Raw genomic sequence first — 57,671 nt, 5'->3', positions numbered from 1 at the left:
CTTGCTGGCAATCTCATCCAGTGATTTACGCGCCATCTGTAACGGCAACGTAAATACGCCATCCGCCCGCGCTTCTCCGCCTAATGACTGCCAGAATTCACTGTAGCTGGCAAAGAAGTGGTCGCCTTTGCTGTGTCGGTAGCGCAGACTGCGAAATACGTGGGTGGTATCTCCCACCGCGCTAATCGCCTGCACGCCGCATTGTTGCGCCAGAATAAATACCACTTCCATCAACAGACGTTTTGGAAATAAACCCTGGGCAGATTTAGTGGCATCACGAATTACATCATTAGAAATATGTTTTCGTGGCCCCTGCAACCCGCCAATTAATAAGCTTCTTTGTTGATTCTCATTAAAAATAGAGAAAGACAATGAGGCGATTAATTTCTCTTCATAGCGTAATTCCAGCGTAATCTCGCCTTCACGGTCAAAACGGCCCGGACAGCAGTGAATCACGAATGATTCGTCATTTTTACCTTTAAAGCTGGCCAGCAAATTATCACCCGGACTTTGCAGCAACTGACGCAGGGTGGTATTTTCCAGCGCAGCCATCAGGTGGTAATGGTCAAGAATTGCCTGGGCGCGCTGCGCCACGCTAAAACCAGCCCGCAGATAAGGGCGATGCAGTTTGGCAGGCAGCAAGCCTTGTACCGTCAACATTTGCGGCAGCTGTGGCAGCGCGGCCAGTTGATTCAGGTAACGGTGAGTCGTAACAGGATAAACAAGCGATCTTAAAGCAAATTTAAACCGGAAACTTTTGCTGTGCCACAATTTATTTGGCACAAACTTTCCAGTGACTAACTGAAAAAACAGCGATGTAGACGAATCATTATTCGCCGCAGAAGTGGTTATCATGGACATAATTATTATTTCGTCGAGAAAAACTGACGCGACTATATGCCCCAAATTATCAACGACAGGTTAATAAGTTAGCGGCTGAGGGTTTAGCTGGCGGGAATAGGCGGTTTGTTTAGAAATGGTTTAAAAAAACCGGCGGAACCTGTCCACCGGTTGATGTCATTCAGAATGGCGATGACTTACTTAGCAGAGGCGAAACGCGCAGCAGCTTCGTCCCAGTTCACGACGTTCCAGAATGCTTTGATGTAATCAGGACGTTTGTTCTGATACTTCAGGTAGTAAGCGTGTTCCCACACATCCAGACCAATGATCGGGAAGCCAGAAGCGCCAGAGATCGCTTCGCCCATCAGCGGGCTGTCCTGGTTAGCGGTAGAAACCACCGCCAGTTTGTCACCTTTTTTCACCAGCCACGCCCAGCCAGAGCCAAAACGGGTGGTAGCGGCTTTCTCAAACTCTTCCTGGAATTTTTCTACGCTGCCGAAATCTTTCTCAATTGCAGCTTTCAGTTCACCCTGGAGGGTGGTGCCGATTTTCAGACCTTTCCAGAACAGGCTGTGGTTCGCGTGACCACCGGCGTTGTTACGCAACGGGCCTTTTTTGTCTGCTGGCAGTTTGTCCAGTTTAGCGATCAGCTCTTCAACCGGAATACCGTCGAATTCTGTACCTTTCAGTGATTCCAGCGCCGCATTGGCGTTGTTCACGTAGGCCTGGTGGTGTTTAGAGTGATGGATTTCCATCGTCTGCTTGTCGAAATGCGGTTCCAGTGCGTCGTAATCGTAAGGCAGGGATGGCAGTGAATAACTCATGTTCTTCCTCTCCATTAGTGTTTGAGCAGCACGACCTCGCTGGCGTGCCGCGTAAGCAGTTGGATCATTATAGTTAAATTCATGATCCGGAAAAGGGTTATCAATGCCTTAGTAATGATAAGGATTTGAGGAATTTGGCGTAGCGGCGCGATAAATCGCACCGCTACAAAGGGGAACTGTTTACCGGCCCAACTCGGTCAGCGATTTATCCAGCGCACCGACCAGCCAGTCGATATCACTTTCCTGGAACGCCAACGGCGGACGCAATTTCAATACGTTACCGTACGGGCCAGCCACCGAGGTCAGCACATGGTGATCACGCAGCTTCTCGATTAAATCCAGTGCCAGCGCTTTATCCGGCGTTTTGCTGCTGCGATCGGAGACCAGTTCAAAACCAATAAACAGACCCGCACCACGCACATCGCCAATCGCCTCGTGCCTTGCCATCAGTTTCGCCAGCTCGGCCTGCAATTTCGCCCCCACCACGCGGCTGTGTTCCTGCAAGCCCTCTTCTTTGATCACCTTGAGCACCGCCTGCGCGGCCGCCATCGCTACCGGGTTGCCACCGAAGGTGTTGAAGTAAGGGATCTCATCGCTGAACGCTGCCAGCACATCGCTTTTCGCCAGCAGGCCAGAGACCGGAATTCCGTTACCCATCGGCTTGCCGGTGGTGACCACATCCGGTACCACCCCATGACGGGCGAAGCCCCAGAAGGCATCCCCGGTACGAGCGAAGCCCGGCTGCACTTCGTCAGCAATAAAGATACCGCCGTTGGCATGCACCACATCCACCGCTTTTTGCAGGAAGCCCGGCGGGTTCGGCAGTACGCCATCAGAGGAGAAAATCGAGTCGGCGAGGAAACCGGCGAACTTGATACCGTGCGCCTTCATGTCATCGATCTGCTTCTGGATTTCATTGGCAAACCACTCGCCCAGATCCGGCGCATTAACGCGGTAATGATCCGGCGGCGGCACCAGACGCGTCGTCGGTGCCAGCGGCTGGCCGGTGCCCAATGCCGGAGAAGCGCCGGACGTCAGGTCACTGGTGCCGTGGTAAGCCTCCTGCGACACGATAATACCGGTACCACCGCTAAAGGCGCGCGCCACGCGAATCGCCAGGTCATTGGCCTCAGAACCGGTACACATATACATCGCACGGTCGATGGCATCCGGTGTGGTCGCCAGCAGTTCTTCGCTGTAATCCAGAATACGTTCGTGCAGATAACGGGTATGGGTGTTCAGCATCTTCATCTGCTGATTCACCGCTTCAATCACCGCCGGATGACAATGACCGATACTCGCCACGTTGTTGTACACGTCCAGATATTTGTTACCTGCGGCATCCCACAGATACTGCCCTTCACCGCGCACCAGATGCACCGGCTTACGGTAGAACAGGCGATACGACTCGCCCAGCACTTTGCTGCGTTTATCGGTCAGTTTGCGCGTATCGGCGTCCAGACCGTCGGCGTGCTCAGCACGAAAACTGTTGGTATCCATGATGGTGGAACGTGTAGCCATGATAACTCCCGTTGCGAGGTGAAAGGGGTGCATGCGTAATAACCGTCTGCTGATATCATGCCGGTTTTTACGACAAATGCAACCAAATACACAAATACAACCAAATACACATGACGGAATGATGAAGCTCAGGTAATCTTAGGCCCACGCTGAACTCGCTACAGGGAAATGTCATGTTGCAGGAAACCCGTTTACATCGCATTCGCGCGCTGCTGACGACACATCATCAGGTCAGTACCGAACGCGTCATCAAAGAGCTGGGCATTTCGCGGGAAACGGCGCGGCGAGATATTATCGAGCTGGAAGCGCAGGGCGTGGCACGGCGTGTCCACGGTGGTTTAGTCGCGGTAGACAGCCAGCCGGAAGCGCCGCTACGCGTACGTCGCAGCGCACAGGCGAAGGAGAAACGCGCCATTGCTGTGGCTGCGGCACAACATCTGCAACCCGGCCAGACGTTATTCCTCGATTCTGGCACCACCACCACCCTGCTGGCCGAAGAGCTGCGCACCATGTCCGGGCTGACTATCATCACCAACAGCCTGCAAGCCGCGCTGGCGCTCAGCGCATCTGAAGAACATGAGCCGCTGAATAATCAGGTGATTTTGCTGGGCGGCATGATGTCTGCCGGGGCACAACAGACGCGCGGGGAAATAACGGTGGGCGAGATTTATCGCTATCGGGCCGATGTGGCGCTGTTGTCACCGGTGGGCATTGAGGCCAAACACGGAGCCACCAGCTTTCACCCGCATGAAGCCGCGATTGCGCGCGCCATGGTGCAGCAGGCCAGCCGCACCATCCTGCTGGCGGATCACAGCAAACTGGGCGTGGTGAGCCGTAGCCAATACGCCCCGATTGCCGGGATTGATCTGCTGATTTGCGATGCGGGTCAGGCAAAACCCGGTGCGCTCAGCGCGCTGCAACAGGCGCTGGCGCAGGTTCAGGTGGTTTAGCGCAACCGCTGGGGGTGGGTATAGATGGTGGCGCGGCCCGGTTTACTGAAACCGACCAGCGTCAGGTTGCTACGTTGCGCCACCTCCACCGCCAACTGCGTTGCCGCCGACACCGCGAACAGAATTTCAACGCCGCACATCGCCGACTTCTGCACCATCTCATAACTGGCGCGACTGGAAACCAGCACCGCGCCCTGCTGCCAGTCGGCCTTGCTGCGATAACCCAGCAGCTTATCCAGCGCCACATGACGCCCCACATCTTCACAGCCGCCGCGCAGCTCACCTTGCGGCGACATCCAGGCAGCAGCGTGAGTGCAGCCGGTCAATTCACCCACCGGCTGGAAGTCGCGCAGACGCGCTAATCCGGCATCGAGATGCTCAAGGGCAAAGGTTTGGGTAAAAGGCAGCGGTGTAATCGGTTTGCCTATCTGATCCAGCTGCTCCACACCACATACGCCACAGCCGGTACGGCCTGCCATCGCCCGGCGTTGTTCCTTCAGTGCCATAAAGCGACGGCTGGAGAGTTCAATTTGCACTTCAATGCCGTTGCAGCCGGGCACCACATCAAGACCAAAAATATCCTGTGGCGTGTCGATGATGCCTTCAGAGAGCGAAAAGCCCAGGGCAAACGCCTCCAGGTCATTGGGCGTCGCCATCATCACCACATGGGAAATGCCGTTGTAGACCAACGCCACCGGAACTTCCTGCGCCAGCCAGTCCGGCTCCGCGTGAGTGATATCACGCCGCTGCCACACCTGCGCCTGACGCGCGCCTGAGATCTCACTCACATTAGCCTGATCTTTCTGTGTCACTTTGTTCGCCTCGCACAACAACCTTACAAAAGCAGTGGTAATATTTAGCCGCTATACTCGCTTTTTTAGTTGGGTCATTTTGAACCCTTAGCCAGTGCACCGCAAAAATAATAAACGTGAGTAATGTCGAACCAAGGATTATCTCCCATGAACGTCAGCAGAAGAAAATTCTTCAAAATCTGCGCGGGCGGTATGGCGGGGACCACGGCAGCCCTTCTCGGTTTTACCCCCGAGGTGGCGCTGGCGGAAACGCGACAGTACAAGCTGTTGCGCGCCCGCGAAACCCGTAATACCTGCACCTACTGCTCCGTCGGCTGTGGCCTGTTGATGTACAGCCTCGGCGATGGCGCAAAAAACGCTAAAGAAACTATCTTCCACATTGAGGGCGATCCGGATCATCCGGTCAGCCGCGGGGCGTTGTGCCCGAAAGGCGCAGGTCTGCTGGATTTTGTTCACAGCGACAGTCGCCTGCACTACCCGGAATATCGCGCGCCAGGTTCGGATAAATGGCAGCGCATCAGCTGGGACGATGCTTTTGATCGTATCGCGAAGTTGATGAAAGCCGACCGTGATGCCCACTTTGTGGCGCAAAACGCCGCCGGTGTCACCGTCAACCGCTGGCTGACCACGGGCATGCTGTGTGCCTCGGCTTCCAGCAATGAAACCGGCTATCTCACCCAGAAAATGACCCGATCGCTCGGTATGCTGGCGGTCGACAACCAGGCACGCGTCTGACACGGACCAACGGTAGCAAGTCTTGCTCCAACATTTGGTCGCGGTGCGATGACCAATCACTGGGTCGACATCCGTAATGCCAACCTGATTGTGGTAATGGGCGGTAATGCGGCTGAAGCGCATCCGGTCGGTTTCCGCTGGGCGATGGAAGCCAAAATCTTCAACAAAGCCAAACTGATTGTCATCGATCCGCGCTTTACGCGCACTGCATCGGTGGCGGATTTCTATACGCCAATTCGCTCCGGCTCCGACATCGCTTTTCTGTCGGGCGTGCTGCGCTGGCTGATGGAAAACGACAAAATTCAGCATGAATATGTGCAGGCGTACACCAACGCCAGCCTGATTGTGCGCGAAGATTTTCACTTCGAGGATGGCCTGTTCAGCGGCTATGACGCTGACAACCGTAAATACGACAAAACCAGCTGGAACTACGAGTTGGGTGAGGACGGCTTCGCCAAACGCGACGACAGCCTGAGCCATCCGCGCTGCGTGTGGAACCTGCTGAAGCAGCATGTCAGCCGCTATACGCCGGAGATGGTCGAACGCATTTGCGGCACGCCAAAAGCGGATTTCCTGCACGTCTGCGAACTGATCGGCGAAACCAGCGCGCGCGATCGCACCACCTCGTTCCTGTATGCCCTTGGCTGGACCCAGCACTCCATCGGGGCACAGAACATCCGCACCATGGCGATGATTCAGCTACTGCTTGGCAACATGGGGATGGCAGGTGGCGGCGTTAATGCGCTGCGCGGTCACTCCAATATTCAGGGGCTGACCGATCTTGGCCTGCTGTCACAAAGCCTGCCGGGCTATATGACGCTGCCGTCGGAGAAGCAGACCGATCTGCAAACCTATCTCAACGCCAACACGCCAAAACCGGCACTGCCCGGCCAGGTCAACTACTGGGGCAACTACCCGAAATTCTTCGTGAGCATGATGAAAGCCTTCTTTGGCGACAAAGCGCAGGCGGAGAATAGCTGGGGCTTTGACTGGCTGCCGAAGTGGGACAAAGGCTACGACGTGTTGCAGTACTTCGAGATGATGTCGCAGGGCAAAGTGAACGGCTACCTGTGCCAGGGCTTCAACCCGGTGGCGTCGTTCCCCAACAAACGCAAAGTGATTGATTCGCTGTCGAAGCTGAAATTCCTCGTCACTATCGACCCGCTCAACACCGAAACCTCGACCTTCTGGCAGCATCACGGCGAGTTTAACGATGTTGATCCGGCACAGATTCAGACCGAGGTATTCCGCCTGCCCTCCACCTGTTTTGCCGAGGAGAATGGCTCAATCGTCAATTCCGGTCGCTGGTTGCAGTGGCACTGGAAAGGTCAGGATGGACCGGGTGAAGCGCGCAACGACGGTGAAATCCTCGCGGGCATCTACCTGCGGCTGCGCGAGATGTATGCGCGCGAAGGCGGTGCCGCGCCGGAACCGGTGCTGAACATGACCTGGAACTACCTGACGCCAGAAAACCCGGCGTCGGAAGAGGTGGCGATGGAGAGCAACGGCAAGGCGCTGGCGGATATCATGGATGACAAAGGCACCCTACTGGTGAAAAAAGGCCAGCAGCTCAGTACCTTTGCGCATCTTAAAGATGACGGCAGCACCAGTAGCGGCTGCTGGATCTTTGCCGGGAGCTGGACGCCGGAAGGCAACCAGATGGCGCGACGCGATAACGCCGACCCATCCGGTCTTGGCAACACGCTGAACTGGAGCTGGGCGTGGCCGCTCAACCGTCGCATCCTCTACAACCGCGCCTCCGCCGACCCACAAGGCAACCCGTGGGATGCCAAACGTCAGTTGCTGAAATGGGATGGCAGCAAGTGGGCCGGGATGGATATCCCGGACTACAGCACCGCCGCCCCGGGCAGCAACGTCGGGCCGTTTATCATGCAGCCCGATGGCATGGGCCGCCTGTTCGCGCTCGACAAAATGGCGGAAGGCCCGTTCCCGGAACACTATGAACCGTTTGAGACGCCGATTGGCACCAACCCGCTGCACCCCAATGTGGTGTCGAATCCGGCGGCACGCGTGTTCAAGGACGATCTGGCGGCGATGGGCAACGCCGGACAGTTCCCGTACGTCGGCACCACCTATCGCCTCACCGAGCATTTCCACTTCTGGACCAAACACGCGCGGCTCAACGCCATCGCGCAACCGGAACAGTTTGTTGAGATCGGTGAAGTACTGGCGAACAAGCTCGGCATCGCCCAGGGCGACACGGTGAAAGTCAGCTCGAATCGCGGCTATATCAAGGCCAAAGCGGTGGTCACCAAACGTCTGCGTCCGTTGCAGGTAGATGGCAAAACCGTGGATACCATCGGTATCCCGATTCACTGGGGTTATCAGGGCGTGGCGAAAAAAGGCTTTATCGCTAATACCCTGACGCCGTTTGTCGGTGACGCCAACACACAAACGCCGGAGTTTAAGGCGTTTCTGGTTAACGTCGAGAAGGTGTAAGGAGAACGAAGATGGCTTATCAATCGCAAGACATTATCCGCCGCTCCGCCACCAACGGCGTGACGCCGCCACCGCAGGCGCGCAACCATCAGCAGGAGGTGGCGAAGTTAATCGACGTCACCACCTGTATCGGTTGCAAAGCCTGTCAGGTCGCCTGTTCGGAGTGGAACGACATCCGCGACGAGATCGGTCATAACGTCGGGGTGTATGACAACCCGGCGGATTTGACCGCCAAGTCCTGGACGGTAATGCGTTTTTCTGAGGTTGAAGAGAACGGCAAGCTGGAATGGTTGATCCGCAAAGATGGCTGCATGCACTGCGCCGATCCTGGCTGTCTGAAGGCTTGTCCTTCAGAAGGGGCGATCATTCAGTACGCCAACGGCATTGTTGATTTTCAGTCTGAGCAATGTATCGGCTGCGGTTACTGCATCGCCGGTTGTCCGTTCGACGTGCCGCGCCTCAATAAAGAGGACAACCGCGTGTATAAATGCACGCTGTGCGTCGATCGTGTCACCGTCGGTCAGGAACCGGCCTGCGTGAAAACCTGCCCGACCGGGGCAATTCATTTTGGCAGCAAAGTGGATATGCAGACCCTGGCCGGAGAACGGGTGGAGGAGCTGAAAACACGCGGCTACGCCCATGCCGGGCTGTACGACCCGGCAGGCGTTGGCGGTACGCATGTGATGTATGTGCTGCACCACGCCAACAAACCGCAGCTTTACCACGGCCTGCCGGAAAACCCGAGCATCAGCTCCGCCGTCACCTTCTGGAAAGGCATCTGGAAACCGCTGGCGGCGGTGGGATTTGCTGCCACCTTTGCGGCGGCGGTGTTCCACTACGTCGGCGTCGGGCCGAACCGGGTGGATGAGGACGAGGAGGAAAAATGATGAAAAAGCGCGATCGCCTGGTACGCTACAGCGCGCCGGAACGCATCAATCACTGGATTGTGGCGTTGTGCTTTGTCTTCGCTGCGCTCAGCGGTTTAGGTTTCTTTTTTCCGTCGTTTAACTGGCTGATGCATGTTTTGGGTACGCCGCAGCTGGCGCGTATTCTGCATCCTTTTGTTGGCGTGGTGATGTTTGCTGCCTTTTTAATCATGTTCTTACGTTACTGGCGGCAGAATTTGATTAACCGTGAGGACATCATATGGGCGAAAAACATCCACAAAATCGTGCGCAATGAGGAGGTCGGTGATACCGGCAAATACAACTTCGGGCAGAAGTGTGTGTTCTGGGCTGCTATCATCAGCTTAGTCATGCTGCTGGTGAGTGGAATTGTGATTTGGCGGCCATACTTCGCCGGTGCCTTCTCCATTCCGCTAATTCGCGCCGCACTGGTGGTGCATTCGGTCTCAGCCGTGGCGCTGATTATCGTGATTATGGTGCATATCTACGCTGCCTTGTGGGTTAAGGGCACCATTACCGCGATGGTTGAAGGTTGGGTCCCTGCCGCGTGGGCGAAGAAACATCACCCACGCTGGTATCGCGAGCAGCGCCAACGCCAAACACAACAGGAAAAACGCCCCTGATGAGTATTCGCATTATCCCGCAGGACCAGCTGGAGAAAAGCGATAAGAAAACGGCGGATAACATTCCGCCGTTACTTTTCCCCCGGCTGAAAAACTTGTATAGCCGACGGGCCGCCCGTTTGCGCGAGCTGGCAGCGAAAAATCCGCTCGGTGATTATCTGCGCTTTGCCGCCGTGATCGCCCAGGCACAGGAAATCGTGCTGTATGACCATCCTCTCCAGCTCGATTTGCGTGCCCGCCTGGCGCAAAGTGCCGAACAGGGCATCCCGCCGCTGGATATTCACACTTACCCGCGCGATCCCCACTGGCAACGGCTACTGCATTCGCTGATCGCCGAACTGAAGCCAGAGATGAGCGGTCAGGCGCTGGCGGTGCTGGAGAATCTGGAGAAAGCCTCGGCGACTGAACTGGAGACGCTGGCGACTGCTCTGCTCGAAGGTAACTTCGCCCAGGTCAGCAACGATAAATCACCGTTTATCTGGGCGGCATTATCGATCTACTGGGCGCAGATGGCGGCATTAATTCCGGGTAAAGCCCATGCTGAATATGGCGAGCATCGTCAGTTCTGTCCGGTGTGCGCCAGCGTACCGGTTGCCAGCGTGGTACATATGGATGTCGGTCAGCAGGGATTGCGTTATCTGCATTGCAATCTGTGCGAAAGTGAATGGTATGTGGTACGCAGCAAATGTTCTAATTGCGAGCAGACGCGTGACCTGCATTACTGGTCGCTGGATAGCGAGATGGCGGCGATAAAAGCCGAAAGCTGTGGCGATTGCGGCACCTACCTGAAGATGCTGTACCAGGAGAAAGATCCGGCGGTGGAGCCAGTGGCAGACGACCTGGCTTCACTGGTGCTGGATGCGCGGATGGAGCAGGAAGGGTTTTCCCGTAGTAGCCTGAACCCGTTTTTGTTTCCAGGCGAAGGGTAATTCTGCGTTTTACATATTTCTGCGCATCGTAGCGGCGCGATTTATCGTGCAATATCGTGAACCGTGCCCGAAAAAAACCGCGCGATTAATCGCGCTACACCACGGAGGCGTTCGATGAAACTGATTGGCAGCTACACCAGCCCTTTTGTGCGTAAAATTTCAGTGATCATGCTGGAAAAGGGCATCGTCTTCGAGTTTGTTAACGAATCACCGTGGAACGCTGACAGCCATGTGCCGCATTACAATCCGCTGGGTAAAGTTCCGGCGCTGGTTGATGACAATAAGCTCACCTGGTTTGACTCGGCGATCATCGCCGAAGCCATCGAGCTACGTGGTGAAGCACCTCAGCTTTTGCCTGATGACCGCTGGCGCGCGTTGCAAATCCGCCAACTGGAAAAACTGGCCGACGGCATCAGCGATGCAGCCCTGCTGATTGTACGCGAACAAATGCGCCCCGGAGATCAGCAATCCGAAGAGGTTTTGTTGCGTAACCGGGAAAAAATCCTGCGCGGTCTGGATGCACTGGAAATCGCTGCCGCTCAGGGCGATCTGCTCAACAGCGACACCCTCAATCTGGCGGATATCGCCACCGGTTGCATGATTGGCTACATTAATTTCCGCCGCGTGGTGCCGAACTGGTGCGTCAATCGTCCGGCACTGATCAAACTGGCAGAGAAGCTATTTAAGCGGGAGAGCTTTGCCCGCACTGTCCCGGCCTCCAGTTAAAAGTTCTGCTTAATGAAAAATCTGTTTAGTCAGCTGCCTGCCATTGATAGCCTGCTGCGCGACCCCGCGTTGCAGCCATTAATTGATGATGCAGGCACCGCCTTTGCCACCCGACAGCTCCGCGCGATGCAGCAAGAAGCACGCGAGTATATCCAGCAACATCAGGGACTTCCCGCCTGGCACGCTAACTGGCCGGATGAAGCACTGCGCCGCAGTGAGCAACAGCGCCAAAGCGCGTTGCGCCCGGTGTTTAATCTGACCGGCACGGTGCTGCACACCAATTTAGGCCGCGCCTGTTTAAGCGATGCGGCAATCGCGGCTGTCACCGCCAGCCTGCGCCAGCCGGTGACGCTGGAGTATGCGCTGGATGATGCCGCGCGCGGTCATCGCGATCGCGCCGTTGCCGCCCTGCTGTGCGAACTGACTGGCGCGGAAGACGCCTGTATCGTCAACAACAACGCGGCGGCGGTTTTACTGATGCTGGCGACCCTGGCACCAGGGCGTGAAGTGGTGGTTTCCCGTGGTGAGCTGGTGGAGATTGGCGGTGCGTTCCGTATTCCTGACGTGATGCGCCAGGCCGGATGCCGGCTGGTGGAGGTCGGCACCACCAATCGCACCCATTTAAAAGATTATCGCGCCGCTATCACCGACGATAGCGGCTTGTTGATGAAAGTTCATACCAGCAATTATCAGATTCAGGGCTTCACACATGCGGTGTCCGAGGCTGAACTGGTGGCGCTGGCAGAAGAACATCAGTTGCCGGTCATCACCGATCTCGGCAGCGGTTCGCTTATCGACATGACCGCATACGGTCTGCCCGCTGAACCCATGCCGCAACAGTTGATAGCGGCGGGCGTCAGCCTGGTCAGCTTTTCCGGCGACAAACTGCTGGGTGGCCCGCAGGCGGGGATCATCATCGGCAAAAAAGCGTTGATCGCCCGACTGCAACAACATCCACTGAAACGTGCGCTACGCGTCGATAAAATGACGCTGGCGGCGCTGGAAGCGACACTGCAACTCTATCGTCACCCGGAGAATCTTGCGGTTGCGCTACCCACGCTGCACCTGCTGACGCGTCCCGCAGCGGAAATCCGGCAACTGGCGGAACGCCTGCTGCCTGCTCTGGAGAATACGTTTGGCGGGGATTTTTCGCTGGCTATCGCCCCTTGTTCGTCACAAATCGGCAGCGGATCGCTACCGGTAGAACGTCTCCCCAGCGTTGCTATTACCTTCAGCCCACGCGACGGTCAGGGCGGCACGCTACACGCCCTGGCACAACGTTGGCGCGCCCTGCCGCAGCCGGTCATTGGCCGTCTCCAGGAAGGCAAGCTGTGGCTCGATTTGCGCTGCCTGACAGATGAAACCGCCTTTCTGCGGAATCTGCTGCCATGATCATCGCCACCGCCGGACATGTTGATCATGGCAAAACCGCGCTGCTACAGGCGCTGACCGGCATCAATGCTGACCGTCTGCCAGAAGAACAACGACGAGGCATGACCATCGACCTCGGATATGCTTACTGGCCGCAACCCGATGGCCGGGTGATCGGTTTTATTGATGTGCCAGGCCATGAGAAGTTTCTCGCCAATATGCTGGCGGGCATCGGCGGCATCCACCATGCGTTGCTGGTGGTGGCCTGTGACGATGGCGTGATGCCGCAAACGCGTGAACATTTGCAGCTACTGAGCCTCGCCGGGCAACCGCCACTTAGCGTGGCGTTGACCAAAGCGGATCGGGTCGATGGCGCACGCATTGACGAAGTGCAGCAGCAGGTCGCGCAGCTCACGCAACAGCTGGGCTGGCCTGATGCCGCGCAATTTGTTACCAGCAGCACCACGTTGCAAGGTATTGATGCCCTGCGCCTGCATCTGATTGGGCTGACGGAACCCCCGTTTACTCCCCGCTACCGTTTTCGCCTCGCCATCGACCGTGCTTTTACCCTCAAGGGCACCGGGCTGGTGGTGACGGGTACGGCGCTGGCCGGAGAAGTCCACGTCGGCGATACCCTGTGGCTGACCGGCGTCAACCAACCGGTACGCGTGCGCGCCCTGCATGCGCAGAACCAGGCCGTGAGTCACGCGCAGGCCGGGCAACGTATCGCCTTAAATATTGTTGGCGAGGTGGAAAAAGCGCAAATCACCCGAGGTGACTGGTTGCTGAGTCAGCAGCAGGACCAGGGCACCACGCGACTCACGGTAGCGCTTAACCTGCTGCACCCCCAGAAAAATGCGTCTCAACCGGTACACGTCCATCACGCCGCCAGCCATGTCACTGGCCGTTTAACCTTACTCAGCGAGCAGCTGGGAGAACTGGTTCTCAGCACCCCACTGTGGCTGGCGGATAATGATCATCTGATCATTCGCGACAGCAATGCGCAGCACACGCTGGCGGGTGGACGGGTGATTCTGCTGAACAGCAAAAAACGCGGTAAACGCCAGCCCGATTACCTGACCTGGCTTGAGCAGCTGGCGCTGTCTGATGATGATGAAACCAACCTGCGCGCCCATCTCAGGCATCAACCGGCTGACGGCAGTGAACTGGCCTGGGCGCGACAGCTGACCCCGACCGCGATGGATGCCCTGCTCGCCCGTATTGCCCCGGTGCGTTTACATCATGCGTTGATGGACCCGGCACAGGCCAGCCGCTGGCAGCAGCAATTGTGCGACGCGCTGGCGCATTTTCACCAGCAGCACCAGGAACAACCGGGTATTGGTCACGATCGCCTGCGGCGCATTGCGCTGCCACAGGCCCCGGCCGGGCTGGTGCTGGCGTTAATCGAGCAGATGCTGGCGCAGGGGCTGATTCAGCAACGCCACGGCTGGTTGCACCTCCCCAACTTCGAACCGCGCTTTAACCCGCAGGAAGAGATGTTATGGCAGCAGGCTGGGCCGCTGTTTGCCGACCAGCCACTTTGGGTGCGGGATATTGCCTCCGCACTCCGGCAGGATGAACTGACGGTTCGCGCCCTGCTGCTGACTGCGGCACGGCTCGGTCATATCACGGCGATCGTGCGTGATCGCTACTACCGCAGCGACCAGATCCAGATCTTCGCCGATCTGATTCGCCAACGCGCTGCGCTGGGCGGCAGCACCACCACCGCCGATTTCCGTAACCAGCTTGGCACCGGGCGTAAAGTGGCGGTGCAGATTCTGGAATTCTTTGATCGCAGCGGTTTTACCCGCCGTCGCGGCAATGAGCACCTGCTGCGCGATGCGCGGTTGTTTAACGCCTGTTCCTCCGAACACGCAATTTCGTAGCGGCGCGATTTATCGCGCAATTAATGTACAGAACAAAAAATCGCGCGATAAATCGCGCCGCTACGGAAAAACAAAAGGGACGATTTCTCGTCCCTTTTAGTAACAACCTGGCTCGCGTTACTGCAACAGCGAAATATCCGCCACTTGCAGGAACAGCTCGCGCAGTTGGGCCAGCAGCGTCAGACGGTTAATACGTACCGCCTGGTCATCCGCGTTGACCATCACTTTGTCGAAGAAGTTATCGACCGATTCACGCAGTTGCGCCAGTTCAATCAACGCATCCTGATAGCGGCCTTCTGCGAAGTACGGTTGCAGTTTGCTGCTCAGGGCCGTCACGAAGGTTGCCAGTTGGATCTCTTCGTTCTCTTTCAGCAACGAAGCCTGCACGCTGTCGTTCAGGGTTTCAGTCGATTTCGCCAGAATGTTGGAAACACGCTTGTTGGCTGCTGCCAGCGTGGTTGCCGCTTCCAGCGTACGGAAGTGCGAAACCGCCTTCATGCGGGCATCGAAATCTGCCGGACGAGTCGGACGACGCGCCAGCACCGCCTGAATGGTGTCCACGCTGTGGCCTTCTTCCTGATACCAGGTACGGAAACGACCCAGCATAAAGTCGATCACATCATCCACCACCTTCGCATTGCTCAGCTTGCTGCCGTACAGACGCACGGCTTCCTCGGTGAGGGTTTGCAGATCGAGCGGCAGGTTCTTCTCCACGATAATGCGCAGCACGCCCAGCGCAGCACGGCGCAGCGCGAACGGATCTTTATCGCCTTTCGGGTGCTGACCAATCCCGAAGATGCCCGCCAGGGTATCCATTTTGTCGGCAATCGCTACGGCACAGGCAACCGGGTTGGACGGCAGTGCATCACCGGCAAAGCGCGGTTGGTACTGTTCATTCAGCGCCACCGCCACATCTTCCGCTTCGCCATCATGACGCGCGTAATGCATGCCCATCACACCCTGGGTGTCGGTGAACTCGAACACCATGTTGGTCATCAGGTCGCATTTGGACAGCAGGCCAGCACGGGTCGCGTGATTCACATCAGCACCGATTTGCGCGGCAATCCAGCCAGCCAACGCCTGAATACGGTCGGTTTTATCACGCAGCGTACCCAGCTCTTTCTGGAACAGCACGGTTTCCAGACGCGGCAGATGATCTTCCAGACGCTTTTTGCGGTCGGTATTGAAGAAGAACTCGGCATCGGCCAGACGCGGGCGCACCACCTTCTCGTTACCGGAGATAATCTGCTGCGGATCGCTGGATTCAATGTTGGCAACGAAGATGAAGTTCGGCAGCAATTTGCCGTCGTTGGCGTAAACCGGGAAGTATTTCTGGTCACCTTTCATGGTGTACACCAGTGCTTCTGCCGGTACGGCGAGGAACTTCTCTTCGAACGTGGCGGTCAGTACCACTGGCCACTCCACCAGCGAAGTCACTTCTTCCAGCAGGCTGTCGCTCAGGTCAGCATTGCCGCCCAGCTTCAGCGCCGCTTGCTCGGCATCGGCTTTGATCTGTGCTTTACGGGCCGCGTAATCCGCCACGACCTTGCCGCGTTCCAGCAGCAGTTGCGGGTACTGATCGGCATGGTCGAGGGTAATTTCTGGCTCGCCCATAAAACGGTGACCACGGATCACGCGATCGGACTGAATTCCGAGAATGGTAGCCGGGATCAGCTCATCACCCAGCAGCAGCGTAACGGTGTGCACCGGACGCACAAACTGCACGTCACTGGCACCCCAGCGCATCAGTTTCGGGATCGGCAGCTTACTGAGCGCGGTCGCGATCATCGCAGGCAGCAGCGTCTGGGCGCTTTCGCCCTGCACCTGCGCACGATATACCAGCCATTCGCCTTTATCGGTGCTCAGACGCTCGGCCTGATCAACGGTGATGCCGTTACCACGCGCCCAGCCTTCAGCGGCTTTGGTGGCATTGCCATCAGCATCAAACGCAGCGGCGATAGCCGGGCCACGTTTTTCAACTTCGCGATCCGGCTGTGCGGCCGCCAGGCTTGCCACTTTCAGCGCCAGACGACGCGGAGCAGCAAACCAGCTCACCTCACCATGCGCCAGTCCGGCGGCATCCAGTTCAGCGGTAACGTGCGCAGCAAAGGCTTCCGCCAGGCTGCGTAGCGCTTTCGGAGGCAACTCTTCGGTGCCAATTTCCACCAGGAAAGTTTTATCGGTCATGGCTGCCTCTTACTTGTTGTTATTGCACATCGGGAAGCCCAGCGCCTCACGGGAGGCGTAGTAGGCTTCTGCCACGGCTTTGGTCAGGGTGCGAATGCGCAGAATGTAGCGCTGACGCTCGGTGACCGAGATCGCCTTACGCGCGTCCAGCAGGTTAAAGCTGTGCGCGGCTTTCAGGATGCGCTCATACGCCGGCAACGGCAGTGGTTTTTCCAGCGCCAGCAGGTGCTGCGCTTCTTTCTCGTACTGCTCGAAGCAGGTGAAGAGGAAGTCCACATCAGCGTATTCGAAGTTGTAAGTTGACTGCTCCACTTCGTTCTGGTGGAACACATCACCGTAGGTGGTTTTGCCCAGCGCGCCGTCGCTCCAGGTAAGATCGTAAACGCTGTCCACACCCTGGATATACATCGCCAGACGCTCCAGACCGTAGGTGATCTCGCCAGTCACCGGCTTACACTCCAGGCCGCCCACCTGCTGGAAGTAGGTGAACTGCGTCACTTCCATGCCGTTGAGCCACACTTCCCAGCCAAGACCCCAGGCACCCAGCGTCGGGTTTTCCCAGTTGTCTTCCACGAAGCGAATGTCGTGTACGGTCGGATCGATACCCAGCTCTTTCAGCGACCCAAGGTACAGCTCCTGAATGTTGTCCGGTGAAGGTTTGATGATCACCTGGAACTGGTAGTAGTGCTGTAAACGGTTCGGGTTTTCACCGTAGCGTCCATCGGTCGGACGACGTGACGGCTGCACATAAGCAGCAGCAATGGGCTCTGGCCCTAATGCGCGCAGGCAAGTCATCGGGTGAGAGGTGCCAGCGCCCACTTCCATGTCCAGCGGTTGGACGATGGTGCAGCCCTGACGCGCCCAGTAATCCTGCAAGGTCAGGATCAGGCCCTGAAAGGTCTTGGTATCAAACTTTTGCATGTTGAATTCGCACGCGATACGGGTGGATTAAAAAAGAGTGCGACAGTATACCCTTTGGTCGCGCAATGTGCAGCCGGAAATCCTGACGGTGGCATCGCGGGTAAAAACCGTCAAAACGCAACAATAAGAAAATCGTATACGATTACAGACACGCCATTATATCCCGCCCAAAAACCGATTTTAATAATTTAAAATCATACAGATAAACACAAATCACATCTGTGTCACTTCGTGACGCGCATCACCTTTTTTACCTCATGGTCAAAAATCGCACATTGACACTTGTATAATCGTATACGAAATTGCGGTGAAACGAATTTGATGAGAATTTGACCATGAAAACCGCGATTGCCTATCCCGGCATGAATGCCAATGACCGCCCGATGGGGCCAGCACCGCTCTCTGCCGCCGTATTGCATGAGCCGATGCTGTTTATCTCCGGCCAGGTCGCGATTGATCCCTATAGCGGCCAGATCATCGGTAACGATATCGCCAGCCAGACCCGTCAGGTGTTGAAGAATGTTGGCGACCTGTTAAGCGCCGCGCAGATGACTTTCGACAACGTGGTGCGCGTGACCATTTTTCTCACCGACCTCAGCACCTTTGCCGCCATGAACGAGGCGTACAGCGAATTTTTCTCGTTCCCGTTCCCGGCGCGCGCCACCGTCGGCATTCAGCTCAACCATCCTGACCTGCTGGTCGAGATGGAAGTCACCGCGATGCGTTAAGGAGCGGCGATGCATATCCATATTGAAAACGATGCCAACGGCCCGGATGCACTGCAACTCCCCGTTGAACTGCTGCGTCAGCGGCTGGAGACACACCCGCAACTGCGGAGCCACTTCACGCTGACCGAAAACAGCGACGCCACGCACAGCGCCACCTTCCTCGCGAATGTCGACATTCTGTGGGCCGGGCGCAAGCTGGCGCTCGACCAGTTCGCAGCCCCTCGCCTCAGTTGGGTACAGGTGATGTCAGCGGGTGTCGAGCAGTGGCTGCCTCATTTGCCACAAGGCGTGACGCTGACCAACGCCTCGGGGGTACATGGCGACAAAGGCGCGGAATTTATTTTGATGGCGGCGCTGATGTTTAACTTCGGCATCCCTGGATTTCTTCAGGATCAGGCCCAGCGGTTATGGCGTCCGAGCTTCGGTGGCTGTGCGCGGGGCAAAACCGTGCTGCTGCTGGGTGTGGGCGGCATCGGCTCCGCAGCGGCCCGGTTGCTGACGGCGCAGGGTTATCGCGTGGTTGGCGTCACGCGCAGCGGCGAATGTAGCGCTCCGGTGGAACGCTGCATCAGCATCGATGCCATCGATGAAGTGCTGCCGCAGGTGGATGTGTTGGTATCAACGCTGCCACTGACGGCGCAAACCCGCCGGTTATTGGATCGTCGCCGTCTCGACCTGCTGCCGAAGCGGGCGGGGATTGTGATTGTTGGTCGCGCCGATGTGTTTGATTACAACGCGATGCGCGAGAAGTTAAACGCGGGCGAACTGGCAGGCGCGGTACTGGATGTCTATCCGCAGGAACCGCTCCCCACTGACGACCCGCTGTGGCACACCCCCGGTGTGGTGATGACGCCGCACTGTAGCCTCGACGATCACGCCGCTTACCTTGAGGGTTGCCTTGAGGTGTTTATCGATAACCTGGTGCGCTTCCGCAGTGGTCGGGCGCTGCGTAATCAGGTGGATGTCGCTCGCGGATATTAAAGGACGCGTGATAAATCACGCCGCTACAAAACATGGGGAATTTTACGCGTAGCGGCGCGATTTATCGCGCGAATTTAAAACAGCACCAAAAAGTTCATAAATCAGAAGGTCATCGCTTAACCATTCACCATGCACCAGGGGAACCTTATTATGAAATTTGCACGCCTCGCTTTGTTGTTATCTGGCCTTACCGGCACTTTGCTGGCTGGCCTGTCCAGCGCCCATGCGGCCACTGATCCGATCAAACCCACCGCCAGCGACTTCGCCGCCATGACGCAGTGCAAAACGCTGCAAACCAAATATCCGTCACTGAAAGGCAAAGATCTGGTGGTTGGCCTTGGTGGCTACACCAAAGGGTTTGAAGCGCCGTCAGAGAAAGATCCCAGCATCATTGAAGGTCTTGATCCTTCGCTGTTCGAACGTATCAGCAGTTGTCTCGGCGCAAAACACAGCTACCAGAACGGTTCGTTCAACGTGCTGCTGACCTCCATCGCCAGTGGCCGGGCTGATATCGGCCCGATGCTGTACGTCACCGATGAACGCCTGAAGCAGATCGCCTTCGTTGCGTCGGTACAGGTGCAGGATGGTTCCGTGGTCGCCAAAGGTAACCCGAAGAAAATCAACAGCGTTGATGATCTGTGTGGCAAAACCGTCGCCGCTGCCGCTGGCACCTATGAAGCCAACAAACTGGTGCCAGAGCAGAGCGCCAAATGCACCGCCGCCGGGAAACCAGAAGTCAGCATGCTGATGGTGCAGAACACCGACAACAGCATCCAGGCAGTGAAAAGCGGTCGTGCCGACGTTTACCTGACCGAAGCCGGTTCAGCCCGCGCCATCGCCAAAGCTGATGGCACGCTGGACAGCGCCTTCACCGTGGATCTGCCAATTATGGTGGGCTTCCCGATTGCCAAAGATAACGCCACGCTGCGCAGCGCGGTGCTGGATGCCATGAAGGTAATTCAGGAAAGCGGCGCACAGAAAAAACTGCTCGAATACTGGGGCCAGGGCAGCAGCGCCGAACGCCCGGTGGTTGCACGCGGTTAATTACGTTCCTGAAAGCCTGCCGGAGATATTGTGGTGGATGATTTCTTAAAATATTTAACCCTGCCTTATCTCTGGCAGGGCGCCGTGATCGCAGTTGAACTGCTGGTCGGCGCGTTAGCGGGCGGCATTGTGATTGGTTTTTTTCTGGCGCTGGCCAGCACCTCTAAGTATCTGTTTATTCGCTTACCGGTGAAGATTTATATCTATACCCTGCGCGGCACCCCAGTGCTGCTGCAACTGATCCTGCTGTACAACGTGCTGCCGGAATTTGGCTTGCGCTTCAGTCCGTTCACCAGCGCGCTGCTGGCATTGATGATTAACGAAACCGCCTTCTGCGCCGAAATCATTCGTGGCGGCATTATGGCAACCGATCGCGACCAAAGCATGGCGGCGCAGGCGTTTGGTTACTCGCGCACCAAAGAGATGATCCATGTGGTGATCCCGCAGGCATTGCGCGCCATCCTGCCGACGATGGGCAACGAAACCGTTGGCCTGCTGAAATCCACCTCGCTGGCCTCGGTGGTGGGCGTCAATGAACTGACCATGCGCGGCCAGGCAATTGTGTCGCAAAACTTCCTGTTTATCCCGGTGCTGGTCGCTTCCGGCGGTATCTATCTGATCCTCTCCACGCTGCTGGCCGGTGGTCAGTGGTGGATGGAGAAATTCTATAACCTCGACGAACGCGCCCGTCGCGCCCGCGCCCGACTGGCATCGCTGCCGCAGGAAGCCGACATCACGCCGATGCACCTGCCGAAACGCCGTTGGGATACGCAAACCGCCGCGCCGGTACTGGAAATCGATAATCTGTGCGTCGAATACGCCGGGAAAACTGTTCTGAACGACCTGTCGCTCACCGTGCGTCGTGGCGAAGTGGTGGTCCTACTGGGCCGTTCTGGTTCCGGTAAAAGTACGCTGCTGAAATCGATTCTGGCGCTGACGCCGCGCCTGAAGGGCACCATTCAGACCGAAGGGCATTTTATGGGCACCGATGCCAACGGTAAGCCGCTGGCGCAGCGTCACCTGCCCGTTAACCGCGCCAAATCAGGCATCGGCATTGTGTTTCAGCACTTCGCTTTGTTCGATCACCTCACCGCGCTGGAAAACGTGATGAGCATTTTGCTGCGCGTCCAGGGTGCGCAGCCGGAAGTGGCACGCGCCAAAGCGATGCGCGCACTGAAAATGGTCGGCCTTGGTGATTTTGCGGCTTCGCTACCGCATGAGTTGTCCGGTGGACAGAAGCAACGTGTCGGCATTGCCCGCGCCCTCGCCGCCGAACCACAAATCCTGCTGTTTGATGAACCGACCTCGGCGCTCGATCCCGAACTGGTGCGAGAAGTGAACCAGACCATGCGCAGCCTGGCGCAAACCGGTATCACCATGATCATCAGCACCCACGATATTGCTTTTGCCGCTGGCGTCGCTGATCGCGTGGTGTTTCTGCAAAACGGCGCGCTGATTGAAGAAGGGCCACCAGCGATCCTGAAAAACCCGACCACGCCAGCCTTTGCCACTTTCCTTGAACACGAAAACGCCACGGAGGCGCAGCATGCTAACGCCTGAATTACCGTTTGAACGCGCGGCGCGCGAGCGCCTCGGTGAACCGTTGTTTCGCTATATGCAGGGGCTACCGGCGGATGCCTTTGGCGACGAAAATGATGCCAACCATCTGGCGTTGCGCCGTTTTCGCCTGCTGCCGCGCGTATTGCAGGGCAACGAAAGCATCGACACGCACATCACCCTGTTGAACCAGACATGGGCGGCCCCCATTGGGGTTGGAGCCTTTGCCGGAGACCGTATTTTCCATGAAGAGGGTTTGCTGCCAATTGCCCGCGCCTGCAAACGTCTGCAACTGCCGCTGGTGATCTCCGAAGAGACGGTGACGCCGCTGGCGCAGATTGGTGCGGAGTATGACCGCTGCTGGCTGCAACTGCGTGCGGCAGGTGAGGTCGCGCGGATTAAAGCGTTAATTGATCAAGCGGCAGAAAGCCACTTTAAAGCGATCGTGCTGACGGTGCTGGCACCGGTCCATCCGGTCGCTGGCCTACAGCCGGGTGGGTTCTCGGTCGGCGATGCATTGAAACAACGCGGCTGGCACACCATCGGCGGCACGCAACCCGGAGTGGAACCGCTGCCGGCGTTTCCGGTATGGCGTTGGCAACAGATTGATGAAGTGGCAACGCACTGCGCCGATCGCGGTCTGCCGCTGCTACTGAAAGGCGTGTTGCATCATGATGATGCCGCCCCGGCAGCGGCGCACGGCGTGAGTGGCCTGATCGCCTCCAACATCGGCCTGCGCCAGAGCGCGCGCTGGGTGACACCGGTCGATCAGTTACCCGATTTGCAGGCGGTGACGCGCCTGCCACTACTGCTGGATGGCGGTATCCGCAGCGGCAGCGATGCCGTGGTCGCACGCTGCCTCGGTGCAACCTTATCACTGAGCGTGCGCCCGGTTATCACCGCGCTGGTCACTGGCGGAGAGACAGCGGTGTTTGACCTGCTTTCCGGCTGGATCAACTCCATCAGCGCCATCAGCCACTGGTGCGGGGTCAGCGACATGAGCGCGCTCAACGGCAGTTTTGTCACGGAGGCGCGTGACTGATGCATCACTTAATTTTCAATCAGGGCGATGCCAGCGAATCACGGATTTATTACTGCGCCCACTATCTGGCAGAAAGTCTCGGCCTGTATGCCGCGCAGCGGCTGAAAGTCTCCTTCACCACCAGCAAATCCGGTGGACATACCATTCAGGGCGGCCAGGTGCCTGCGGTGCTGAGTCGTGAGGCTGATTTAACCCTCGGCGGCCCGATGGTGGTGATGAAGCATTACCAGCAGCACGGTGCCGAGTTGCAGTGCTTCTGCGCCTCGGTCGCCGCCAACCCGTGGTTTCTCGCGGCGGCCCGACCCCAGCCCGATTTTCAACTGCGCGATTTACGTGGCAAGCGGGTACTGGATGTGGGTAACGTCGGCACCGCCAGCCTGACCTTTCGCTGGCTGCTGGCCCAACATGGCCTGCTGGAGGATGTCAGCATCCTGCCCGGCAGCGGCAATGCCGAAGATGACTTTGCGACCGTGGCAACGGGCGAGGTGGATTACGCGTTGCACGCCATGCATGCGCTCGCGCCTGCCATCACCCGTGGACAACTGGCGAGCGTGACCAGCCTGGCGGGCCTGTGCGGCAGGGTGCCGTGGAGCGCCTATATCGCCCGCAGCGATGTACTGCACGAGAAAGCAGAAGCCTTTGCCGCCTTTGCTACGGCAACACAACAGGCGCTGGCGTGGATCGCGCAGCATGACGCCACTCGCCTCGCTGAGCGGGTGAAACCCTGGTATCCCGATTATCGGTTTGCTGCGCTGGTCAGCGGGCTGGCGGCCTATCAGCAGGCGCAGGTGTTTGCGCCGGATAGCCGCATCCCGCGCGCCGAATTTGACCACTTCAGTCAGTTACTCGGCGCTATCGGCTGGCTCGATCCTTCTCAGCCCGTACCTTATGACGCGCTGGTGACCCAGGCAGGAGCAGAATCATGAAACAGTTAATTATCAACGGCCTGGTGGTGACAGAAAGCGGTGCCGCACCGGCAGACCTGTTAATCGAAGCAGGAAAAATCAGTGGCATTCTGACGCCAGGTGCTTACGACGGCACGGTGGATAACCTGATTGATGCCAGCGGTCTGATCGTGCTGCCGGGGGCGATTGACGTACACACCCACTTCACTGGCTCGCATGATTTCCCCGAACAGGAACTGCGCGAAGGCACACGCGGCGCGGCGGCGCATGGCGTGACCACTATCGTCGAAATGCCCCACTCGTTACCGCCCGCCACGTCGCTCGCCAGCTTTACCGCCAAACGCAGTTGGCTGGCTGAGAATTGCTCGGTGGATTACGCCATGTGGGCCGGGCTGGATGGTCGCAACGTCCACGAACTGGCCGCGCTGGATCAGGCGGGCGCACTGGCATTCAAAGCCTTTCTCTGTAGCGGCGCGCCGAATGGTGATGCCACGGATGCGAAAGGGTTACCGCGCCTTGACGATGACGGCCTGCTGCGCGCCATGCGTGAACTGGCGACCTTCGACGGTTTGATCGGCGTGCATGCCGAGAACCACGACATTCTGATTGGCGCAGGTAGCGAACTACGCCGCGCCGGGCGTAAAGATATCCGCGCCCATGCGCTGGCCGGGCCAGAAATTGCCGAGATTGAAGCGGTAGGACGCGTGCTGGCGATTGCCGCAGAAACCGGCGCGCGCTGCCATATCGTCCATGTCAGCTCGGCACGCGCCGCCGAAACCATCATCGCCGCCAAAGAGACCGTGCGCGCCAGCTTCGAAACCTGCCCGCACTACCTGATTCTTGATGAGGAAGATCTGGTGCGCATCGGTCCCAATGCCCGCTGCGGCCCGCCGATTCGTCCACGTCCGGTCGTCGATGCGCTGTGGCAGGTGCTGCTGCGGGGCGATATCGACATGATCGCTTCCGACCATTGCCCCTACACGCCGGAGCAGAAACTGGCCGGTGAATTCAGCATCTGGGATGCCGGTATGGGCCTGACCGGGGTGGAAACCCTCAGCCCGATGTTCTTCAGCGCGGCGCATATCGACCGTGGCCTGCCGCTGACCGAGTTTGCCCGCATGACCGCCAGCGGTCCGGCCAAAGCCTTCCGACTGTGGGGCAAAAAAGGGGCCATCGCGCCGGGCTTTGATGCCGACCTGGTGTTTTACGACGCCAGCCAGAGCTGGACGGTGAGCGGGGAAAATTTCCAGGGCCTGGGCAAATGGAGCGCATTTGAAGGCATGCGCTGTCAGGGTAAAGTGGTGCGCACGCTCATTCGTGGCGTCACCGTTTACCAGGATTCCCAGATACAGGTTGAACCTGGCTTTGGTCAGTTCGTGACCCGTCAGGCATAAACAGGATGATTACCATGGCAGGAAAGTCGACCCGTAATAAAAACAGCGCCCCACTGGCACTGGAAGAACAGACCGAAAACAGCTGGAACGCGGCGCGCCCGCGTACCCTGGTCGATCATGCAGTAGATGCCATTCTTAGCGCCGCCTCACGCGGCCTGATTCTGCCCGGGGACCGCATTGCCGAGCCGGACCTGGTGGCGAAACTTGGCATGAGCCGCGTCCCTATCCGCGAGGCGCTGCGCATTCTCGAAAGTCAGGGCATCGTGACCAGCGAACCGTACAAAGGTATTCGTCTGATGGAGATCTCCCATCAGCGGCTGGAGCAGATTATCGATGTGCGAATTCCACTGGAAACGCTGGCCTGCCGCCGGGCGATTGAAGCCGGGCGCAACAGCGCCGCGCAGCTCACCCAGTTGTACCAGGGCGTCGCCGCTATGCAGATGATGATGCAACGCGAGGATGTGTATGGCTTTGCCTCAGCGGATACCGATTTCCATCGCACGCTGTGCAGCTTTGCCCAGAACCCGGTGTTGAGCAATTTGTGGGAGTCGATTGCGCGCCAGCTTACGGTGATTTTCGGCCTCTCCACCATGGGCAAATCGATGAGCGACATTATCGAAGAGCATCAGCGGCTGATTAACGTGTTCGCGGAAGGCGATATCGCCAAAATGACCGACGAGATTGAAAACCATATCCGCATTCAGGCTCTGGATGTGGACTACGAAACCATTATTTCGCAGCGCCGACAGCAACGTTCCAGCGCCGGTTGACGCCTTTTTTGCTTTTACACCAGGATAACCACGATGAAGATTACCAACGTCGAGGCGTTTTACCTGCGCCTCCCGGTCATTGAACAGCGCACCGACAGTTCACAGGATGCGTTGTTGATTAAAATCACCACCGATGCCGGGATTACCGGCTGGGGCGAGGTGGATGGCAGCCCCTATGTCACCAAAGCCATCATCGAAGCCCCCTATTCCCACACCATGGTCACCGGCCTGAAATCGCTGCTGATCGGTGAAAACCCGCTGGAAACCGGACGGTTGTGGAAAAAAATGCATCGCGCCACCATCTACTATGGCCGCAGCGGTGCCGTGTTGCAGGCGATGGCGGGCATTGATATCGCACTGTGGGATATCAAAGGTAAAGCGTTGGGTAAACCGATTGTCGAGCTGCTGGGCGGCGCGCTGCGCGACAAAATGCGCGTCTACTCCTCGAATATGTTCCAGTTCAGCGTGGCCGACACCGTGGCGCGAGCGAAGCACGCTATCGATACCGGCCATACCGGGGTGAAATTTGGCTGGGAGCCGTTTGGCACCGATGAAGCGCTGGATTTACGCTATCTGGAAGCGCTGCGCCGCGAGATGGGCGACAGCGTGGATCTGATGCTGGACGTCGGCCATGTGTGGGATGCCAAAACCACCATCCGTCGTGGTCAGCGTTATGAGCATCTGAACCTGTTCTGGATTGAAGAACCGCTGCACCCGGACAACTACGCCGGTTACGGTCAGGTCTCGGCAGCCTGCCAGCAGCACATTGCGGCAGGCGAACAGGAGTGCTCAGTGGTGGGCTTCCAGCGCCTGATCGACGAAGGCGGTATCGATATTGTGCAGATTGACCTGACGCGCACCGGCTTTACCCAGGCGATGGAAATTGCCAGCTATGCGCACAGTCGCGGTCGTAAGGTGTGCAATCACAACTTCACCACCGATATCAACACCGCCGCCTCGCTGCATTTCCTGTGCGCGATTGAGAATGCGCTGGTGATGGAATATTGCGTCGAACCGGGTGAGATCAGCCGTTCGCTGGCGAAAAATCCGGTGCGCATCGCTGATGGCTACGCCTGGTTGCCTTCCGAACCCGGCCTGGGCGTGGAGCCGAACGAAGCGGTGATCGAAAAATTCCTCGTGCGTGATTAACCGTAAACGCGCCAGCAGCCAGATGGCTCTGAATTTCAGGCCCAAAGGTTGTTGGCGCGCCGGTCGCTGACTACCCTTCTCCACCAGGACGCTCTGCGCACGGGGAAGCTATGTCGCAAAAAATATACTGGATCGACAACTTACGCGCCATCGCCTGCCTGATGGTGATCGTCATTCATACCACCACCTGGTACATCACCGGGCCGCTGGCGGTAACCGGCATCAGTTGGGACGTCGCCAACCTGCTCAATTCCGCTTCGCGCGTCTGCGTGCCGCTGTTCTTTATGATCTCAGGCTATCTGTTCTTTGGTGAGCGCAGCGCACAAGGCCGGCATTTGCTGCGCATCGTGTTGTGCCTGCTGTTCTACAGCGCGGTGGCGCTGGCGTATATCACCTGGCTGACGCCGATCAGCGAAGGGCGGTCGCTGCTGAAATTGTTGCAGAAACCGGTGTTTTATCACCTGTGGTTTTTCTTTGCGATTATCGGTATTTACCTGCTGTCACCGTTGATTCAGGTAAAAAATGTGCCACCACGCTATGTCGCGCTACTGGTGGTGGTACTGGTGGTGCTCGCCAATCCCAATACCATCAACCAGTCGGTTGGCTCGTTCCATTGGTTGCCGGTCAATTTGTATGTCAGCGGCGACAGTATTTATTACCTGTTATACGCGCTGTTGGGACGGGCGATTGGCTGTATGAACACAGAAAAACGCGGCATAACCGGGCTGGCGGCGCTGGCGTTTATTGCCTGTGTGGCGGGGATTGCGCTCGGCACCAAACAGATGCTGCGCATAAACGGAGCCTTCAATGATACCTGGTATCTCTACTGCGGGCCGCTGGTGTTTATTGCCGCCATCAGCGTGCTGATCTTGAGCAAAAATGTCCTCAATCGCCGTAGTTTGCCAATTTTAGCTACCATAGCGCGTTATTCCCTGCCCATTTACGGCTTTCACGCGCTGTTTATCCATTTCCTGCGCACCAATCATTACGACGATATGGCACAACCGTGGATTGATCTTCCCTGGGTGTTTGGCGTAACGCTAATCGGCAGCTTGTTACTGGCGATGTTGCTTAAACGGGTAGATAAACATCATCTGGTGAGTTGATCGTCCCAGCGCTCCCTGGCACGACGCAACTGTCGTGCAGAAGAGAAACCGGCCGCCAGCGCGGCTTTTTCCGCAGCTTCGCCCTGTTGCTGGCGTTGCCGGGCAATCACCAGCCGCAGTTGCTCGTGATATTCGCGCACGCTGATGCCGAGATGCTGGCGGAACAGACGCGTCAGATGCCGCTCGCTGACATGGGCACGCTCGGCCAGTGCCGGTAATGACCAGTCATGTTCAGGATGGGCAATCATCACATCCTGCGCGCGATGAATCGCCGGGTGCAGGTGATTACGGTAGCGCAGCCACGGCGAGAGTTGCGGATCATCACCGGAACGGCGGAACCACACCACCATCTCGCGTGCCACCGCCAGCGCCTGACGCGCTCCGCATAGCCGGTTAATCAGATGCAGCGCGAGATCAATACCCGCAGTGATCCCGGCGCTGGTCCAGATGCCGCCATCTTCAATAAATACGCGATTCTCTTTTACCCGCGCCGCCGGGGCCGCCGCCTGCAAACGCGGCAGCACTTCATGATGGGTGGTGCACAGCACACCATCCAGCAATCCCGCCTGTGCCGCCAGCAATGAACCGGAGCAGACACAGACCAGGGTGATGCGCTGGGCTTCAATATCCGCCCGTTGCTGCCGCAGCCAGTCACGCGCCAGCGTCGCCGCCGGGGTGTCATAGCAGGTACGCGAATCATGCACACCGGGCACCACCAACAGGCTGTTAGCCGGTAACTGTTCGGGCAGTGGCGCGATATTGCTGATGGTCATGTGGGTGGAGCCGAGCACGCTGGCTTCCGGGCCGATGTAATGCAGCGAGAAGTGGCCGCCAGCCAACTGGAAGGTTTCGGCCGGGCCGGTGAGATCAAGCACCATAACGCCGGGTAACGTCAGGAAAAATACGGGTTGCGGCATGGGTATACTCCGGTTGGTTCCGTTTACGTCCCGCATTAAACCCGTAGCGGCGCGATTTATCACGCATTTCCAAACACGCTGTCGGCAAAACACGCGCGATAAATCGCGCCGCTACGGAAAGACGAACGCGACGCCAGAGCCTATCTTAGCTGACTTTACTGCCAGACCCATGCCAATTCCGGCCATCATGCTGACGTATCAGGACATCAACGGCTTCAGTTGCTGATAGAGCCGGGCGAATACCTCACGTTGTGGTTGATAAGCCTGATGGCGAGCCATATCCGGCTGATGGCGTTGCGCCAGTTCCGGTGTGGGCAGTTCGCTGCTGGCATCGACGGCCAACTGCGCCAGGCGTGCCGCCCCCAGTGCCGGGCCGACTTCACCACCATGACAATAATCCAGCGTCAACCCGCTGATATCCGATAACATTTGTCGCCAGTAAGCGCTACGTGCGCCACCGCCAATCAACATCACCGTCTTTGGCTGGACGCCACATTCATGTACCGCATCCATGCCCTCCGCCAGGGCAAATCCCACCCCTTCCAACACCGCTCGCGCCAGTTCCGGCCGGCCATGCTGATGCGTCAGGCCAAAAAATGCCCCCTGCGCCTGTGGATTGTTGTGCGGCGTGCGCTCACCCGAGAGATAAGGCAAAAACCAGACCGGTGAGACATCGCTGCTCGCCCGTTCAGCTTCAGCCAAAAGCTGTGGTACATCTTCGCAGCCGGTGAGTTTGGCCGCCCAGTCCAGACAGGAGGCCGCACTGAGGATCACCGACATCAGATGCCAGCGCTGTGGCAACGCATGGCAAAAACTGTGTACCGCGCGCTGTGGGTTGCTGAGATAACCATCACTCACGAGGAAGTAGACGCCGGAGGTACCGAGCGACAGCATCCCCTGCCCCGGCTCAACCATGCCAACACCCACCGCCCCGGCGGCATTATCACCACCGCCCGCCACCAGTGGCACTGGCTGCATCCCCCAACGGCTGGCGATGTCGGGTCGGAGCGTACCGGTTACCTGATTGCCCTCGAACAGCGTTGGCATCTGGCTACGATGCAGGCCACAGGCATGAAGCAATTTATCGCTCCAGTCACGCTGGGCCACATCCAGCCACATCGTCCCCGCCGCATCCGACATATCCGTGGCGAAGTCGCCGCTTAAGCGCCAACGCAGATAATCCTTTGGTAGCAAAACCTTAGCGACGCGGGTGAAAATTTCCGGCTCGTGCTGCTGCACCCATAACAGCTTGGGTGCCGTGAAGCCGGGCATCATCAGGTTACCGGTGATGGTGCGTGAATCCGGCACCTGCTGCTCCAGTTGGCGGCACTGCTCACTGCTGCGTCCGTCGTTCCACAGGATCGCCGGACGTAGCACCTGTTGCTGCGCATCTAACAGCGTCGCACCATGCATCTGGCCGCTCAGACCCATCGCCTGCACATGACCAAGGTCATGTCGCTGCGCCAGCGCCTGCATTGCCTTATCGGTTGCCAGCCACCAGCTTTCGGGATCCTGCTCGCTCCATAAAGGATGCGGGCGCGACACCTGCAACGGCGCGCTTTCCACGGCAAGCACCTGCCCTTGCGTATCCAGCAACGCGACCTTAACGCCCGAGGTGCCCAAATCGATCCCGATAACCATGCTGTTCTCCTGAAAGGTTAAAAATCAAAAAGGTAATGATTCACCAGGTTTTCCAGTTGTTCCTGACGTCCACTGCGGTGCTGCGGATTAAATTGCTGTTGCTGGGCATGCTGAGCAAGCGACGCCAGGGAGAATTCCCCTTTCAGGATCTGCTGACCAAACTCACCGTTCCAGCCGCTGTAGCGCTGCGCCACGCGTTTATCCAGCTCGCCATCAGCCACCATCCGCGCCGCGACTTTCAGTGCCAGCGCCATAGTATCCATCGCGCCAATGTGACCGTAGAACAGGTCATATTTATCGGTGCTCTGACGCCGCACTTTGGCATCAAAGTTTAAGCCGCCGGTGGTGAATCCGCCCGCTTTGATGATCTCGTAGAGTACCAGTGCATTTTCTTCGACGCTGTTCGGGAACTGGTCGGTATCCCAGCCGCACTGGATATCCCCACGGTTGGCATCCACCGAACCAAAAATCCCCAAGGCAATCGCGGTGGCAATTTCATGGTGGAACGAGTGACCGGCCAGCGTGGCGTGGTTGGCTTCCACGTTGACTTTGATCTCTTTCTCCAGGCCAAACTGTTTCAGGAAGCCATATACCGTTGCCACATCATAATCATATTGATGTTTGGTCGGCTCCTGCGGTTTTGGCTCAATCAGCAGCATGCCCTGGAAGCCGATTTTGTGTTTATGCTCGACCACCATCTGCATAAAGCGGCCAATTTGCTCACGCTCCTGGCGCAGGTCGGTATTCAGCAGGGTTTCATAACCTTCACGGCCTCCCCACAACACGTAGTTTTCACCGCCGAGCGTTTGCGTTGCCTGCATGGCGCTGCACACCTGGCTGGCAGCCCAGGCAAAAATTTCCGGATCAGGACTGGTGGCGGCACCCGCGCCATAGCGGGGATGGGTAAAACAGTTGGCGGTGCCCCACAGCAGTTTCACCCCGGTTTCCTGCTGTTTTGCCAGCAGTTTATCGGTCATTACCGCAAAGTTATCACGGTAGGTCTTCAGCGAGTCGCCTTCCGGTGAAACATCAACATCGTGGAAGCAGTAGTAAGGTACGTTCAACTTATGGAAGAACTCAAAAGCCACATCCGCCTTCAGCAACGCCCGCTCAAGCGCATCACCATTCTTCTGCCAGGGGCGATCAAAAGCGCCGACACCAAACATATCCGCACCGTTCCAGCAGAAGGTATGCCAGTAGCAGGCGGCAAAACGCAGATGCTCAGCCATAGTTTTACCGAGAATCACTTCATCAGGATTGTAGTGACGGAACGCCAGAGGATTATGGGTGTTGGTCCCTTCATAACGAACGCGATCAAGCTGGTCGAAATAGGCGTGCATGTTTTGCTCCTTAGCATGAGGACCCGAATGGTCAGCTGTGAGCCATTATTGTGGTGATGCGTTCTGCCGCTTCTCAATTACGATATTTCACACTTAACTTAAGATAATTATTATTTGTGCGTTAGCTCGCAAAACAATGTCGTTATTTCATTGCACTCCAACCCGCAATCCCGCTGCAATTCATTTTTCCGAAAACCGCCAAATATCGATCGCGCTCAAAAAATCACAAATAAACCAAAAAACGTAATGGCCGGATAAAAATCAGTAATTGATGTTGCCGGAAACTCAGGTCAACAATTCAACCGCCCTGTTCATAGCCTTATACCCTAAACAACGACAATAGCCTCCACCTACAGGATGAACACCATGAACATGAAGAAAACGCTGTTAGCCGTCTGCGCGGCCCTGGCACTTGTCAGCCACGCTGGAGCGGCAAAAGAAGTGAAAATCGGTTTGTCGATGGATGATTTACGCCTGGAGCGCTGGCAGAAAGACCGCGATATCTTTGTAAAACAAGCGGAATCCCAGGGTGCCCAGGTGTTTGTACAATCCGCCAACGGCAACGAAGAAACGCAAATGTCGCAAATTGAAAATATGATTAACCGCGGCGTGGATGTATTGGTGATCATCCCCTATAACGGCCAGGTATTAAGTAACGTGGTGGCCGAAGCGAAGCGTGAAGGCATTAAAGTTCTGGCCTATGACCGTATGATTAATAACGCCGACATTGATTTTTATATCTCTTTTGATAATGAAAAAGTAGGTGAACTTCAGGCCGAAAGTATTGTGCAGCAGGTACCAAAAGGAAATTATTTCCTGATGGGTGGCTCGCCGGTGGATAATAACGCACGTCTGTTCCGCGCCGGTCAAATGAAAGTCTTAAAACCTTACATTGATAATGGCAGCATCAAAGTCGTGGGCGATCAGTGGGTTGATGCCTGGTTACCGGAAAATGCGCTGAAAATTATGGAAAACGCCTTAACCGCGAACGGCAACCATATTGATGCCGTGGTGGCTTCCAATGATGCCACCGCCGGTGGGGCGATTCAGGCGCTGAGCGCGCAGGGGCTGGCGGGCAAAGTGGCGATTTCCGGCCAGGATGCCGATCTTGCCGCCATCAAACGCATCGAAAATGGTACGCAGACCATGACGGTGTACAAACCCATCACCCAACTGGCGACCGAAGCGGCAAAAATCGCCGTGGAACTCGGTGACGGTCAGACACCTGCCAGCAACGGCAAACTTAACAATGGCTTAAAAGATGTGCCGTCCCGTCTGCTGACACCGATCCAGGTTAATAAAGGCAATATCGAAAGCACCGTGATTAAAGACGGCTTCCACAAGCAGAGCGAACTCTAAGCGCAGACCGCGAAGGAGAGATGTCGATGTTGCTGGAAATGAACCATATCACTAAGCGCTTCGGCGCGGTGAAAGCGGTGGATGACGTCAGCCTGCGGCTGGATGCGGGCGAAGTCATGTCGCTGTGCGGCGAAAACGGTTCGGGAAAATCGACACTGATGAAGATCCTGTGCGGGTTATACCCGCACGGTGACTTCGACGGCAGTATCCATTTTGCCGGTGACGAAATTCAGGCGCAGACCATCCGCGATACCGAGCGCAAAGGGATTGTGATTATCCATCAGGAGCTGGCGCTGGTACGGCAACTGACGGTGATGGAGAACATTTTCCTCGGTGCCGAACTGGGGCGCTACGGCATGGTGGATGACGAAACCATGACGCTGCGTTGCCAACAATTACTGGAACGGGTCAAACTCAATGTGTCGCCAGACACGCGAGTGGGCGACCTCGGCCTCGGTCAGCAGCAACTGGTAGAAATCGCGCGCGCGTTGAATAAACAGGTACGTCTGCTGATTCTGGATGAACCCACTTCGTCGCTGACCGAGCAGGAAACCGAAGTGCTACTCAGCATTATCAAAAACCTGCGCGAACACGGCATCGCCTGCATCTACATCTCGCACAAACTCAACGAGGTGAAAGCGATTTCCGACACCATCTGCGTGATCCGCGACGGCCAGCACATCGCCACGCGCGATGCTGCCGGGCTAAGCGAGGATGACATCATCACCATGATGGTGGGCCGCGAGCTCACCGCGCTCTATCCACATACGCCACATGAAATCGGCGAGACGATACTGCAAGTCGATAACCTCACCGCCTGGCATCCCGTTAACCGCCATATCCGCCGCGTCAACAATGTTTCCTTCAGCCTGAAACGCGGCGAGATTCTTGGCATCGCAGGCCTGGTGGGTGCTGGCCGAACCGAAACGGTGCAATGCCTGTTTGGTGTCTGGCCGGGGCGCTGGCAGGGCGATATTACGATCAACGGCAGCAAGGTGCAGATTCACGACTGCCGCGACGCCATTGGGCATGGCATTGCGATGGTGCCGGAAGATCGCAAAAAAGATGGCATCGTGCCGCTGATGGGGGTGGGCAAAAACATCACCCTGGCGGCGCTGGATCAGTTCAGTCAGCGTCTCTCCACGCTGGATGAGGCACGAGAACAGCATGCGATTAACGACGCCATTGCCCGGTTGCGGGTCAAAACGTCCTCGTCAGAACTCCCTATTGGTCGCCTGAGCGGTGGCAATCAGCAGAAGGCGATCCTCGCCAAATGCCTGCTGCTTAACCCACAAATTTTGATTCTCGATGAGCCAACGCGTGGCATCGATGTCGGCGCGCGTCAGGAGATCTATCTGCTGATCAATGCGCTGGTGCAGCAAGGGATTGCGGTGATTGTCATTTCGTCCGAGCTGCCCGAAGTACTGGGCCTGAGCGATCGGGTTTTGGTGATGCATGAAGGGCAAATCAAAGCCGATCTGATTAACGATAACCTGACTCAGGAGCAGGTGATGGAAGCCGCCCTGCGGAGTGAACACTATGCTTAAGACCGAAAGTACACAACGCGGCCTGACGACGCCGGGTAAAGCGGGCGCGGGTAAATTTCCGCTCCCCAATTTGCAGGTGTTGGTGATGCTCGGGGCAATTGTGTTGATTGCCCTGTTCTTCACCTGGACCACCGACGGGGCCTGGCTTAGCCCGCGTAACGTTTCCAACCTGCTGCGCCAGACCGCCATCACCGGCATCCTCGCGGTTGGCATGGTGTTTGTCATTATTTCGGCAGAGATCGATCTCTCCGTCGGCTCCATGATGGGCCTGCTCGGTGGTGCGGCGGCGATTTTCGACGTCTGGCTCGGCTGGCCGCTGCCCTTAACCATTGTGGTCACGCTGGTAATGGGATTGCTGCTCGGCACCTGGAATGGGTGGTGGGTAGCCTACCGCAAAGTGCCCTCGTTTATCGTCACGCTGGCGGGCATGCTGGCCTTTCGCGGCATTCTGGTCGGTATCACCGATGGCACCACCGTCGCACCAACCAGCCCGGCGATGTCGCAGATTGGCCAAAGCTATCTGCCTGGCGGGGTCGGGTTTGGTTTCGGTTTTGCCGGTCTGGCGCTGTTTATTGTCTGGCAATGGCGCTTACGCCTGCGTCGTCAGCAGCTTGGTTTATCGCAACCCGCAGCGGGTGGTGCGGTCGCGCGTCAGGCCATCACCGCCATTCTGGTATTGGGCGCCATCTGGCTGTTGAACGACTATCGTGGCGTGCCAACGCCGGTACTGCTGCTGGCGCTGCTGTTGTTGGGCGGGATGTTTATGGCAACGCGTACCGCCTTTGGTCGCCGTATCTACGCGATTGGCGGCAACCTGGATGCAGCACGGCTCTCCGGCATCAACGTCGCACGCACCAAGCTGGCGGTGTTTGCCATCAATGGTGTGATGGTGGCGATTGCGGGTTTAATCCTCAGCTCACGATTGGGTGCGGGTTCACCTTCGGCGGGTAACATTGCTGAACTGGATGCCATTGCCGCTTGCGTTATCGGCGGCACCAGCCTGGCAGGCGGCGTCGGTTCCGTCGCAGGTGCGGTAATGGGCGCGTTTATTATGGCTTCGCTGGATAACGGCATGAGCATGATGGATGTTCCCACCTTCTGGCAGTACATCGTCAAAGGGGCGATTCTGCTGCTGGCGGTGTGGATGGATACCGCCACCCGGCGTCGGGTGTAATCGCGTGGGCGATCACAATGTGGCGCAAATTCTTTCTGCTCCTCAGCCAGCCGTGCTATGCAATGCGCTGGGGGTTTAAGGGAGCGCGCCACTATGCATGAGAAACGATTTCGCATTACGTTACTTTTCAACGCCAATAAGGTGTATGACCGCCAGGTGGTCGAAGGCGTTGGCGAATATTTACAGGCGTCGCAAACTGACTGGGATATCTTCATCGAGGAGGATTTCCGTTGTCGTATCGACAATATTCGCGAATGGCTGGGTGATGGCGTGATCGCCGATTACGACGACAGTTCAATCGAAAAATTACTGGCGAATGTGCCGGTGCCCATTGTTGGGGTGGGCGGTTCCTACCACCAACAACAGGACTACCCGCCGGTGCATTACATCGCCACCGATAACGCCGCGCTGGTTGAGAGCGCCTTTTTACATCTGAAAGAGAAAGGGATAAACCGCTTCGCCTTCTATGGCCTGCCGGCTTCCAGCGGCAAACGCTGGGCGCAGGAGCGGGAGCATGCCTTCCGCCAGTTGGTGGCACGCGAGCGCTATCAGGGAGTGGTTTATCAGGGCATGGAAACCGCGCCGGAAAACTGGCAGCACGCGCAAAACCGTCTGGCTGACTGGCTGCAAACGCTGCCGCAGCAAACCGGCATCATTGCCGTCACCGATGCCCGCGCCCGCCATCTGTTGCAGGCTTGCGAGTATTTGAAAATCCCGGTGCCGGAAAAACTCACCGTTATTGGCATCGACAACGAAGAATTGACGCGTTATCTGTCTCGCGTGGCGCTCTCGTCAGTGGCCCAGGGGACACGTCAGATGGGATATCAGGCTGCCAAGCTGCTGCATCGGTTACTGGATAAACAGTCCCTGCCGCTGCAACGTATTCTGGTACCCCCGGTAAAAGTGATCGCCCGCCGCTCCACGGATTTCCGCTCACTGCGTGACCCGGCGGTGATTCAGGCGATGCATTACATCCGCTTTAACGCCTGCAAAGGCATCAAAGTAGAACAGGTACTGGACGCCATCGGCATCTCCCGTTCCAATCTGGAAAAACGCTTCCGCGATGAAACCGGCGATACCATTCATGCGATGATCCATCGCGAAAAACTGGAGAAAGCGCGTGAACTACTGGCCAGTTCTTCGTTAAGTATCAATGAGATCTCTCAGATGTGCGGCTACCCTTCATTGCAATATTTCTATTCGGTCTTTAAGAAGAGTTACGCCACCACCCCGAAGGAGTATCGGCAACATTACGGCGAAAACGTGCTGTGACGCACGAGTGAGATCAACAACTTCACACCGTTTGCCGCTATAATTCTGCGGCTGCGGTAAAGGAAGATCGTCGTCTCCGGTGAGGCGGTCGGATTTCAAATCCGATTGGGGCCGCCAGCGGTCCCGGGCAGGTTCGACTCCTGTGATCTTCCGCCACCTTGTTCACGCCTGACCTTCAGGAAAACCCATGTTAATCCACCCATCCGATAACATCCCTTTTGCGGGTGACCCACGCAGAGACGAGTTGCGTCAACGGCTGCTGGAACCGAATGCGCCGAAGGTGATTGCCGTATCGTTGTCCAAAGAGTTGGATCGGGAGAGCCACACACATCGTCATGCTGCCGGACAACTTTATTGCCTGAAACAGGGGTTGATGACGGTTAACACGCCATCCGGTATCTTTGCCAATCCACCACGTTTAGTCGGTTGGATCCCACCGCACTTCGAACACGCGATCGTTGGACCTGGGCAGGTGTTGGGGTGGACCGTATTGATTGACGAAGATCTCGCCGCGCCATTGCCTGATCATCCGGTATTGTTATCCTGCCCGGCAGTGCTGGAACCCCTCGCCGAACGGCTGGCGACCTTAACGCCAGAATTTTGGGGCAGTGAACGCTACAACCGGTTGGGGGAAGTTTTCCTCGATGAACTCTATGAAGCCACCGTCCAGCCTCTCACTCTGCCTTTACTGAAGATCCGCGTCTGCTCCAGATAGCGCGTTTGCTAATCGACAACCCATCTGACATACGTACCGGACCCGAGTTGGCACGCTGGGCCGGGCTTAGCCCCAGAAGTCTGAGCCGCCACTGGGCCAGTGCCACTGGCATGAGCCTGGCAAAATATCGCCAGACCTCACGCCTGTTGAAATCGCTGGAGGGACTCGCCGCGGGCAACAGCGTGCAGCAAGTTGCCTGGCAGGTTGGATTCGAGAATGTCAGCAGCTACATCAGTGCGTTTCGTCATGCCTTCGGCTCGACACCGGGCAAATATTTTACCGCACCGGATAACCATGCGAACGCAACATCAGCAGGCTAGCCGGACCATCAATATGCGGCAGGCTGTGCTGATATTTGCGACGAAATGCCCCTGGCGGTAGGTTGAACATGCGGCGAAAGGTGCGGCAGTAAGTCTGCTGTGAGTCAAAGCCAAACTGCAACGCAATATGCATCAGAGGGGTATTGTCGGTTAACAACGCAATCACCGACGCCGTTAGCTTCCTCTCGCGAATGTAGGTTCCCAGTGCGATACCGGTATAACTGCGGAACAAGCGTTGCAGATGCCACTGCGAATAACCCGCCCGTTGTGCAACGGTTTCCAGAATCAGTTTTTGTTCGATATTAGCCTCAATCCACAGCAGCAACTGATGTATGAAGGCCACGTTAATATCCATCATTCCTCCTGATGCGGTCAGTCAGGAGGATTATAAAAAGTCGGCAACTGGCTATGTTGATGCTTAAGGCCAATCAATATCGATAACTCGCCAAATTGTGCACACGAGTGCCAGCTCAGGGTTGCTTCACCAGACTCGACTGCCAGTCACTAAACAGCGTCGGCCAGTTTTTTGCCGGGATATTCTGTTTTTTCACGATGCCGAAACCATGCCCGCCCTGCTGGAAAAGATGTAGTTCAACTGCCACCTTATTTTTACGCAACGCCTCAAACATACGCAGTGCGTTTTGCGGCGAGGCCGTGCCGTCATTCAGCGCCTGAACAAGAAAAGTGGGTGGCGTATGGGCAGTCACGCGGTCCTCCTGCGAGAAGCGCTGTTTGATGTCGGTGCTGATGTCTTTGCCAAACATCGCCGCACGCGTACCGTTATGAGTCACACCATCCTGTAGTGACAGCACCGGGTAGATCAACGCCGCAAAATCGGGGCGGGCAGAAACCTGATCGACGTCATCCCGTGGTGGGTAATTGGTGGCATCAGGATCATTGCTGACGTTCGCCGCCAGGTATGCGCCAGCGGAAAAACCCATCACTCCAATTTGGTCTGGCGCAATACGATATTGAGCAGCACCGGCGCGAATCAGGCGCATAGCACGCTGAACATCAGCAAAAGCATTATTTCGATTAACGTCAGATCCGCCACGCGGCATACGGTAAAGCAGCACAAAAGAAGAATAGCCTTTTTTACTCAGAACCTTCGCGACATCTAACCCTTCAAGATCTTGCATAATATACGAAAATCCCCCACCCGGAATGATTAGCACAGCCGAATGATTATTTTTACCGGCGGGAGGAACATAAATTATTTCTGGAGAATCGACTTTTGTGACAGCACGATTATTATCTGCCGGGTTTTTACTAAAATTAATAAATGTATTATTTCCTGACACTTCATGTGGCCAGATCGGAATTTCCTTATTGGCAAAGGCGCAGGGAAGATAAAACAGGAAAATCAATGCAGATAAAAAAGATGACTTCATCTCTCTGGCTCCAAATCCTGAATAAAAACAATGATAAACATTCATTCTGAGTGCCATGACGACACAACATTCTGAATCAGAATCCTGTCCCAGAAGAAAAAACTAACATTATAATAAGTCCAATTGAATCTGTAGGGAAAGATAGCAAATAATGACCACCTTTTTCACTCAATATAATACCGGACCAGAAAAAATTAGACTTTTCTCATGTTTACGTTAACAACACCCTATGTTATAAGTAAATTTTAAACTATAAGAATCTGTGACCATGGGAATTTACTGGATCATAAGCCTGAGCTTGACCTTTATTGCAATCGTTGAAGTCATGCTGAGTAAAGATGAAAACACAGCGCGAATCCGATCATATATTTATTTTATTGCCGTGGTCGTGCTTTTTACCTTTGGCGGGATTCGTGGTCTGGGCACGGGCCTGGATGATTTTCAGTATCGCCAGTTCTTTTCTCAATTCATCGATCAGATTATTATCGAAGGGTTCTGGAATGCCGTTGTCAATTTCCGCTATGAACCGGCCATTTATGCCATTGCAGGCTTCACCAGAATATTTACCGCTAACCCGGATATTTTTATCTATGTCTTTACCATGATAGCGGTTTGCGTCAACGCACATTATTTCCGTAAGCTGACACCATTACCGTTAGTTGCCCTGGCTGTTTATTCTGCGCACCTGTTTATCAATAAAGACATGAACCAGATCCGCTTTGGTTTGTGTTCCGCGTTTCTGATGGGCTTTGTCTATCATTTCGCGCGCAGAAGTAGACCAGGGATGATCACCACCTTCATTCTGTCGTTTATCAGCCATGCTACGGGTATTGTGGCACTGCTGATCCCAATGGCATTAATTGTCAGAAAAAACAAATATATTCCGATACTTATCGTCGTCGCCAGTCTACCCCTGGCCTTTATGGGAAGTTCGGCGTTAATTTCTCTTATTTCCAGCCATATCGGTTCTCTGGGCGACAGGGCAATGGGCTACGCCAACCAGGATTCCGCGCAGGAACAAGGCATCATTACGCTTTCTAACCTGAAAAATATTGGCTTCGTTTTCATTTTTAGCTTTCTGCTGCTAAGTGACAAAATAAAGAATTTCGACGAAGAAAAGTTTCGCCTTTACTACATTCTGGTCATTACGTTTGCCATTGGTAGTGGTTTAAGGATGGCATTGCAGGATTATGCCTCTGGTGGCCGTTTGGCAAACTATCTGTTGCAGGTTGAGCCGGTACTTATTTCTCTGTGTATCTGGGAAACCAGGAAAGCAATGAAGGTTCTGGCCGTGGGTATTACGGTACTCATGGTTCTTTACTATCTATATTACAATACCATTTCAAGTAAGCAGTCGATTACTGGCTACGAAGTTTCACGTACCTTCCAGTTATTCCGCTAATTTCTAATGCGCTGGCATCCAATGCCAGCGCATCTTCCTCTATTTAAGAATACCCCGATGGACACATAAGGAAAATCCGAATATCTTCCCTCATCAGGGCTTCACTTGATTTTTGAACCTTTTAAAACTCTAATAGTAGTACATCTGCGTCAGCAGTGATCGGAATATTCCTAACAACTCATGTAAAATCTAATATCGATTTTACTGGCGCAACGTCACTCAATGAAAGAATGCAGATATGAACGAAAAAAATAACTTCGACATCGTCCGACTATCGCTCGCCTTTATCGTGTTACTGGTGCATTCGGCAGAAGTGACGAGAAATGCTGACATTCGTTTCCTCTCGCACTTCCTGAATAGTGATTTTGCCGTAAGAGGATTTTTCGCAATAAGTGGTTTTCTTATTGCAAAAAGTTACTTGAGAAGTAAATCGCTGACCTCCTATTTTATTAAACGTGCACAACGCATTCTCCCCGCCTATATATTCGTGGTGATTATGTGTTTCGTGATTGGGATGTGCGTCACCACGCTGCCTCTGGTCGATTTTCTGAAGAACAAAGAATCGATTAAGTATCTCATTGCGAACTTTTCGTTCCTCAACTTCATCCAGCCTTCGCTGCCCGGAGTGTTTACCAATAACCCCAACCAGCCGATGGATGGATCGCTGTGGACGATTAAGGCCGAGCTGACGCTTTACGTACTGCTGCCCTTTGTGCTGCCGCTGATGAAGAAGAGCCCGTTGAAAGTCTGGACGGCGATTTTCATCATCTCCAGCCTGTGGTTCTTCTTTTTCTCGATGGTGTATACCGGTCCGAAAGCCGATACCCTGGCGAAACAGTTTATTTCGCTCGCCTCTTTCTTCTTCTTTGGCAGTCTGCTGGCAACGCATCAACCCACTTTTGACCGCCTGAAAGAGATCACCATTGTTTCGCTGGTGCTGTTTTTGTTGTTCAAAAACACCGACTACTCCTTCCTTATTGAACCCATCGCGTTCTCTTCCGTGGTGATTCTGTTCTGCACCAACCTGTGTAGCGAGATTAAAATCAGCCAGTATGGCGACCTGTCTTACGGCATGTACCTCTACCACTGGCCGATTATTCAGCTGCTGCAACACTTTGGGGTTTTCACCGCCAACGCTTACCTGGGCTTGCTGATGACGATAGTTATCACCCTGGCGCTGGCCTACACCTCATGGAATTTGCTGGAAAGCCGCTTCCTGAAACGCGCGCACCACACGCCACCCTCCATCGCCGGCAGCACCGCACGCGATTAAAGCGATTTATCGCGCAAATGAAAACAGCGCGATAAATCGCGCTGTTACGGGGTGTGGGTATTGTGATTCAGATGGTGGCACCCATCGATAAACGATAGTGCAGGTTGACCTGTTCGATGGTCGGCAGATGGTTAATCTTTTTGATGACAATCTCTGTCGCCACTTTACCCATTTCAAAACGTGGCGTGATGACACTCGCCAGGCGGGGGGTGGTGACCTGACCAATTTCCAGCCCGTGGAAACCGGCGATTGCCATCGATTGAGGCACCGCAATGCCAGCGGCATGGCACTCCTGCAACACCCCCACCGCCAGATCATCATTGGTACACAGAATCGCGTCCATATCCGGGTAGAGCTGGCGCGCCAGCGTCATCATGCCGGTACCAATCGACACTGAGGAGACTTTGTTCGGCACAATGCGCCCTTCCGGCAACCCCGCCGCTGACACCGCATCACAATAACCGGCGTAGCGTTGTTCATCACGACGGTCCGACATGGAGCCAAAGTAGATTACGCGTTTTTTACCGCTTGCCAGCAACATTGCCGTCATGTCGTAACCAGCACGATAGTTGTCAAAACCCACATTGATACGATCGCGCGCCTCGGTCAGCCCCATCACCTCCGCCACCGGGATACTGGCCGCTTTGAGGTATTTTTCTGCGCGTACGGTGTGCACCGATTCTGTGAGGATCAGCCCTTTAATATTCAACGCCAGTACCGTGGCGATTTGTTCCTCTTCCCGTTGCGGGTTGTAGTCGTAATTGACCACCAACGTTTGATACCCCTGAGCGCTGGTCACCGATTCGATACCCGCCAGCAGGTCGGCAAAGATTTGATTATTAAAGGAAGGAATAAGCACACCAATGCGCGGCGGGCTGGAACTGGTCTGAGCAAGGTTGTCAGGATCGGGCGTATAACCGATCTCGGCAATCACGCTGGCAATTTTGTCGGCCGTTTCCGTTTTAACTTTTTCCGGCGTACGTAAATATCGGCTCACCGTCATCTTGGTGACCCCCGCCAGGGTGGCAATATCATCCAGAGTGATGCGCTGCGTTTTCATCGCGATATCCGCAAAGACGGCCTTTCAATCAACGTATTATGCCTGCTGCCCGGAAAAAAATGAAACCACGGAGTGCCGCTGCTACAGCCCCTTTTCAACGCGTCTTTTCAGAATGAAAATTCCAGTAAAAAGCAAGCCGTGCAACCTCCCCCTTCGGCAAAAATGACAAAAAACCTATCATTTCATCTGGATAAACATTAGTCGATTTAACTCAAACCATAATTTTCGCAACACGCCTCACACATTTCGGAAAAAATGATCCAAAAATATCCATTTAGAAAATATATTTCAATATTGAGTACCCTGCGTGAAGAAACGGAACATCGACAACCTACAACATTCCTCTTTCTGGACAAGCAACGTTCAGGCCGTAGAGACAAGGGGCTATAACAATGAATACCAGGCAAAAACGCTACAACATGAAGTATGTCATCCTCTGCTGTACCGTCGCCGCATTTGGCGGACTGCTGATGGGGTATGACTCTTCCATCATCTCCGGTGCCATCGAACCATTAAGTGAATACTTCCAACTGACGCCAGCAGAAACCGGCTGGGCAGTGTCTAACATCCTGCTTGGCAGTCTGGTCGGCTGCTTTATCGCGCCACGTTTGAGCGATGTGCTGGGACGTAAAAAGTCTCTCGCCATCACCGCGTTACTGTTTACCGTTTCGGTCATTGGCACCGCCATTGCGCATAATTTTACGGTGTTCGTCATTTTCCGCATGATTGGTGGCCTGGCAATCGGCCTCGCTTCGGTGATCTCTCCCATATATCTGGCCGAGCTGTCACCCTCCAAATTTCGTGGCCGCACCACGGCGCTTTATGCGGTGTGTTGTGTCGGTGGACAATCGGTGGTGCTGCTGACCAACTACTTCATCACCAAATCGATGCTGCCTGACGCGATGATCGCCCTGGGCTGGCGCTACATTCTGGCGACGGCGCTGGTGCCGTGCACGCTGTTTATCTTCTTTATCGCCTTTATCCCGGAATCACCACGCTGGAACGTGCTGAAAGGCAAGTACGATGCCGCGCTGGATACGCTGACCAAAATCTCCAATCGCGAACATGCGGAGAGCGTCTTTAGCGAGATCAAACACTCGTTCTCCGCTGAGACGGCAAGCCAGCATAAAGCGCGCTTCCGTCTGGATAAAACCACCGTGCCTTTGCTGGTGATCGGCATCGGTCTGGCGGTAGGCAACCAAATCAGTGGCATTAACGTGATTCAGTATTTCGGTCCGACGCTGCTGAAGAATGTCTCGGGGAGTGTCGATTCGGCGTTGTTACAAACCTTCTGGCTGTCGGTCTGTCAGTTCATCGGCGTGCTGGCCGGGATGACGCTGATTGATAAAGTCGGACGTCGCAAGCTGCTGCTGCTTGGCGCAATCACCTCCTGCATCTTCCTCGCTTACTCGTTTATTGCCTTCTACTATCATCTGCCTGGCCTGCTGCCGGTGATCGGCCTGTTCGCGTATATGATTTTCTTCGGCATGACCTGGGGACAGATTGTCTGGACGGTGCTGGGTGAAATCTTCCCGACGGAAATTCGCTCCATCTGCGTCGGGATCTCGATTTGTGCGATGTCGATGGCAAACTTTGTCATCAGCACCACCTTCCCGATCATGAACAGCAATCCGCTGCTGATCGACATGTTCCACGGTGGTTTCCCGCTGCTGCTGTTCGCAATCTTCTCACTCGGTATGTACTTCTTCACTTTCCGTTATTTACCGGAAACCGCTGGGGTATCGCTGGAGAAAATTCACGGTCTGGTGCTGGAGAAGTTTAATGTTGAGGCCGAAGTGCCGGCCAGTACCGGCAGCACGAAAACCAGTGAATCGCTGAATATTCCGCGTCATTAACACATATAGCGGCGCGCGATAAATCGCGCCGCTACGCATCGGAAGGGAGGTTAATCCATCCGCTGCTCATACTGTTCAATCACTGCCAGCGCCAAACCGTTGGCAGGATCAATACGCTGCGGCAGAAAATGCAGCGCGGTATGGGTGAAGGTAAACGCCAACGTACTCGCCTCCGCCGCCTGCTGTACGGCTCTGGTAAAGACCGGGCAGGCATTCCACGCGGCATCAATCATTATGCTGGCCGGATTAAGCAGTAGCATCACCTGACTCAACGCACTGCCGAGCTGCGCCCCTGCCTCACTCAATACCGCATCCACAATCGCTGGTTCACTGTCACGATTTTGCCAGCGCAAACCCGGCTTGCGGCGCAACAGTTGCTGTTGAATGGCTGGCTGACTGACCAGCGCTTCCAGGCAACCCAGGCGGCCACAGCTACAGCGTGGGCCGTCAGGCTGTACGGTGAGATGCCCTACTTCACCCGCGGTCCAGCTACTGCCGGTAAACACTTCACCGTGCTGCACCAACGCCCCGCCAATCCCTTCGGCAATACGGAGATAGAAATGGCTTTGGCTTTTGTCTAACGCCAGTTGCTGCACCGACAGCAAAGCCGCTGCCTTGACGTTATTCATGATGCGCAGTGGCAGGTCAATCCCGCGCCGTAGCGGCGTCAGCAGATCAACATCCTGCCAGCCAAGATGGGAAGAAAAATGCATCCAACCGCGTTGCGGATCGACGATGCCAGGAAAACCGATCGCGATGCCAATCAGTTCCGGGTGCGCTGCACGCAGGGCCTGGCAGCACTCCACCAGCTCCTGGAGCAGTAACGCCGGGTCGCTGGTTTCCGAACGCCAGGTTTGCTCGGCAATCACCTGCGAGAAATAGTCGCAAACTCGCCAGTGTATCGCCTGCCGTTCGACCATAATGCCCGCACTTTTGAGTTTCTCCGGGCGGAGCGATATCTCGATTTTCGGTCGCCCGGCAGCCGCGACACTCACCGGCCCCAGTTCGTTGATTAACCCCTGCGCCAGCAGATCATCCACAATCAGCGAAACGGTATTTTTGCTGAGGGTTAATGCCTGGGCTAAATCCTGGCGGGAGGTCACTCGGGTTTGCCGCAGCTGCGTCATCACCCGCTTCAGGTTATTCAGTCTTAGTAACGCTGGCCCTTTGCCCATCGTTTTCATGACAACCTCAACCGGCAGAATGGTAGAGGTTCAGTGTAGCAGTGTACGGGTGCGCTTTATCTCAGACTTTGTTGTCATTTTTGACGTAGCGCACCAGATAAAATGAGGTTGGATAATTAATACTCATCGCCGCGCACGCGGCTGCGGTAACTTTCCCAATCGAAGCGTACCCACAAGCTGTTGCCCAGGCGCATACGGTCCATTACGCGCTCGCCCAATAGCGCGTTCATACCGGCAGGGTCGAGGTTTGACAACATGCCCGTCGGGCGTTTCGACGAGGAGCGGCGATCAACAATCTGGTTGATGATCACTTTTTCATAGCGTGATTCGCTCTGCATACCGATCTCATCGATCACCAGCAGATCGACGGTGCTGAGATCCTGCAACAGGCGTTCTTCGGTGATATCGCTGCCGCCGCTGAAGGTGCCTTTCATGCTCGACATCAAATCTGCCACGGTGACAATCAGCACGCTTTTACCGCGAATAATCAGATCATTGCCGATAGCCGCCGCCAGATGGTTTTTACCGGTGCCAGGGCGGCCGGAAAACACAAAGCTGGAGATACTGTTATCAAAACCCGCAGCGTATTCCCTCGCCAGACTCAACGCTTTGCGCTGCCCTTCGTTTTCCACCCGATAGTTGTCGAACGAGCAATTCATATGCAACTCACGGATACCGGAACGGCCCATGATGCGCTGCATTTTCATTGCGCGGTTTTCACGCACAATCGCCTCAGAACGCAGACGACCCTGCTCCTGATTCCAGGCCAGCAGCTCCTCGCCACTGGTGAATTTTGGCTTTACCTCTGTCGGCATCAGTTTTTTCAGGCGGTTGAATAGATCGTTCGGCGTTTTCATCATTCACCTCGAAAACCATCGGGAATATCATAATCAGTATTGCTGATCTGCGTGATATCGCGCTTCGGCTGACCGCCATTGGCGGCCCGGTTCATCTGCACGCTGCGCGCCAGTTTCTGTTGCCACTGCACATGATGAAACAGACGACCTTCAGCCTGCCAGTAAGCCACAAAGGTCGCCAGCTCAGCCGCCGTCACCGGTTCACTCAGCGCCACACCCCAGATTGCCGCCTGACGTTGAAAATCGGCATCGGGCTGCCAGCCCGCATACATGGCAAATTTACCGACCGGCGTCGCTATCGGGGCAAGCGGAGTGTCAAACAAACTGTCATCCAGGGTGACATCGTTGGGTTGCAGCGCGGCGGCTTCCAGCGCCAGCAATTGCGCCAGCCGTTGTGGCGTCAGCGCATAAAACGCCGGCGCGTTATGCTGCAACACCGCCAGCGTGCCGTTTTCTGCCTGTTGCAGCACCGCGATCGGGTCATGGCAAAAGCCATCTAACCCGACCAACGTAGAAGTTAAGATTTTGACTGACATGAAGAAACCTGACGTTGACAAACCCAGTGCGTCGAACGAATTTCCTCGTCCGACGCTATGGTTGCAGTGTACCTGTTTTAGCGCGCAGGATCGCCAAAAAAGGTTAGCGGGTAGCGATCTGAGGCTGGGCGTGATTCATATTGGAACTCGCTTTGGCAGCAGCCGGGGCGTTAGCGAGCTGGGGACGGGTTTGCCACAAATAACGCACCGAGGCGATGAGGCAAAGACTGTAACCCAGCAGCTCACTGCCTTCCTCAGCCATATTTTTCACCACGCGGTTGTAGCCATCCAACATCAGATGTTCCCATAGCTGGTGCATACCAAACAGGCGTGAGAACACCAGCACAGCCAGCAAGCCACTCGCCATCATTTGCCAACTCCGGTGCTGAACCAGTTCGACCAGGCCCGGTAAAATCTGTTTAGGCTGACGCAAGGCCATTGCCAGTGAGGCTGCGGTGACTGCCAGAGCAAACCACACCCAGCAGCCATGCTTGATGATGTCGAACAGAAAATCCAGCTCGCGAATCAGCATGCAGGTAAAGAATCCACCTACCAGAATCAAAGCGGGTCGTTGACGTGAGGCGATAAAAAACAGTCCGGCGTTAATTGCCAGCATGATTTCTTGCGTCACTTCGGTGAATGAAGTCTCCTTCATCGCATCGTTCATCCAGTTGACGTCGATGTAGACCATCGCCATCGCAAAAACTAAAACCAGCCCACTGATGAAAAAAGCCGATAATTCACGGCCAAGTATAAATAAATTGTCGCGCATGTTGTTACCAATGATAATGATTAGCATCCTTATTATATTTTTATCATCCTTATTTACTTCTCATTTTATGCCGATTAAAAACTGGCGCTGACGCCGAGGCTATAAATGAACTGCTCACCGCTGCTCATGGCACCGTTTTGCGAGAATGAGGCAAAAGCCGACAGATGTTGCCCCAGCGGCATATTGGCGCCGACGCTGACATCCATCCAGTTGTTCTCCCGTGCGATCCCCTCATCACTGCGCGGGGTGAAATTCATCTCCCCCAATTGGTGGCTGTAGCTAATCTGTGCGTAGGGGGCTATCCAGCCAAGGCTGGAATCAACACGCCACCCCAATGATGCAATATGATCATCTTTATCAGGTTCAACGAAGTCGCACTGCGGGCAGCTCAGCGGTGACGAGTCGACAGCGTATTGCGCCACCGGCCCGGTCGTCAGCGTTTCATTGACGGGTAACTGCCAGCCTGCCGACATGCGATGAGTAAAAGGGCTGGCACCAACGCTGGCCGCTTCGGTATGGACGCTGATCATGGCCTCACCCGGTGCATTCAGCGCGGCATCCATCAGATTATTGGTGCTATTTTCTGTCAACATCAGGTGATTTTGGGAAATTTTTTCGGCAAGTATGGCGTTGTAATCCGGCGAAGCTACCGACTGACCCTGGCTGTTCTCATCCCAGGCCAATACCGGGCAGGACACGGCAAATAGCCATGCACACCCCATCACCAGCGCAAGATTGTGCTGGCCTGACCGCTGACTTTTCTGCAACATGAAAGACTCCTGACGAGCCAGATAGGAACCGGGCGTTTAGGTATTGGATATAACAGTTATCGGCGCCCATTGATTAACTATTAACCGATTATTGAATACGTCAAGGGAAACGAAGTATTTTCCTCTGCTTAAGGAGTGATGCAATGCAACGATGTGGCTGGGTAACACAGGATCCGCTCTATCTGACGTACCACGATACTGAGTGGGGTGTACCGCAAACCGATAAGCGCGCCTTATTTGAAATGTTATGCCTTGAGGGCCAGCAGGCGGGGTTGTCATGGATTACCGTGTTAAAAAAACGCGCCAACTATCAGCGAGCATTTCATCAGTTTGATCCGCAGGCCATCGCGTCAATGGATGAACAAGATCTCGATCGCCTGATGCAGGACAGCGGGTTAATTCGTCAACGCGCCAAGCTGGCGGCGATCATTACCAATGCCCGCGCTTATCTGGCGATGGAAGCCAACGGAGAGGACTTTTCCCGCTTTATCTGGGAATTTGTCAATAACACGCCAGTTTTACACAATTATGCCGACTACAAACTGGCCCCCACCACCTCCGATCCTGCTATAGCACTGTCAAAAGCGCTGAAGAAGCGTGGTTTCAAATTCATCGGCCCCACGATTTGTCACTCGTATATGCAGGCTTGTGGCTTGATTAACGATCATCAAACCGATTGTTTTTGCCATCCCGCTAACCGTTAAGGCATTTCTTTACAATTTAAGACTTATTCTCACGTTTTTTCCCATGATTTGACGGCATAATCAGCACCGTTTTGGGGTTTTTTCCCCCACTTAAATCTAAGGGACTTTTAATGAATAAGCACATTGTTGCACTTGCCTTGTTACTGAGTGGCAGCCTGGCCCTGTCCGGCTGTACGACTAACCCCTATACCGGCGAATCGCAGGCGGGTAAATCCGGCATTGGCGCTGGTCTTGGCGCAGTGCTGGGCGCGGGTGTCGGCATGATGTCGTCATCGAAAAAAGATCGCGGTAAAGGCGCACTGATCGGCGCGGCGTCTGGCGCAGCATTAGGCGGCGGTATCGGTTATTACATGGATGTGCAGGAAGCGAAACTGCGCGACAAAATGCGTGGTACCGGCGTTAGCGTGACGCGTCAGGGCGATAACATCGTGCTGAATATGCCGAATAACGTCACCTTTGATTCCAGCAGCAGCAACCTGAAACCGGCGGGTGCCAACACCCTGACCGGCGTGGCGATGGTGCTGAAAGAGTATCCAAAAACGGCGGTCAACGTGACCGGATATACCGACAGCACCGGCACGCGCGCACTGAATATGCGTCTGTCGCAACAACGTGCTGAAAGCGTGGCCAGCGCGCTGATTGTGCAGGGTGTCGAAGCCAGTCGTCTGCGCACCCAGGGTCTGGGGCCGGATAACCCGGTTGCCAGCAACAGCACCGAGGCAGGTAAAGCACAAAACCGTCGCGTTGAAATCACCCTCACCCCACTGGGGTAATAATAAATGGGCCTGCATAGACAGGCCCATTTTGTCTTTTTTTACGCCACTTTTGGCACTTGCTGCTACCCATTACTGTCAAATATTATCAACCGATAGAGCCGCCGATTTCTTTATGTTAGCTTGATCAAAAATTGATCAATGGAAGCCCATCATGTCGCTGAAAGCCATCGCCTCCGTTCTCGGACTTTCCGTTACCACCGTGAGTCGTGCACTGAATGGCTATGATGATGTGGCAGAAGTTACACGCAAACGTATCGAAGAAGAAGCCAGCCGCCGCGGCTATCGCCCCAACGCCGCAGCCCGCCGTCTGAAGACCGGCCGCGCCAACACCGTCGGACTGGTGTTTCCCGACAGTTCCCTGCCCCTGAGCGACAGCCATTTTATTGAATTGCTGCAAACACTCGACCAACGCCTTGCCCGCGATGAAATCGACCTGCTAATGCTGGCCGATAAACCGCAGGACCAGCAACGCACCTTGCGTATGCTGCGCAGTGGTGCCATTGATGCGTTGATCGTCACCCATGCCATGCCGCAGGACATTCGCCTGCAACGGCTACAACAAAAGGGGTTTCGCTTTCTGTCACTCGGTCGCAGCCAACTGGCGCAACCTTATGCCTGGTTTGATTACGATAATTACGCCGGGGTAAAGCTGGCGACCGATCACTGCCTGGCCGCGGGATTAACCCGCCTGGCGTGGCTGGGAGGTAATGAACCCAGCAGCTTTGTGCGCGATCGCCGCCGGGGTTTCCTTGATACCGTCACTCAACATCAACCGCTGCCTGTTCCGTTGATGGCTACCGTACCGCCCTCACGCCGCGCCGGATATCAGCAAACCGCGGCCTGGCTGGCTGAGGGACAGCAGCCACAGGCGATCATCACCGATTGCAGCCCGCTGGGAGAAGGGGCCGCGATTGCACTGCAACAGGCCGGACGGCTCAGCGGCCCACAGGCGATCCGATTGTTTGTCTACGACGGGCTGCCGCATGATTCCATCATCGACCACCCGGTCAACGCCATCCTGCAATGCTCACAACAGCATGTGGGTGAAAAACTGGCGGAGATGGTGCTGCAACTGCTGGAGGGGACACCGGTCAATCAGCTACAAACCTTGTGGCAACCGCGTCTGTACCTCACTTCTGACTAGCCGATTCTTGCAGAGCGGCGTTCCTGTGGTAGTCTTCGCCTGTTTCTTTTGAACCAGGTGTATGCAATGAAGACCAGGCCGCCCCGCGCGACTATCAGCGATGTTGCCCGCACGGCAAAAACCGGTAAAACCAGCATTTCACGCTACCTCAATGGCGAACAAAATCTGCTGTCGCCCGATCTCAAAGCGCGTATCGAACGCGCCATCGCCGAACTCGACTATCGCCCAAGCCAGATGGCACGCGGGCTGAAGCGTGGCCGTACCCGCCTGATTGGCCTGATCATTGCCGACATCACCAATCCCTATTCTGTTGATGTGCTGAGCGGCATCGAAGCCGCCTGCCGCGCCCACGGTTTTACCTTGCTGATGTGCAACACCAACAATGAAGTGGATCTTGAGCAGCATTATCTGCAACTGCTCAGCAGCTACCAGGTGGAAGGCATTGTGGTAAACGCCGTCGGTATGCACGAAGACATCCTCAAACGCCTGCAACAGTCGATGCTGCCGATGGTGCTGATTGACCGTAAAATCCCTGATTTCGCCTGTGATGTGGTGGGCCTGAATAACCCGGAAGCGGCACAACTGGCGACAAAACATCTGCTGGCTAATGGCTACGAAGCGCTGTTGTTCCTCAGCGAACCGCTTGGCAGCGTCAATACCCGCCGTGAGCGTCTGGCGTCGTTCTTCAGCACCGTGGCAACCCAACCTGCGGTACAGGCGGAAAACGCCGAAGTTGCGCTGCACCAACCTGAGCAGATGGATGCCACCCTGCGCGATTTCCACCAACGCCATGCCGGAAAACGCTGCGCGGTGATGGCGGCTAATGGCGCACTAACGCTGCAAGTAGCGCGCGCGTTGCAACGGCTGAACCTGAGCTGGGGCGAGTCCATCGGCCTGCTCGGTTTCGATGAACTGGAGTGGGCCGCGCTGGCAGGCGTCGGCATCACCACCCTCAAACAACCCACCTGGCAAATCGGTTATGCTGCGCTGGAAAAAGTCATTGCGCGTATTGAAGGCGATGACCATCCCGTCACAGAACAAGTGTTTTCCGGCGAGCTGATCGTGCGTGGTTCCAGCCAGCGGCTGGGTTGATCGAAGCGGCGCGATTTATCGCGCAATTTTGAGCCATCCCGGGTAAACCCCGCGCGATAAATCGCGCCGCTACGAATCGTGCCTTCCTCATACTAACGGCTCACTTCGTGAGCAGGATCATACTTCCGACGTCTGCATCTTCCTTTTGGAACCGGTTCCATCTAACGTTTTTATAACGTTTGGGAGGCCGTGGGTGCCCGGAGAGATGAGATGAAACCAGAAATCATTGTTGTGACCGCTGCTTACGGCAGCAGCAAAGTGGCAGAACTTGGTGGTCAGTCGGCCCTGCTGCCGTTGATTAAACAGGCGGGAGCGGATGGCGTGGAGATTCGCCGCGAGCTGTTCAGCGCGGAGGATTTATCGCAGCTTCCCGCACTGGGTGAAGACATTACCCGCCAGGAATTAAGCGCCTGTTATTCGGTGCCGGAAACGCTGTATCTGGCCGATGGCGCACTGAACCCGCATCTGGCGCAGTTCCTGTCCGAAGCACAACAGATTGGCGCGCAGCAGCTGAAACTGTCGCTCGGTCACTTTATCGATCTCCATACCACCGCCTTAGCCGCCGTGCTGGCCGCTTCTCCCGTCAAACTGGTGGTGGAGAACGACCAAACGGCCGACTGCAAACTGGCTCCGATGCAGCGCTTTTTCCATCAGGCGCGCGATGCGGCGCTGCCGCTGGAGATGACGTTTGATATGGCGAACTGGCGCTGGACCGGCGAAGACGCACGTCTGGCCGCGCAGCAATTGAGCCATTACGTTGGCTACGTGCATGTCAAAACTGCGGTACCGCATCGCGACAGCTTCCGTGCTATCGCGCTGGATGACAGTCCTGAAGACTGGCGCGCCCTGCTGCACGCTCTGCCTGCGGATGCGCCACGCGGCATTGAATTCCCGCTGGAAGGCGACGATCTGCTGGCGGTAACACGCCATTACGTTGACCTGCTGCGCGCCCGCTAAGGAGTTGCTGATGACCACCCAACTTGATGTCGTCACCATTGGCGAGGCGATGGCGATGTTTATCGCGCAGCAGACCGGCGATCTGGCCGCTGCTGACCACTTTATCAAACGGATCGCCGGTGCCGAGCTGAACGTGGCGATTGGTCTGGCGCGCCTCGGCTTACAGGTCGGCTGGGTCAGCCGCGTCGGTGATGACAGCTTTGGCCGTTTTACCCGGCAACAGCTGGAAAAAGAGGGCGTGGATCACCGCTGCGTCACCACGGATGCCCGCTACCGCACCGGTTTCCAGCTTAAATCGCGCGTCGAAGATGGCTCCGATCCCGAAGTGGAGTATTTCCGCAGCGGTTCCGCAGCCAGCCATCTGTCACCGGATGATTTCAACGCCGATTACTTCGGCAACGCACGCCACCTGCATCTGAGTGGCGTTGCGGCCGCGATTTCCGACAGTTCGCTGGCGCTCTGCAAACATGCCGCCAAAGAGATGCGCGCGCACGGCAAAACCATCTCGTTCGATCCAAACCTGCGTCCGGTGCTGTGGCGCAGCGAAGAGGAGATGCGCAAGCAGCTTAATCTGTTGGCGGAATATGCCGACTGGGTGCTACCGGGCGAGAAAGAGGGACGGATTTTGACCGGCTACCATCAACCGGAAGCCATCGCTGATTTCTACCTCGATAAGGGGGTCAGAGCGGTGGTGATCAAAACCGGCAGCGATGGTGCCTGGTTCAAAACCGCCGCAGGCGACAAAGGTCTGGTGGCGCCGATTCGCGTCGACAAGGTGGTCGATACCGTGGGTGCCGGTGACGGTTTTGCCGTCGGCCTGATCAGCGCCCTGCTGGAAGGAAAAACGCTGCCGCAGGCAATGCTGCGCGGCAACAAAATTGGTTCGCTGGCCATTCAGGTGGCGGGCGACAGCGAAGGACTGCCAACGCGCGCCACGCTGGGCGATTACTAATTCCGTCGCGGTAACCTCCCTCTCCCTTAAGGGAGAGGGTCGGGGTGAGGGTCATCAACCGCAGAGGACCACGCGATACATCGCGCCGCTACACTTGAGGATAATCCTATGAAAACGCAGACAATCGCACCAAAACGCTGGTGGTTTATCATGCCCATCGTGTTTATCACCTACAGTCTGGCGTATCTGGACCGGGCGAACTTTAGCTTCGCCTCCGCCGCAGGGATTAACGACGATCTGGGTATCACCAAAGGCATGTCATCGCTGCTCGGTGCGCTGTTCTTCCTCGGCTACTTCTTCTTTCAGATCCCCGGCGCGGTGTATGCCGAGCGCCGCAGCGTGAAGAAGCTTATTTTTTGCTGCCTGGTGCTGTGGGGGCTGTGTGCTTCGCTGACCGGGGTGGTCAGCAACATCCCGATGCTGGCCGCCATCCGTTTTGTACTCGGCGTGGTGGAAGCGGCAGTGATGCCCGCGATGCTGATTTACATCAGCAACTGGTTCACCAAATCCGAACGCTCACGCGCCAACACCTTTCTGATCCTCGGTAATCCGGTGACGGTACTGTGGATGTCGGTGGTGTCCGGCTATCTGATCGATTCCTTTGGCTGGCGCGAAATGTTTATCATCGAAGGGATTCCAGCGGTGATTTGGGCCGTTGCCTGGTGGTTCTTAGTGCAGGATAAACCGTCGCAGGCGAAATGGATGAGCGAGGCGGAGAAAGCGGCGTTGCAGGCGCAATTACAGAAAGAACAACAAGGGATCAAAGCGGTACGTAACTACGGTGAAGCCTTCCGTAACCGCAACGTTGTTCTGCTGTGCCTGCAATATTTTGCCTGGAGCATCGGCGTGTATGGCTTCGTACTGTGGCTGCCTTCGATCCTGCGTAACGGCACGCAGATGGGGATGGTGGAAGCAGGCTGGCTGTCAGCGGTGCCCTATCTGGTCGCCACCATTGCGATGATCATCGTCTCCTGGGCATCGGATAAGATGCAGAATCGCAAACTGTTTGTCTGGCCGCTGCTGCTGATTGGTGCGCTGGCGTTCCTCGGTTCTTACCTGGTCGGTTCCAGCAATTTCTGGCTGTCCTATGCGCTGCTGGTGATTGCCGGTGGTGCGATGTATGCCCCATACGGCCCGTTCTTCGCCATCATCCCGGAAATGCTGCCGCGTAACGTGGCCGGTGGCGCGATGGCGCTGATTAATAGCATGGGCGCACTCGGATCCTTCGTCGGATCATGGATAGTAGGCTATCTTAATGGCGCAACCGGCAGCCCGTCGGCTTCTTACATTTTTATGGGCGCAGCATTGCTGGCATCGGTATGGCTGACGTTGATAGTCAAACCCGCCGAAAACAAAGCGCCGCCGCTGCACGGGGCCAAACACGCCTGAAAGCGTAAGCGAAAATGACTTTTCCGGGCGACGTTGTCGCCCGTCACTCGTTCTACAGGGAGCAAAAGATGAAACCTGCTGTGATTCTTTACAAGAGCCTGCCGGATGACCTGCGTGCCAAACTGGACGCGCATTTCACCGTGACCGAAGTCAGCGATATTTCGCCAGAAAGCGTCAAACAGCACGCGGCGCAGTTTCAACAGGCGCAGGGCCTGCTGGGTTCAGGCGGTAAAGTGAATGGCGATTTGCTGGCACAGATGCCGGCGCTGCGTGCCTGCTCTACCGTCTCGGTTGGTTATGATAATTTCGATGTCGCGGCACTCAGCCAGCGCGGCGTGGTGCTGATGCATACGCCAACGGTGCTGACTGAAACCGTAGCCGATACCCTGATGGCGCTGGTGCTGAGCAGCGCGCGCCGCGTCACCGAGCTGGATGCCTGGGTGAAGGCCGGACAGTGGCAGGCCAGCATCGGCCCGCAACATTACGGCGTGGATGTCCATCATAAAACCCTCGGTATTCTGGGCATGGGACGTATCGGCATGGCTGCGGCGCAACGCGCGCATTTCGGCTTTGGCATGAACATCCTCTATAACGCCCGCCGCCAACATAGCGAAGCCGAAACGCGTTTCGGCGCACGCGCCTGTGATTTAGAAACCTTGCTGAAAGAGAGTGATTTTGTCTGCGTTATCCTGCCGATGACCGAACAGACGCACCATATGATCGGCGCGGCACAGTTAAAACTGATGAAGCCGAGCGCCATTTTGATCAACGTTGGCCGTGGCCCGGTGGTGGACGAGCAGGCGTTGATTAGCGCGTTACAGGACGGCACCATCCACGCTGCCGGTCTGGATGTGTTTGAGCAGGAGCCGGTGCCTGCCGATTCCGCGCTGCTGAAGCTGCCCAAT

The 57,671-nt window shown here is 55.9% G+C and carries 52 protein-coding genes and 1 tRNA gene (2 of these 53 only partly in view); 36 read left to right on the top strand and 17 right to left on the bottom strand.

Going from position 1 to position 57,671, the window contains the following annotated elements; translation table 11 throughout:
* The 3 genes from AC6I8R_RS00550 to AC6I8R_RS00540 all read right to left on the bottom strand — a co-directional run.
* Nucleotides 1-861, bottom strand: the 5' portion of a protein-coding gene (locus tag AC6I8R_RS00550) for a VirK/YbjX family protein (protein WP_021183721.1). 108 nt of this gene lie to the left of the window's left edge; the window shows 861 of its 969 coding nt (coding positions 1-861); the start codon lies at nucleotides 859-861; its stop codon lies beyond the left edge, outside the window.
* A gap of 176 nt (nucleotides 862-1,037) precedes the next feature.
* Nucleotides 1,038-1,664, bottom strand: a complete 627-nt coding sequence (sodA, locus tag AC6I8R_RS00545) for a superoxide dismutase [Mn] (protein WP_021183720.1) — start codon at nucleotides 1,662-1,664, stop codon at nucleotides 1,038-1,040.
* A 180-nt stretch (nucleotides 1,665-1,844) separates the two neighbouring features.
* On the bottom strand, nucleotides 1,845-3,185 hold the full coding sequence (locus AC6I8R_RS00540; protein WP_021183719.1) for an aspartate aminotransferase family protein: 1,341 nt from the start codon (nucleotides 3,183-3,185) through the stop codon (nucleotides 1,845-1,847).
* A gap of 173 nt (nucleotides 3,186-3,358) precedes the next feature.
* On the opposite strand from AC6I8R_RS00540, the gene AC6I8R_RS00535 reads away from it, so the two are divergent.
* The gene (locus AC6I8R_RS00535) at nucleotides 3,359-4,135 is read left to right on the top strand and encodes a DeoR/GlpR family DNA-binding transcription regulator (RefSeq protein ID WP_021183718.1); all 777 of its coding nucleotides are present in this window, start codon (nucleotides 3,359-3,361) and stop codon (nucleotides 4,133-4,135) included.
* On the opposite strand, the gene fdhD is transcribed toward AC6I8R_RS00535, so the two are convergent.
* Nucleotides 4,132-4,947 (bottom strand): formate dehydrogenase accessory sulfurtransferase FdhD, encoded by an 816-nt coding sequence (gene fdhD / locus AC6I8R_RS00530; RefSeq protein WP_208724504.1) that lies wholly within the window; start codon nucleotides 4,945-4,947, stop codon nucleotides 4,132-4,134. The genes AC6I8R_RS00535 and fdhD overlap by 4 nt on opposite strands.
* Before the next feature lie 147 nt (nucleotides 4,948-5,094).
* On the opposite strand from fdhD, the gene fdnG reads away from it, so the two are divergent.
* The 7 genes from fdnG (at nucleotide 5,095) to selB (ending at nucleotide 14,582) form a co-directional block, all read left to right on the top strand.
* Nucleotides 5,095-8,142: a formate dehydrogenase-N subunit alpha gene (gene fdnG, locus AC6I8R_RS00525; RefSeq protein ID WP_497831788.1), complete on the top strand. Its 3,048-nt coding sequence runs from the start codon at nucleotides 5,095-5,097 to the stop codon at nucleotides 8,140-8,142.
* Nucleotides 8,143-8,153: 11 nt separating this feature from the next.
* Complete coding sequence (gene fdxH / locus AC6I8R_RS00520; protein WP_021183716.1) at nucleotides 8,154-9,029, top strand: formate dehydrogenase subunit beta; 876 nt, start codon at nucleotides 8,154-8,156, stop codon at nucleotides 9,027-9,029.
* A complete protein-coding gene (gene fdoI, locus AC6I8R_RS00515) occupies nucleotides 9,029-9,670 on the top strand; it encodes a formate dehydrogenase cytochrome b556 subunit (protein WP_036625907.1) in 642 nt (213 codons plus the stop codon). The genes fdxH and fdoI overlap by 1 nt, the downstream gene beginning before the upstream one ends.
* On the top strand, nucleotides 9,670-10,599 hold the full coding sequence (fdhE, locus tag AC6I8R_RS00510) for a formate dehydrogenase accessory protein FdhE (protein WP_497831787.1): 930 nt from the start codon (nucleotides 9,670-9,672) through the stop codon (nucleotides 10,597-10,599). Before fdoI ends, fdhE begins: the two co-directional genes overlap by 1 nt.
* A gap of 114 nt (nucleotides 10,600-10,713) precedes the next feature.
* On the top strand, nucleotides 10,714-11,325 hold the full coding sequence (locus tag AC6I8R_RS00505) for a glutathione S-transferase (RefSeq protein ID WP_021183713.1): 612 nt from the start codon (nucleotides 10,714-10,716) through the stop codon (nucleotides 11,323-11,325).
* 12 nt (nucleotides 11,326-11,337) lie between these two features.
* Entirely contained in the window at nucleotides 11,338-12,717 is a 1,380-nt protein-coding gene (gene selA / locus AC6I8R_RS00500; RefSeq protein ID WP_415175051.1) for an L-seryl-tRNA(Sec) selenium transferase, read from the top strand.
* Complete coding sequence (gene selB, locus AC6I8R_RS00495) at nucleotides 12,714-14,582, top strand: selenocysteine-specific translation elongation factor (protein ID WP_497831786.1); 1,869 nt, start codon at nucleotides 12,714-12,716, stop codon at nucleotides 14,580-14,582. Before selA ends, selB begins: the two co-directional genes overlap by 4 nt.
* Nucleotides 14,583-14,699: 117 nt before the next feature.
* Here the strand turns inward: selB and glyS are convergent, their stop codons facing one another.
* Nucleotides 14,700-16,769: a glycine--tRNA ligase subunit beta gene (gene glyS / locus AC6I8R_RS00490; protein WP_021183709.1), complete on the bottom strand. Its 2,070-nt coding sequence runs from the start codon at nucleotides 16,767-16,769 to the stop codon at nucleotides 14,700-14,702.
* 9 nt (nucleotides 16,770-16,778) lie between these two features.
* The gene (glyQ, locus tag AC6I8R_RS00485; protein ID WP_021183708.1) at nucleotides 16,779-17,690 is read right to left on the bottom strand and encodes a glycine--tRNA ligase subunit alpha; all 912 of its coding nucleotides are present in this window, start codon (nucleotides 17,688-17,690) and stop codon (nucleotides 16,779-16,781) included.
* A 335-nt stretch (nucleotides 17,691-18,025) separates the two neighbouring features.
* Between glyQ and AC6I8R_RS00480 the strand changes: the two genes are divergently transcribed.
* The 10 genes from AC6I8R_RS00480 to AC6I8R_RS00435 all read left to right on the top strand — a co-directional run bounded on the left by AC6I8R_RS00480 (nucleotide 18,026) and on the right by AC6I8R_RS00435 (nucleotide 28,366).
* Nucleotides 18,026-18,418 carry a RidA family protein gene (locus AC6I8R_RS00480; protein WP_021183707.1) on the top strand — a complete coding sequence of 131 codons (393 nt, stop codon included), beginning with the start codon at nucleotides 18,026-18,028 and terminating at the stop codon, nucleotides 18,416-18,418.
* Between the two features lie 9 nt (nucleotides 18,419-18,427).
* Complete coding sequence (locus AC6I8R_RS00475; RefSeq protein ID WP_497831785.1) at nucleotides 18,428-19,399, top strand: D-2-hydroxyacid dehydrogenase; 972 nt, start codon at nucleotides 18,428-18,430, stop codon at nucleotides 19,397-19,399.
* 150 nt (nucleotides 19,400-19,549) lie between these two features.
* Nucleotides 19,550-20,443: a transporter substrate-binding domain-containing protein gene (locus AC6I8R_RS00470; RefSeq protein WP_497831784.1), complete on the top strand. Its 894-nt coding sequence runs from the start codon at nucleotides 19,550-19,552 to the stop codon at nucleotides 20,441-20,443.
* Between the two features lie 33 nt (nucleotides 20,444-20,476).
* Nucleotides 20,477-22,003, top strand: a complete 1,527-nt coding sequence (locus AC6I8R_RS00465; RefSeq protein WP_036625904.1) for an amino acid ABC transporter permease/ATP-binding protein — start codon at nucleotides 20,477-20,479, stop codon at nucleotides 22,001-22,003.
* A complete protein-coding gene (locus tag AC6I8R_RS00460; RefSeq protein ID WP_497831783.1) occupies nucleotides 21,990-23,042 on the top strand; it encodes an alpha-hydroxy acid oxidase in 1,053 nt (350 codons plus the stop codon). Before AC6I8R_RS00465 ends, AC6I8R_RS00460 begins: the two co-directional genes overlap by 14 nt.
* A complete protein-coding gene (locus AC6I8R_RS00455; RefSeq protein WP_415175046.1) occupies nucleotides 23,042-23,968 on the top strand; it encodes an ABC transporter substrate-binding protein in 927 nt (308 codons plus the stop codon). Before AC6I8R_RS00460 ends, AC6I8R_RS00455 begins: the two co-directional genes overlap by 1 nt.
* Nucleotides 23,965-25,341, top strand: a complete 1,377-nt coding sequence (gene allB, locus AC6I8R_RS00450) for an allantoinase AllB (protein ID WP_021183701.1) — start codon at nucleotides 23,965-23,967, stop codon at nucleotides 25,339-25,341. The genes AC6I8R_RS00455 and allB overlap by 4 nt, the downstream gene beginning before the upstream one ends.
* 14 nt (nucleotides 25,342-25,355) lie before the next feature.
* Nucleotides 25,356-26,111, top strand: coding sequence for a GntR family transcriptional regulator (locus AC6I8R_RS00445; protein WP_021183700.1), 756 nt, complete (start codon nucleotides 25,356-25,358; stop codon nucleotides 26,109-26,111).
* Nucleotides 26,112-26,144: 33 nt separating this feature from the next.
* Nucleotides 26,145-27,260 carry a mandelate racemase/muconate lactonizing enzyme family protein gene (locus AC6I8R_RS00440; RefSeq protein ID WP_415175044.1) on the top strand — a complete coding sequence of 372 codons (1,116 nt, stop codon included), beginning with the start codon at nucleotides 26,145-26,147 and terminating at the stop codon, nucleotides 27,258-27,260.
* 110 nt (nucleotides 27,261-27,370) lie between these two features.
* A complete protein-coding gene (locus tag AC6I8R_RS00435) occupies nucleotides 27,371-28,366 on the top strand; it encodes an acyltransferase (protein ID WP_415175043.1) in 996 nt (331 codons plus the stop codon).
* Here AC6I8R_RS00435 and AC6I8R_RS00430 read toward each other — a convergent pair.
* From AC6I8R_RS00430 to xylA, 3 genes are all read right to left on the bottom strand, one after another.
* A complete protein-coding gene (locus AC6I8R_RS00430) occupies nucleotides 28,351-29,283 on the bottom strand; it encodes a GlxA family transcriptional regulator (RefSeq protein ID WP_497831782.1) in 933 nt (310 codons plus the stop codon). The genes AC6I8R_RS00435 and AC6I8R_RS00430 overlap by 16 nt on opposite strands.
* A 198-nt stretch (nucleotides 29,284-29,481) precedes the next feature.
* On the bottom strand, nucleotides 29,482-30,924 hold the full coding sequence (gene xylB, locus AC6I8R_RS00425) for a xylulokinase (RefSeq protein ID WP_497831781.1): 1,443 nt from the start codon (nucleotides 30,922-30,924) through the stop codon (nucleotides 29,482-29,484).
* Between the two features lie 17 nt (nucleotides 30,925-30,941).
* Nucleotides 30,942-32,264, bottom strand: a complete 1,323-nt coding sequence (gene xylA / locus AC6I8R_RS00420) for a xylose isomerase (protein ID WP_021183695.1) — start codon at nucleotides 32,262-32,264, stop codon at nucleotides 30,942-30,944.
* Nucleotides 32,265-32,630: 366 nt separating this feature from the next.
* Between xylA and xylF the strand changes: the two genes are divergently transcribed.
* The 7 genes from xylF (at nucleotide 32,631) to AC6I8R_RS00385 (ending at nucleotide 38,651) form a co-directional block, all read left to right on the top strand.
* On the top strand, nucleotides 32,631-33,623 hold the full coding sequence (xylF, locus tag AC6I8R_RS00415) for a D-xylose ABC transporter substrate-binding protein (RefSeq protein WP_021183694.1): 993 nt from the start codon (nucleotides 32,631-32,633) through the stop codon (nucleotides 33,621-33,623).
* Nucleotides 33,624-33,643: 20 nt separating this feature from the next.
* Entirely contained in the window at nucleotides 33,644-35,170 is a 1,527-nt protein-coding gene (locus AC6I8R_RS00410; RefSeq protein ID WP_036625761.1) for a xylose ABC transporter ATP-binding protein, read from the top strand.
* Nucleotides 35,163-36,344, top strand: coding sequence for a xylose ABC transporter permease XylH (xylH, locus tag AC6I8R_RS00405; RefSeq protein ID WP_208724490.1), 1,182 nt, complete (start codon nucleotides 35,163-35,165; stop codon nucleotides 36,342-36,344). The genes AC6I8R_RS00410 and xylH overlap by 8 nt, the downstream gene beginning before the upstream one ends.
* Nucleotides 36,345-36,437: 93 nt before the next feature.
* Nucleotides 36,438-37,616 carry a D-xylose utilization transcriptional activator XylR gene (xylR, locus tag AC6I8R_RS00400; RefSeq protein ID WP_021183691.1) on the top strand — a complete coding sequence of 393 codons (1,179 nt, stop codon included), beginning with the start codon at nucleotides 36,438-36,440 and terminating at the stop codon, nucleotides 37,614-37,616.
* A gap of 61 nt (nucleotides 37,617-37,677) precedes the next feature.
* Nucleotides 37,678-37,772 (top strand) — tRNA-Sec (locus AC6I8R_RS00395).
* A 31-nt stretch (nucleotides 37,773-37,803) separates the two neighbouring features.
* Entirely contained in the window at nucleotides 37,804-38,331 is a 528-nt protein-coding gene (locus tag AC6I8R_RS00390; RefSeq protein ID WP_497831780.1) for an AraC family ligand binding domain-containing protein, read from the top strand.
* Nucleotides 38,332-38,336: 5 nt separating this feature from the next.
* Nucleotides 38,337-38,651, top strand: a complete 315-nt coding sequence (locus tag AC6I8R_RS00385) for a helix-turn-helix domain-containing protein (protein ID WP_497831779.1) — start codon at nucleotides 38,337-38,339, stop codon at nucleotides 38,649-38,651.
* Here the strand turns inward: AC6I8R_RS00385 and AC6I8R_RS00380 are convergent.
* On the bottom strand, nucleotides 38,608-39,006 hold the full coding sequence (locus AC6I8R_RS00380; RefSeq protein WP_415175202.1) for a helix-turn-helix domain-containing protein: 399 nt from the start codon (nucleotides 39,004-39,006) through the stop codon (nucleotides 38,608-38,610). The genes AC6I8R_RS00385 and AC6I8R_RS00380 overlap by 44 nt on opposite strands.
* Nucleotides 39,007-39,121: 115 nt before the next feature.
* A complete protein-coding gene (locus AC6I8R_RS00375) occupies nucleotides 39,122-40,087 on the bottom strand; it encodes an alpha/beta hydrolase (protein ID WP_415175190.1) in 966 nt (321 codons plus the stop codon).
* 223 nt (nucleotides 40,088-40,310) lie between these two features.
* Between AC6I8R_RS00375 and AC6I8R_RS00370 the strand changes: the two genes are divergently transcribed.
* Together AC6I8R_RS00370 and AC6I8R_RS00365 are read left to right on the top strand one after the other, a co-directional pair.
* Entirely contained in the window at nucleotides 40,311-41,444 is a 1,134-nt protein-coding gene (locus AC6I8R_RS00370; protein ID WP_415175191.1) for an EpsG family protein, read from the top strand.
* A 238-nt stretch (nucleotides 41,445-41,682) separates the two neighbouring features.
* Nucleotides 41,683-42,717, top strand: coding sequence for an acyltransferase family protein (locus tag AC6I8R_RS00365; protein WP_415175192.1), 1,035 nt, complete (start codon nucleotides 41,683-41,685; stop codon nucleotides 42,715-42,717).
* A gap of 67 nt (nucleotides 42,718-42,784) precedes the next feature.
* Here AC6I8R_RS00365 and AC6I8R_RS00360 read toward each other — a convergent pair whose 3' ends face one another.
* A complete protein-coding gene (locus AC6I8R_RS00360; RefSeq protein WP_013507234.1) occupies nucleotides 42,785-43,777 on the bottom strand; it encodes a LacI family DNA-binding transcriptional regulator in 993 nt (330 codons plus the stop codon).
* Nucleotides 43,778-44,169: 392 nt separating this feature from the next.
* Here AC6I8R_RS00360 and AC6I8R_RS00355 point away from each other — a divergent pair, with 392 nt between their 5' ends.
* The gene (locus AC6I8R_RS00355) at nucleotides 44,170-45,633 is read left to right on the top strand and encodes a sugar porter family MFS transporter (protein ID WP_497831778.1); all 1,464 of its coding nucleotides are present in this window, start codon (nucleotides 44,170-44,172) and stop codon (nucleotides 45,631-45,633) included.
* Between the two features lie 50 nt (nucleotides 45,634-45,683).
* Here AC6I8R_RS00355 and AC6I8R_RS00350 read toward each other — a convergent pair whose 3' ends face one another.
* The 5 genes from AC6I8R_RS00350 to AC6I8R_RS00330 form a co-directional block, all read right to left on the bottom strand.
* Nucleotides 45,684-46,817, bottom strand: coding sequence for an ROK family protein (locus tag AC6I8R_RS00350; protein WP_208724486.1), 1,134 nt, complete (start codon nucleotides 46,815-46,817; stop codon nucleotides 45,684-45,686).
* A 116-nt stretch (nucleotides 46,818-46,933) separates the two neighbouring features.
* Nucleotides 46,934-47,674 (bottom strand): replicative helicase loader DnaC, encoded by a 741-nt coding sequence (gene dnaC / locus AC6I8R_RS00345; RefSeq protein WP_021183682.1) that lies wholly within the window; start codon nucleotides 47,672-47,674, stop codon nucleotides 46,934-46,936.
* On the bottom strand, nucleotides 47,674-48,210 hold the full coding sequence (dnaT, locus tag AC6I8R_RS00340; RefSeq protein ID WP_497831777.1) for a primosomal protein DnaT: 537 nt from the start codon (nucleotides 48,208-48,210) through the stop codon (nucleotides 47,674-47,676). The genes dnaC and dnaT overlap by 1 nt, the downstream gene beginning before the upstream one ends.
* Before the next feature lie 103 nt (nucleotides 48,211-48,313).
* Entirely contained in the window at nucleotides 48,314-48,982 is a 669-nt protein-coding gene (locus tag AC6I8R_RS00335) for a hypothetical protein (RefSeq protein ID WP_036625895.1), read from the bottom strand.
* A 74-nt stretch (nucleotides 48,983-49,056) separates the two neighbouring features.
* Nucleotides 49,057-49,752, bottom strand: a complete 696-nt coding sequence (locus tag AC6I8R_RS00330; RefSeq protein ID WP_415175194.1) for an autotransporter — start codon at nucleotides 49,750-49,752, stop codon at nucleotides 49,057-49,059.
* A 143-nt stretch (nucleotides 49,753-49,895) separates the two neighbouring features.
* On the opposite strand from AC6I8R_RS00330, the gene AC6I8R_RS00325 reads away from it, so the two are divergent.
* The 8 genes from AC6I8R_RS00325 to ghrB all read left to right on the top strand — a co-directional run.
* A complete protein-coding gene (locus AC6I8R_RS00325; protein ID WP_415175195.1) occupies nucleotides 49,896-50,456 on the top strand; it encodes a DNA-3-methyladenine glycosylase I in 561 nt (186 codons plus the stop codon).
* Between the two features lie 110 nt (nucleotides 50,457-50,566).
* Nucleotides 50,567-51,229 carry an OmpA family lipoprotein gene (locus AC6I8R_RS00320; RefSeq protein ID WP_208724483.1) on the top strand — a complete coding sequence of 221 codons (663 nt, stop codon included), beginning with the start codon at nucleotides 50,567-50,569 and terminating at the stop codon, nucleotides 51,227-51,229.
* A 154-nt stretch (nucleotides 51,230-51,383) separates the two neighbouring features.
* A complete protein-coding gene (locus AC6I8R_RS00315; protein WP_415175196.1) occupies nucleotides 51,384-52,376 on the top strand; it encodes a LacI family DNA-binding transcriptional regulator in 993 nt (330 codons plus the stop codon).
* A gap of 66 nt (nucleotides 52,377-52,442) precedes the next feature.
* Nucleotides 52,443-53,468 (top strand): LacI family DNA-binding transcriptional regulator, encoded by a 1,026-nt coding sequence (locus tag AC6I8R_RS00310; protein WP_021183675.1) that lies wholly within the window; start codon nucleotides 52,443-52,445, stop codon nucleotides 53,466-53,468.
* Between the two features lie 210 nt (nucleotides 53,469-53,678).
* Nucleotides 53,679-54,425: a sugar phosphate isomerase/epimerase gene (locus AC6I8R_RS00305; RefSeq protein WP_497831776.1), complete on the top strand. Its 747-nt coding sequence runs from the start codon at nucleotides 53,679-53,681 to the stop codon at nucleotides 54,423-54,425.
* Nucleotides 54,426-54,435: 10 nt separating this feature from the next.
* Entirely contained in the window at nucleotides 54,436-55,377 is a 942-nt protein-coding gene (locus AC6I8R_RS00300; protein ID WP_497831775.1) for a sugar kinase, read from the top strand.
* Between the two features lie 108 nt (nucleotides 55,378-55,485).
* Nucleotides 55,486-56,766 carry an MFS transporter gene (locus tag AC6I8R_RS00295; RefSeq protein ID WP_021183672.1) on the top strand — a complete coding sequence of 427 codons (1,281 nt, stop codon included), beginning with the start codon at nucleotides 55,486-55,488 and terminating at the stop codon, nucleotides 56,764-56,766.
* A gap of 68 nt (nucleotides 56,767-56,834) precedes the next feature.
* Nucleotides 56,835-57,671, top strand: the 5' portion of a protein-coding gene (ghrB, locus tag AC6I8R_RS00290; protein ID WP_021183671.1) for a glyoxylate/hydroxypyruvate reductase GhrB. It continues 138 nt past the right edge of the window; only the first 837 of its 975 coding nucleotides appear in the window; it begins with the start codon at nucleotides 56,835-56,837; the stop codon falls past the right edge of the window.

This window comes from Pantoea sp. X-Soil-OKNW-713 (assembly GCF_059730685.1).
The sequence above is the reverse complement of the archived record's forward strand: the minus strand, read 5'-3'. Positions and strand labels throughout refer to the sequence as shown.

Excerpts from the sequence above, each read along its gene's own strand:
- sodA (WP_021183720.1), bottom strand. The coding sequence starts at position 1,664 with ATGAGTTATTCACTGCCATCCCTGCCTTACGATTACGACGCACTGGAA.
- AC6I8R_RS00540 (WP_021183719.1), bottom strand. The coding sequence starts at position 3,185 with ATGGCTACACGTTCCACCATCATGGATACCAACAGTTTTCGTGCTGAG.
- AC6I8R_RS00535 (WP_021183718.1), top strand. The coding sequence starts at position 3,359 with ATGTTGCAGGAAACCCGTTTACATCGCATTCGCGCGCTGCTGACGACA.
- fdxH (WP_021183716.1), top strand. The coding sequence starts at position 8,154 with ATGGCTTATCAATCGCAAGACATTATCCGCCGCTCCGCCACCAACGGC.
- fdoI (WP_036625907.1), top strand. The coding sequence starts at position 9,029 with ATGAAAAAGCGCGATCGCCTGGTACGCTACAGCGCGCCGGAACGCATC.
- fdhE (WP_497831787.1), top strand. The coding sequence starts at position 9,670 with ATGAGTATTCGCATTATCCCGCAGGACCAGCTGGAGAAAAGCGATAAG.
- AC6I8R_RS00505 (WP_021183713.1), top strand. The coding sequence starts at position 10,714 with ATGAAACTGATTGGCAGCTACACCAGCCCTTTTGTGCGTAAAATTTCA.
- selA (WP_415175051.1), top strand. The coding sequence starts at position 11,338 with ATGAAAAATCTGTTTAGTCAGCTGCCTGCCATTGATAGCCTGCTGCGC.
- selB (WP_497831786.1), top strand. The coding sequence starts at position 12,714 with ATGATCATCGCCACCGCCGGACATGTTGATCATGGCAAAACCGCGCTG.
- glyS (WP_021183709.1), bottom strand. The coding sequence starts at position 16,769 with ATGACCGATAAAACTTTCCTGGTGGAAATTGGCACCGAAGAGTTGCCT.
- glyQ (WP_021183708.1), bottom strand. The coding sequence starts at position 17,690 with ATGCAAAAGTTTGATACCAAGACCTTTCAGGGCCTGATCCTGACCTTG.
- AC6I8R_RS00480 (WP_021183707.1), top strand. The coding sequence starts at position 18,026 with ATGAAAACCGCGATTGCCTATCCCGGCATGAATGCCAATGACCGCCCG.
- AC6I8R_RS00475 (WP_497831785.1), top strand. The coding sequence starts at position 18,428 with ATGCATATCCATATTGAAAACGATGCCAACGGCCCGGATGCACTGCAA.
- AC6I8R_RS00470 (WP_497831784.1), top strand. The coding sequence starts at position 19,550 with ATGAAATTTGCACGCCTCGCTTTGTTGTTATCTGGCCTTACCGGCACT.
- AC6I8R_RS00460 (WP_497831783.1), top strand. The coding sequence starts at position 21,990 with ATGCTAACGCCTGAATTACCGTTTGAACGCGCGGCGCGCGAGCGCCTC.
- AC6I8R_RS00455 (WP_415175046.1), top strand. The coding sequence starts at position 23,042 with ATGCATCACTTAATTTTCAATCAGGGCGATGCCAGCGAATCACGGATT.
- allB (WP_021183701.1), top strand. The coding sequence starts at position 23,965 with ATGAAACAGTTAATTATCAACGGCCTGGTGGTGACAGAAAGCGGTGCC.
- AC6I8R_RS00445 (WP_021183700.1), top strand. The coding sequence starts at position 25,356 with ATGGCAGGAAAGTCGACCCGTAATAAAAACAGCGCCCCACTGGCACTG.
- AC6I8R_RS00440 (WP_415175044.1), top strand. The coding sequence starts at position 26,145 with ATGAAGATTACCAACGTCGAGGCGTTTTACCTGCGCCTCCCGGTCATT.
- AC6I8R_RS00435 (WP_415175043.1), top strand. The coding sequence starts at position 27,371 with ATGTCGCAAAAAATATACTGGATCGACAACTTACGCGCCATCGCCTGC.
- AC6I8R_RS00430 (WP_497831782.1), bottom strand. The coding sequence starts at position 29,283 with ATGCCGCAACCCGTATTTTTCCTGACGTTACCCGGCGTTATGGTGCTT.
- xylB (WP_497831781.1), bottom strand. The coding sequence starts at position 30,924 with ATGGTTATCGGGATCGATTTGGGCACCTCGGGCGTTAAGGTCGCGTTG.
- xylA (WP_021183695.1), bottom strand. The coding sequence starts at position 32,264 with ATGCACGCCTATTTCGACCAGCTTGATCGCGTTCGTTATGAAGGGACC.
- xylF (WP_021183694.1), top strand. The coding sequence starts at position 32,631 with ATGAACATGAAGAAAACGCTGTTAGCCGTCTGCGCGGCCCTGGCACTT.
- AC6I8R_RS00410 (WP_036625761.1), top strand. The coding sequence starts at position 33,644 with ATGTCGATGTTGCTGGAAATGAACCATATCACTAAGCGCTTCGGCGCG.
- xylH (WP_208724490.1), top strand. The coding sequence starts at position 35,163 with ATGCTTAAGACCGAAAGTACACAACGCGGCCTGACGACGCCGGGTAAA.
- xylR (WP_021183691.1), top strand. The coding sequence starts at position 36,438 with ATGCATGAGAAACGATTTCGCATTACGTTACTTTTCAACGCCAATAAG.
- AC6I8R_RS00390 (WP_497831780.1), top strand. The coding sequence starts at position 37,804 with ATGTTAATCCACCCATCCGATAACATCCCTTTTGCGGGTGACCCACGC.
- AC6I8R_RS00380 (WP_415175202.1), bottom strand. The coding sequence starts at position 39,006 with ATGGATATTAACGTGGCCTTCATACATCAGTTGCTGCTGTGGATTGAG.
- AC6I8R_RS00375 (WP_415175190.1), bottom strand. The coding sequence starts at position 40,087 with ATGAATGTTTATCATTGTTTTTATTCAGGATTTGGAGCCAGAGAGATG.
- AC6I8R_RS00370 (WP_415175191.1), top strand. The coding sequence starts at position 40,311 with ATGGGAATTTACTGGATCATAAGCCTGAGCTTGACCTTTATTGCAATC.
- AC6I8R_RS00365 (WP_415175192.1), top strand. The coding sequence starts at position 41,683 with ATGAACGAAAAAAATAACTTCGACATCGTCCGACTATCGCTCGCCTTT.
- AC6I8R_RS00360 (WP_013507234.1), bottom strand. The coding sequence starts at position 43,777 with ATGAAAACGCAGCGCATCACTCTGGATGATATTGCCACCCTGGCGGGG.
- AC6I8R_RS00355 (WP_497831778.1), top strand. The coding sequence starts at position 44,170 with ATGAATACCAGGCAAAAACGCTACAACATGAAGTATGTCATCCTCTGC.
- AC6I8R_RS00350 (WP_208724486.1), bottom strand. The coding sequence starts at position 46,817 with ATGAAAACGATGGGCAAAGGGCCAGCGTTACTAAGACTGAATAACCTG.
- dnaC (WP_021183682.1), bottom strand. The coding sequence starts at position 47,674 with ATGAAAACGCCGAACGATCTATTCAACCGCCTGAAAAAACTGATGCCG.
- dnaT (WP_497831777.1), bottom strand. The coding sequence starts at position 48,210 with ATGTCAGTCAAAATCTTAACTTCTACGTTGGTCGGGTTAGATGGCTTT.
- AC6I8R_RS00335 (WP_036625895.1), bottom strand. The coding sequence starts at position 48,982 with ATGCGCGACAATTTATTTATACTTGGCCGTGAATTATCGGCTTTTTTC.
- AC6I8R_RS00330 (WP_415175194.1), bottom strand. The coding sequence starts at position 49,752 with ATGTTGCAGAAAAGTCAGCGGTCAGGCCAGCACAATCTTGCGCTGGTG.
- AC6I8R_RS00325 (WP_415175195.1), top strand. The coding sequence starts at position 49,896 with ATGCAACGATGTGGCTGGGTAACACAGGATCCGCTCTATCTGACGTAC.
- AC6I8R_RS00320 (WP_208724483.1), top strand. The coding sequence starts at position 50,567 with ATGAATAAGCACATTGTTGCACTTGCCTTGTTACTGAGTGGCAGCCTG.
- AC6I8R_RS00315 (WP_415175196.1), top strand. The coding sequence starts at position 51,384 with ATGTCGCTGAAAGCCATCGCCTCCGTTCTCGGACTTTCCGTTACCACC.
- AC6I8R_RS00310 (WP_021183675.1), top strand. The coding sequence starts at position 52,443 with ATGAAGACCAGGCCGCCCCGCGCGACTATCAGCGATGTTGCCCGCACG.
- AC6I8R_RS00305 (WP_497831776.1), top strand. The coding sequence starts at position 53,679 with ATGAAACCAGAAATCATTGTTGTGACCGCTGCTTACGGCAGCAGCAAA.
- AC6I8R_RS00300 (WP_497831775.1), top strand. The coding sequence starts at position 54,436 with ATGACCACCCAACTTGATGTCGTCACCATTGGCGAGGCGATGGCGATG.
- AC6I8R_RS00295 (WP_021183672.1), top strand. The coding sequence starts at position 55,486 with ATGAAAACGCAGACAATCGCACCAAAACGCTGGTGGTTTATCATGCCC.